The sequence below is a fragment of the Tolumonas auensis DSM 9187 genome (genome assembly GCF_000023065.1).
GTDB classification, from domain to species: Bacteria; Pseudomonadota; Gammaproteobacteria; order Enterobacterales; family Aeromonadaceae; genus Tolumonas; species Tolumonas auensis.
In genome coordinates this window covers 2,755,564-2,813,234 of the sequence record NC_012691.1, presented here as the reverse complement: position 1 = coordinate 2,813,234, position 57,671 = coordinate 2,755,564, and the positions used below count along the sequence as shown (strand labels likewise).

The 57,671-nt window shown below is 50.9% G+C and carries 50 protein-coding genes (2 of these 50 only partly in view); 28 read left to right on the top strand and 22 right to left on the bottom strand.

Annotated elements, in window-relative coordinates:
* Together aceF and lpdA are read left to right on the top strand one after the other, a co-directional pair.
* A protein-coding gene (gene aceF / locus TOLA_RS13095) for a pyruvate dehydrogenase complex dihydrolipoyllysine-residue acetyltransferase (protein WP_015879618.1) crosses the window boundary here: on the top strand, positions 1–1,711 show its 3' portion. The gene continues 179 nt to the left of window position 1, outside the view; only the last 1,711 of its 1,890 coding nucleotides appear in the window; its start codon lies off the left edge, out of view; the stop codon is at positions 1,709–1,711.
* A gap of 75 nt (positions 1,712–1,786) precedes the next feature.
* Positions 1,787–3,214 (top strand): dihydrolipoyl dehydrogenase, encoded by a 1,428-nt coding sequence (gene lpdA / locus TOLA_RS13090; protein WP_015879617.1) that lies wholly within the window; start codon positions 1,787–1,789, stop codon positions 3,212–3,214.
* A 57-nt stretch (positions 3,215–3,271) separates the two neighbouring features.
* Here the strand turns inward: lpdA and TOLA_RS13085 are convergent, their stop codons facing one another.
* Positions 3,272–4,147 (bottom strand): NAD(P)-dependent oxidoreductase, encoded by an 876-nt coding sequence (locus TOLA_RS13085; protein ID WP_015879616.1) that lies wholly within the window; start codon positions 4,145–4,147, stop codon positions 3,272–3,274.
* 189 nt (positions 4,148–4,336) lie between these two features.
* On the opposite strand from TOLA_RS13085, the gene TOLA_RS13080 reads away from it, so the two are divergent.
* Entirely contained in the window at positions 4,337–5,692 is a 1,356-nt protein-coding gene (locus TOLA_RS13080) for an aminotransferase-like domain-containing protein (RefSeq protein WP_015879615.1), read from the top strand.
* Between the two features lie 42 nt (positions 5,693–5,734).
* Here TOLA_RS13080 and TOLA_RS13075 read toward each other — a convergent pair whose 3' ends face one another.
* Positions 5,735–6,151, bottom strand: coding sequence for a hypothetical protein (locus TOLA_RS13075; RefSeq protein WP_015879614.1), 417 nt, complete (start codon positions 6,149–6,151; stop codon positions 5,735–5,737).
* A 117-nt stretch (positions 6,152–6,268) separates the two neighbouring features.
* Here TOLA_RS13075 and chrA point away from each other — a divergent pair, with 117 nt between their 5' ends.
* The gene (chrA, locus tag TOLA_RS13070) at positions 6,269–7,480 is read left to right on the top strand and encodes a chromate efflux transporter (RefSeq protein ID WP_015879613.1); all 1,212 of its coding nucleotides are present in this window, start codon (positions 6,269–6,271) and stop codon (positions 7,478–7,480) included.
* 36 nt (positions 7,481–7,516) lie between these two features.
* Here the strand turns inward: chrA and TOLA_RS13065 are convergent, their stop codons facing one another.
* Positions 7,517–10,678, bottom strand: a complete 3,162-nt coding sequence (locus TOLA_RS13065; protein ID WP_015879612.1) for an efflux RND transporter permease subunit — start codon at positions 10,676–10,678, stop codon at positions 7,517–7,519.
* A complete protein-coding gene (locus TOLA_RS13060; RefSeq protein ID WP_015879611.1) occupies positions 10,668–11,696 on the bottom strand; it encodes an efflux RND transporter periplasmic adaptor subunit in 1,029 nt (342 codons plus the stop codon). Before TOLA_RS13060 ends, TOLA_RS13065 begins: the two co-directional genes overlap by 11 nt.
* Before the next feature lie 200 nt (positions 11,697–11,896).
* Between TOLA_RS13060 and TOLA_RS13055 the strand changes: the two genes are divergently transcribed.
* The gene (locus TOLA_RS13055) at positions 11,897–12,082 is read left to right on the top strand and encodes a YgaP family membrane protein (protein ID WP_015879610.1); all 186 of its coding nucleotides are present in this window, start codon (positions 11,897–11,899) and stop codon (positions 12,080–12,082) included.
* 123 nt (positions 12,083–12,205) lie between these two features.
* Positions 12,206–13,477 (top strand): NAD(P)/FAD-dependent oxidoreductase, encoded by a 1,272-nt coding sequence (locus TOLA_RS13050; protein ID WP_015879609.1) that lies wholly within the window; start codon positions 12,206–12,208, stop codon positions 13,475–13,477.
* A gap of 34 nt (positions 13,478–13,511) precedes the next feature.
* Here the strand turns inward: TOLA_RS13050 and TOLA_RS13045 are convergent, their stop codons facing one another.
* Together TOLA_RS13045 and crcB are read right to left on the bottom strand one after the other, a co-directional pair.
* Positions 13,512–13,829, bottom strand: a complete 318-nt coding sequence (locus TOLA_RS13045) for a DUF190 domain-containing protein (RefSeq protein ID WP_015879608.1) — start codon at positions 13,827–13,829, stop codon at positions 13,512–13,514.
* A 24-nt stretch (positions 13,830–13,853) separates the two neighbouring features.
* Positions 13,854–14,237, bottom strand: a complete 384-nt coding sequence (gene crcB, locus TOLA_RS13040) for a fluoride efflux transporter CrcB (protein WP_015879607.1) — start codon at positions 14,235–14,237, stop codon at positions 13,854–13,856.
* A gap of 262 nt (positions 14,238–14,499) precedes the next feature.
* Between crcB and TOLA_RS16705 the strand changes: the two genes are divergently transcribed.
* The 8 genes from TOLA_RS16705 (at position 14,500) to dcuR (ending at position 23,281) form a co-directional block, all read left to right on the top strand.
* Entirely contained in the window at positions 14,500–14,706 is a 207-nt protein-coding gene (locus TOLA_RS16705; RefSeq protein ID WP_015879606.1) for a hypothetical protein, read from the top strand.
* Positions 14,707–14,854: 148 nt separating this feature from the next.
* A complete protein-coding gene (acnB, locus tag TOLA_RS13035; RefSeq protein WP_015879605.1) occupies positions 14,855–17,452 on the top strand; it encodes a bifunctional aconitate hydratase 2/2-methylisocitrate dehydratase in 2,598 nt (865 codons plus the stop codon).
* 191 nt (positions 17,453–17,643) lie between these two features.
* Entirely contained in the window at positions 17,644–18,012 is a 369-nt protein-coding gene (locus tag TOLA_RS13030) for a YacL family protein (protein WP_015879604.1), read from the top strand.
* 202 nt (positions 18,013–18,214) lie between these two features.
* Entirely contained in the window at positions 18,215–18,553 is a 339-nt protein-coding gene (glnK, locus tag TOLA_RS13025) for a P-II family nitrogen regulator (RefSeq protein WP_015879603.1), read from the top strand.
* Positions 18,554–18,765: 212 nt separating this feature from the next.
* The gene (locus TOLA_RS13020; protein ID WP_015879602.1) at positions 18,766–19,764 is read left to right on the top strand and encodes a Fe(3+) ABC transporter substrate-binding protein; all 999 of its coding nucleotides are present in this window, start codon (positions 18,766–18,768) and stop codon (positions 19,762–19,764) included.
* A gap of 9 nt (positions 19,765–19,773) precedes the next feature.
* A complete protein-coding gene (locus TOLA_RS13015) occupies positions 19,774–21,408 on the top strand; it encodes an ABC transporter permease (RefSeq protein ID WP_015879601.1) in 1,635 nt (544 codons plus the stop codon).
* Entirely contained in the window at positions 21,405–22,439 is a 1,035-nt protein-coding gene (locus TOLA_RS13010; protein ID WP_015879600.1) for an ABC transporter ATP-binding protein, read from the top strand. Before TOLA_RS13015 ends, TOLA_RS13010 begins: the two co-directional genes overlap by 4 nt.
* 107 nt (positions 22,440–22,546) lie before the next feature.
* A complete protein-coding gene (gene dcuR / locus TOLA_RS13005; RefSeq protein ID WP_015879599.1) occupies positions 22,547–23,281 on the top strand; it encodes a two-component system response regulator DcuR in 735 nt (244 codons plus the stop codon).
* Between the two features lie 24 nt (positions 23,282–23,305).
* Here dcuR and TOLA_RS13000 read toward each other — a convergent pair whose 3' ends face one another.
* Positions 23,306–24,271 carry an FAD:protein FMN transferase gene (locus TOLA_RS13000; RefSeq protein WP_041609537.1) on the bottom strand — a complete coding sequence of 322 codons (966 nt, stop codon included), beginning with the start codon at positions 24,269–24,271 and terminating at the stop codon, positions 23,306–23,308.
* A gap of 70 nt (positions 24,272–24,341) precedes the next feature.
* On the bottom strand, positions 24,342–27,122 hold the full coding sequence (locus TOLA_RS12995) for a flavocytochrome c (RefSeq protein WP_015879597.1): 2,781 nt from the start codon (positions 27,120–27,122) through the stop codon (positions 24,342–24,344).
* Positions 27,123–28,008: 886 nt separating this feature from the next.
* Between TOLA_RS12995 and TOLA_RS12990 the strand changes: the two genes are divergently transcribed.
* The 3 genes from TOLA_RS12990 (at position 28,009) to dcuS (ending at position 33,103) form a co-directional block, all read left to right on the top strand.
* On the top strand, positions 28,009–29,511 hold the full coding sequence (locus TOLA_RS12990) for an anion permease (RefSeq protein WP_041609901.1): 1,503 nt from the start codon (positions 28,009–28,011) through the stop codon (positions 29,509–29,511).
* A 114-nt stretch (positions 29,512–29,625) separates the two neighbouring features.
* The gene (fumA, locus tag TOLA_RS12985; protein ID WP_015879595.1) at positions 29,626–31,275 is read left to right on the top strand and encodes a class I fumarate hydratase FumA; all 1,650 of its coding nucleotides are present in this window, start codon (positions 29,626–29,628) and stop codon (positions 31,273–31,275) included.
* A 217-nt stretch (positions 31,276–31,492) separates the two neighbouring features.
* A complete protein-coding gene (gene dcuS, locus TOLA_RS12980; RefSeq protein ID WP_015879594.1) occupies positions 31,493–33,103 on the top strand; it encodes a DcuS/MalK family sensor histidine kinase in 1,611 nt (536 codons plus the stop codon).
* Between the two features lie 71 nt (positions 33,104–33,174).
* On the opposite strand, the gene argR is transcribed toward dcuS, so the two are convergent.
* The gene (argR, locus tag TOLA_RS12975; protein WP_015879593.1) at positions 33,175–33,645 is read right to left on the bottom strand and encodes a transcriptional regulator ArgR; all 471 of its coding nucleotides are present in this window, start codon (positions 33,643–33,645) and stop codon (positions 33,175–33,177) included.
* Between the two features lie 294 nt (positions 33,646–33,939).
* Between argR and mdh the strand changes: the two genes are divergently transcribed.
* A complete protein-coding gene (gene mdh / locus TOLA_RS12970; protein ID WP_015879592.1) occupies positions 33,940–34,929 on the top strand; it encodes a malate dehydrogenase in 990 nt (329 codons plus the stop codon).
* 267 nt (positions 34,930–35,196) lie between these two features.
* Here mdh and TOLA_RS12965 read toward each other — a convergent pair whose 3' ends face one another.
* The gene (locus TOLA_RS12965) at positions 35,197–35,667 is read right to left on the bottom strand and encodes an NfeD family protein (protein WP_015879591.1); all 471 of its coding nucleotides are present in this window, start codon (positions 35,665–35,667) and stop codon (positions 35,197–35,199) included.
* A gap of 2 nt (positions 35,668–35,669) precedes the next feature.
* Complete coding sequence (locus tag TOLA_RS12960; protein WP_015879590.1) at positions 35,670–36,590, bottom strand: SPFH domain-containing protein; 921 nt, start codon at positions 36,588–36,590, stop codon at positions 35,670–35,672.
* A gap of 307 nt (positions 36,591–36,897) precedes the next feature.
* Between TOLA_RS12960 and cysG the strand changes: the two genes are divergently transcribed.
* From cysG to cysC, 4 genes are all read left to right on the top strand, one after another.
* Positions 36,898–38,304 (top strand): siroheme synthase CysG, encoded by a 1,407-nt coding sequence (cysG, locus tag TOLA_RS12955; protein WP_015879589.1) that lies wholly within the window; start codon positions 36,898–36,900, stop codon positions 38,302–38,304.
* A gap of 53 nt (positions 38,305–38,357) precedes the next feature.
* Positions 38,358–39,266 (top strand): sulfate adenylyltransferase subunit CysD, encoded by a 909-nt coding sequence (gene cysD, locus TOLA_RS12950; RefSeq protein ID WP_041609899.1) that lies wholly within the window; start codon positions 38,358–38,360, stop codon positions 39,264–39,266.
* A 39-nt stretch (positions 39,267–39,305) separates the two neighbouring features.
* Entirely contained in the window at positions 39,306–40,724 is a 1,419-nt protein-coding gene (gene cysN, locus TOLA_RS12945; protein WP_015879587.1) for a sulfate adenylyltransferase subunit CysN, read from the top strand.
* 214 nt (positions 40,725–40,938) lie between these two features.
* The gene (cysC, locus tag TOLA_RS12940; protein ID WP_015879586.1) at positions 40,939–41,535 is read left to right on the top strand and encodes an adenylyl-sulfate kinase; all 597 of its coding nucleotides are present in this window, start codon (positions 40,939–40,941) and stop codon (positions 41,533–41,535) included.
* Between the two features lie 328 nt (positions 41,536–41,863).
* Here cysC and ppa read toward each other — a convergent pair whose 3' ends face one another.
* The gene (ppa, locus tag TOLA_RS12935) at positions 41,864–42,397 is read right to left on the bottom strand and encodes an inorganic diphosphatase (RefSeq protein ID WP_015879584.1); all 534 of its coding nucleotides are present in this window, start codon (positions 42,395–42,397) and stop codon (positions 41,864–41,866) included.
* Positions 42,398–42,556: 159 nt separating this feature from the next.
* Between ppa and mpl the strand changes: the two genes are divergently transcribed.
* Both mpl and TOLA_RS12925 read left to right on the top strand, forming a co-directional pair.
* On the top strand, positions 42,557–43,927 hold the full coding sequence (gene mpl / locus TOLA_RS12930) for a UDP-N-acetylmuramate:L-alanyl-gamma-D-glutamyl-meso-diaminopimelate ligase (protein WP_015879583.1): 1,371 nt from the start codon (positions 42,557–42,559) through the stop codon (positions 43,925–43,927).
* A gap of 2 nt (positions 43,928–43,929) precedes the next feature.
* Complete coding sequence (locus TOLA_RS12925; protein WP_015879582.1) at positions 43,930–44,532, top strand: flavin prenyltransferase UbiX; 603 nt, start codon at positions 43,930–43,932, stop codon at positions 44,530–44,532.
* A gap of 85 nt (positions 44,533–44,617) precedes the next feature.
* Here TOLA_RS12925 and TOLA_RS12920 read toward each other — a convergent pair whose 3' ends face one another.
* Entirely contained in the window at positions 44,618–45,118 is a 501-nt protein-coding gene (locus tag TOLA_RS12920) for a DUF6515 family protein (RefSeq protein ID WP_015879581.1), read from the bottom strand.
* 120 nt (positions 45,119–45,238) lie between these two features.
* On the opposite strand from TOLA_RS12920, the gene TOLA_RS12915 reads away from it, so the two are divergent.
* Positions 45,239–45,721 (top strand): GNAT family N-acetyltransferase, encoded by a 483-nt coding sequence (locus tag TOLA_RS12915; protein WP_015879580.1) that lies wholly within the window; start codon positions 45,239–45,241, stop codon positions 45,719–45,721.
* A 1-nt stretch (position 45,722) separates the two neighbouring features.
* On the opposite strand, the gene modF is transcribed toward TOLA_RS12915, so the two are convergent.
* The 9 genes from modF to aroQ form a co-directional block, all read right to left on the bottom strand.
* Positions 45,723–47,174, bottom strand: coding sequence for a molybdate ABC transporter ATP-binding protein ModF (gene modF, locus TOLA_RS12910; RefSeq protein WP_015879579.1), 1,452 nt, complete (start codon positions 47,172–47,174; stop codon positions 45,723–45,725).
* 139 nt (positions 47,175–47,313) lie between these two features.
* A complete protein-coding gene (locus TOLA_RS12905) occupies positions 47,314–48,936 on the bottom strand; it encodes a phosphoethanolamine transferase family protein (protein WP_015879578.1) in 1,623 nt (540 codons plus the stop codon).
* A gap of 379 nt (positions 48,937–49,315) precedes the next feature.
* On the bottom strand, positions 49,316–49,615 hold the full coding sequence (gene fis / locus TOLA_RS12900) for a DNA-binding transcriptional regulator Fis (protein ID WP_015879577.1): 300 nt from the start codon (positions 49,613–49,615) through the stop codon (positions 49,316–49,318).
* A gap of 18 nt (positions 49,616–49,633) precedes the next feature.
* Positions 49,634–50,602, bottom strand: coding sequence for a tRNA dihydrouridine synthase DusB (dusB, locus tag TOLA_RS12895; RefSeq protein WP_015879576.1), 969 nt, complete (start codon positions 50,600–50,602; stop codon positions 49,634–49,636).
* Positions 50,603–50,771: 169 nt separating this feature from the next.
* Positions 50,772–51,650, bottom strand: coding sequence for a 50S ribosomal protein L11 methyltransferase (gene prmA, locus TOLA_RS12890; RefSeq protein WP_015879575.1), 879 nt, complete (start codon positions 51,648–51,650; stop codon positions 50,772–50,774).
* An 84-nt stretch (positions 51,651–51,734) separates the two neighbouring features.
* Positions 51,735–53,048 carry a PTS sugar transporter subunit IIB gene (locus TOLA_RS12885; RefSeq protein ID WP_015879574.1) on the bottom strand — a complete coding sequence of 438 codons (1,314 nt, stop codon included), beginning with the start codon at positions 53,046–53,048 and terminating at the stop codon, positions 51,735–51,737.
* A 127-nt stretch (positions 53,049–53,175) separates the two neighbouring features.
* Positions 53,176–54,516 (bottom strand): acetyl-CoA carboxylase biotin carboxylase subunit, encoded by a 1,341-nt coding sequence (gene accC, locus TOLA_RS12880; RefSeq protein ID WP_015879573.1) that lies wholly within the window; start codon positions 54,514–54,516, stop codon positions 53,176–53,178.
* An 11-nt stretch (positions 54,517–54,527) separates the two neighbouring features.
* Entirely contained in the window at positions 54,528–54,974 is a 447-nt protein-coding gene (accB, locus tag TOLA_RS12875) for an acetyl-CoA carboxylase biotin carboxyl carrier protein (RefSeq protein ID WP_015879572.1), read from the bottom strand.
* A 31-nt stretch (positions 54,975–55,005) separates the two neighbouring features.
* Positions 55,006–55,464 carry a type II 3-dehydroquinate dehydratase gene (gene aroQ, locus TOLA_RS12870; protein WP_015879571.1) on the bottom strand — a complete coding sequence of 153 codons (459 nt, stop codon included), beginning with the start codon at positions 55,462–55,464 and terminating at the stop codon, positions 55,006–55,008.
* A 313-nt stretch (positions 55,465–55,777) separates the two neighbouring features.
* Between aroQ and glyA the strand changes: the two genes are divergently transcribed.
* The 3 genes from glyA to ribD all read left to right on the top strand — a co-directional run.
* The gene (gene glyA, locus TOLA_RS12865; RefSeq protein WP_015879570.1) at positions 55,778–57,031 is read left to right on the top strand and encodes a serine hydroxymethyltransferase; all 1,254 of its coding nucleotides are present in this window, start codon (positions 55,778–55,780) and stop codon (positions 57,029–57,031) included.
* A gap of 113 nt (positions 57,032–57,144) precedes the next feature.
* Positions 57,145–57,594 (top strand): transcriptional regulator NrdR, encoded by a 450-nt coding sequence (nrdR, locus tag TOLA_RS12860; RefSeq protein WP_015879569.1) that lies wholly within the window; start codon positions 57,145–57,147, stop codon positions 57,592–57,594.
* On the top strand, positions 57,595–57,671 hold the 5' end (the start) of the coding sequence (gene ribD, locus TOLA_RS12855; RefSeq protein ID WP_015879568.1) for a bifunctional diaminohydroxyphosphoribosylaminopyrimidine deaminase/5-amino-6-(5-phosphoribosylamino)uracil reductase RibD. The gene runs 1,036 nt beyond the window's last position; 77 of the gene's 1,113 nt are visible here — the first part of the coding sequence; the start codon lies at positions 57,595–57,597; the stop codon falls past the right edge of the window.

Genomic DNA, 57,671 nt, shown 5'->3' with positions numbered 1-57,671 from the left:
ATTAGGTGACAAGGTTTCTACCGGTTCCCTGATCATGGTATTCGAAGCGGAAGGTGCGGCAGTTGCTGCACCAGCTCCGGCCGCTGCCGCGCCAGCCCCTGTTGCAGCTCCTGCGGCTGCAGCACTGCAAGACGTGAACGTACCGGATATCGGTGGTGACGAAGTTGCTGTAACCGAAATCATGGTCAAAGTGGGCGATACCGTTGAAGCGGATCAGTCTCTGCTGACTGTAGAAGGCGACAAAGCCTCTATGGAAGTACCTGCACCATTCGCTGGTGTAGTGAAAGAGATCAAAGTGGCAACGGGTGACAAAGTGTCTACCGGTTCCCTGATCATGGTATTCGAAGTGGCGGGCGCTGCGCCTGCAGCTGCACCAGTTGCTGCTGCTCCGGCTCCTGTTGCGGCAGCCCCTGCGGTTGCTGCGGTGAAAGAAGTTAACGTACCGGATATCGGTGGTGACGAAGTTGCCGTAACCGAAATTCTGGTTAAAGTCGGCGATGCCGTTGAAGCTGATCAGTCTCTGATCACCGTGGAAGGCGACAAGGCTTCTATGGAAGTGCCTGCACCGTTTGCCGGTGTGGTTAAATCACTGAAAATTGCGGTGGGTGACAAGGTTTCTACCGGTTCCCTGATCATGGAATTTGAAGTGGCTGGCGCAGCATCTGCTCCGGCACCGGTGGCTGCACAAGCTGCTGCGCCTGCAGCGGTCAAAGCGGTTCCTGCTTCAGCTCCGGCACCTGTTGCAGCGGCGAAAGTGGAAGAGAAAGGTGAATTTGTAGCGGGTGACGCTTATGTTCACGCAACTCCGGCTATTCGTCGTCTGGCGCGTGAGTTCGGTGTCAATCTGGCAAACGTCAAAGGTACCGGCCGTAAAGGTCGTATCCAGAAAGAAGACGTTCAGAACTACGTGAAAGAAGCACTGAAACGTGCTGCTTCTGCACCGGCCGCTGGCGGCGCGGGTGCTGGTCTGGGTGTTCTGCCATGGCCGAAAGTAGATTTCGCGAAATTCGGTGATATCGAAGAAGTTGCGCTGACTCGTATTCAGAAAATCTCTGGTCCGAATCTGCATCGTAACTGGGTGATGATCCCGCACGTTACACAGTTCGATGAAGCTGATATCGGCGAGATGGAAGCGTTCCGTAAAGAACAGAACGTGATTGCCGAGAAGCAACAACTGGGCTTCAAGATCACACCTCTGGTGTTCATCCTGAAAGCAGCAGCCAAAGCACTGGAAGCGCATCCACGTTTCTGCAGCTCGCTGTCAGAAGATAGTTCTACACTGATCATGAAGAAATACATTCATATCGGTGTCGCGGTTGATACGCCAAATGGTCTGGTTGTACCGGTAGTTCGTGATGTGAACAAGAAAGGCATCTATGAACTGTCGAAAGATCTGGCTGAGATCTCCAAGAAAGCACGTGCCGGTAAGCTGACTGGCTCGGATATGCAGGGTGGTTGCTTCACTATCTCCAGCCTGGGCGGTATCGGTGGCACTCAGTTCACCCCAATCGTCAATGCGCCGGAAGTGGCTATTCTGGGTGTCTCTAAATCAGATATGAAGCCGAAGTGGAACGGTAAAGAGTTCGTGCCATGCCTGACGCTGCCTCTGGCATTGTCTTATGACCATCGCGTCATCGACGGTGCTGCAGGTGCGCGTTTCATTACGACACTGACTGATGTGCTGTCCGACATTCGTCGTCTGGTACTGTAATTTTGTCTGTCTCTCCGGAAGCATGCTAGGTTTAGTATGTTTCCGGAAGCAACTGAATAATCAAAAGAGGTCATGATGAGTAATGAAATCAAAACTCAGGTGGTGGTAATTGGTGCCGGCCCAGCCGGTTACTCTGCTGCTTTCCGTGCTGCCGACCTGGGCCTGGAAACCGTTTTGATCGAACGTTACGGTACACTGGGTGGTGTATGTCTGAACGTCGGTTGTATTCCGTCTAAAGCACTGCTGCACGTTGCGAAAGTTATCGAAGAAGCTAAGGCACTGGCGGAGCACGGTATCGTATTCGGTGAACCACAAACTGATATCAACAAGATCCGTCTGTGGAAAGAAAAAGTAGTGACCAAGCTGACTGGCGGCCTGTCTGGCATGGCCAAGCAGCGTAAGGTGCCTGTCGTTAACGGTGTGGCCAAATTCACCGGTCCTAACAGCATTGATGTGACTGCGACTGATGGTTCAGTAACCACGGTCAAATTTGATAACGCGATTATCGCAGCGGGTTCCCGTCCGGTAAAATTGCCGTTCATTCCGCACAACGATCCACGCGTCTGGGATTCTACCGATGCGCTGGAGCTGAAAGAAGTGCCGGGCAAAATGCTGGTTCTGGGCGGTGGTATCATCGGTCTGGAAATGGGTACTGTGTACTCTGCGCTGGGTGCGGAAATCGACGTTGTTGAATTCGCTGATCAGCTGGTTCCGGTTGCCGATAAAGACGTGGTGAAGGTTTACGCAAAACGTGTTGAAAAGAAATTCAACGTCATGCTGGAAACCAAAGTCACCGCCGTTGAAGCGAAAAAAGACGGTTTGTATGTCTCTTTTGAAGGCAAACAGGCACCGGCAGAACCAGTTCGTTATGACAGCGTGCTGGTCGCGGTAGGTCGTGTACCAAACGGTAAAGCGCTGGATGCCGAGAAAGCCGGTATCGCAGTTTCTGACCGTGGTTTCATCGAAGTCGACAAACAGCTGCGTACTAACGTACCGCACATTTTCGCTATCGGTGACATCGTGGGTCAGCCAATGCTGGCGCACAAAGGTGTGCACGAAGGTCATGTGGCAGCAGAAGTTATCGCTGGTAAGAAACACTACTTCGATCCGAAAGTGATCCCTTCAATCGCGTATACCGAGCCAGAAATTGCATGGGTTGGTCTGACCGAGAAAGAAGCGAAAGCCAAAGGTATCAACTTTGAAACTGCGGTGTTCCCATGGGCTGCCTCCGGTCGTGCAATTGCATCTGACTGCGCTGACGGTATGACCAAGCTGATTTTCGACAAAGCAACTCACCGTGTGATCGGTGGTGCGATTGTCGGCACCAACGGCGGTGAACTGCTGGGTGAAATCGGTCTGGCCATCGAAATGGGTGCGGATGCAGAAGATATCGCGCTGACTATCCATGCTCACCCGACGCTGCATGAGTCAGTGGGTCTGGCTGCGGAAGTGTACGAAGGTTCGATTACCGACCTGCCGAACGCCAAAGCGAAAAAGCGTTGATTCTGTTTCTTGTATAAAAAATCCGGCTCAGGCCGGATTTTTTGTTTCTGCGCAGTGTTACTTTTTCAGTGCCAGAATCAGGGCCGAGGTATCCATCCGGCCGCAGCCTTCCTGCTGCAGTTCGGCATAACGTTCATCTACCTGTCTGGTCAGCGGCAGATCGATATTTTGCCGTTCAGCTTCTTCCAGACAAATCCCCAGGTCTTTACGCATCCAGTCGATCGCAAAACCAAAATTGAATTCATTCTTCGCCATGGTTTCGGCGCGGTTCTCCATCTGCCAGGAACCGGCGGCGCCATATTTCAGTGTTTCGACCACCTGATGAATATCCAGACCCACGGTTTCTGCCAGCAACAGACCTTCGCTTAAGCCCTGCAGGACACCGGCGATACAGATCTGATTCACCATCTTGCAGCGCTGGCCGGCACCACATTTACCCACCAGCTGGATCTGACGGGCATAGGCTTCCATGACCGGTTTCGCGATAGCAAACGTCTGCTCATCACCACCGCACATGATGGTCAGACTGCCTTTTTCGGCACCACTCTGACCACCGGAAACAGGGCAATCCATAAAATGATTTCCCTGTTTGTGGCAGGCATTTTCCAGTTCATGCGCCAGTGTGGCGGAGGCAGTCGTATGGTCAATCAGAATGGCACCGGGTTTTAGTCCGGCAAGAATGCCGTCGTCACCGTAAACGACGCCGCGCACGTCGTTATCATTACCGATGCACATAAATACGATGTCCGCATCCCGGGCTGCTTCCCGGGGCGTTGCGGCAATTTTCCCGTTATACAAGGCTTGCCAGGCTTTGGCTTTACTGTGTGTGCGGTTATAGGCCGTGGTGTTAAAACCTTTCTGCTGCAAGTGGCCGGCCATGGGTGCTCCCATGATGCCGAGGCCAATAAACGCGACTTTATTAATGTCCATCATGATCCCTCCCGATTGGTGGTATGAGGAGATAATCGATCTTTAAATGACATATGTCAATTAAGTTATCCTATAATCTCAATATGCCTGTATTTTGGCGCTATCGCGCACTGTCCGGCCCATTTTCTTCTGTTATATCTGTTAATTGATATATGTTATCTTTAGTCAATGAGAGTCATCCGGTAAGACAACATGAGCGCGCCTAAATATTTAGCCATTGTAAAAAAGATAGAAGCATTAATCCGTTCCGGCCAGTTTAAGGAAGGCAGTCAGCTGCCAACGCATCGTGAGCTGGCCCAGCAACTGGGGACGACCCCCATCACGGTGGCGAAAGCGTATAAGACACTGGCTGAGAGAAAGCTGATTGAATCGTTTGTCGGACGCGGTAGTTTTGTCTGCAACCACAGTCAGCTGTCGGATGTGATCCGTGCGGAAAGCAGTGAACCGGAGAAAAATCTCTCTATTCTGCAACCTTGTCTGTCGCAGCACAGCGAGCGGTTAAATCAGGTTTTTTCACAAATACTGAACCGGGGCAATGAAGCACTCTACGGTTATGTCGAACATACCGGATTGGCCCGGCACCGTTTGATGGGCGCGATGTGGGCCCGGCATTATGGTCTTGAGGTCACCGATCATAATGAGGTCGTTCTGGCGAGCGGGGCTCAGCATGCGTTATCCGCTTTGATCCAGTGCTATACGCAACCCGGTGACACGATTGCGGTGGAAGCACTGACCTATCCCGGCATTTTGTCGATGGCGAATATGCTGGGCAGGAAAGTGGTCGCGGTCGCCATGGATGGCGAGGGGATGTTACCGCATGTCCTGGATGACCTATGTCAATCATCAGATATAGCCATGGTGATGATTGTGCCATCGCATCAGAATCCGACCGCAGCCACAATGCCGGCTGAACGGCGGGAACAGATAGCCGCTGTGATCAATCGTCATCGTGTCTGGCTGGTAGAGGACGACATTTACGGATTTCTCAATCCGCAGCCGATCGCGGCGATCACTAATTTTGCACCTCAATACAGTTTTCACATTACCAGCCTGTCAAAAGCGGTCAGTCCGGGTATGCGCTGTGCTTTTATCAAAACACCGGCAACAGAATGTGACCGGCTGGCGGCATTTATCCGTGCCACGATCTGGTTACCATCGCCGATTCCATTTGCGGCAGCCGCGCTCCTGATCCATTCCGGCGAAGCATTCCGTATTGCGGAAGAACAACGACAGATTGCTCTTCATCGTCAGCAATTAGCCAGAGAACAGTTAGCGGGATTTACGCTGTACAGTCAGCCAGACAGTTATCATCTATGGCTGGAATTACCGGCGTACTGGCAGGCGGATGCCTTTACCTTGGCGGCGAAAAACAGAGGGATTCTGGTCAGCAGCGCTTCTTATTTTAAAGCCGATCCACTGACAGTGACGCCGGATGCGATCCGTCTGTCACTGATGGCGATCGAAAATGAACCGGCGCTGGTGTCGACGCTGAACCAGCTGGCTGAACTGCTGAAGCGGGATACCCGGTTTGACTATGTGCATTGCTGATATAAAACAGGCACAGTCACTCCTGCGCCTGTAATATTTTAATCAGAACAGCCTGGTTTTCAGCTTCGCACTTTTATACTGATATCTGTTCAGATGCCGTCTGTTAACAGAACGTCTGTACAGACAATATATCGCCCATAAAATCAATAACGCACCTGTGACAAGCCATATCGTCTGACCTGTATTCCTGAGTAATAAAATACCAACAAAGGAATAAAAAAATGGTCTGAACTCATATAAGGATTCAGGAAATAGAAGGAACTTATGGGTCGGATAGCCACGACTGGCAAGCACATCAGTCCGCCGGTTTTTCGACCGAATGACCCAGATAAGTGCTCCGGCCCAGTAGAAAAGGGACGCTGACATTAACAGTAGCCCATTTTCTCCGGTAGCCAGCAGGGTTGCTCCGCCGCAAAGATAGATCAGGGGTAATGGTTCGTACAACAGGATCGGTAACATATGACATCCTCTCTGTTTTCAGAACTCGCTTTTTCAGTATAGTTAGTGAGATTCATTGGGGTGTTTTTTTGCCCGTTTTTTGTGAAAAAAGGTCAGAATGGGTAAGGTTTCATAACGATGGTATTGATAAAAAACGGTGATAATTCAGCAACAGCAACCCGTCCATGGATGATCTTTCTGATTTTCCTGCGACTGGGACTGACGTCATTTGGCGGGCCGGTTGCCCATCTGGGATATTTCCGGGAAGAGTTTGTTGTCCGGCGTCATTGGCTGAGTCCGCAGCGGTATGCGGATCTGGTGGCGTTGTGTCAGTTTCTGCCCGGACCTGCCAGTAGTCAGGTAGGGATGGCGCTGGGGTTGGCTCAGGGAGGGTATCGCGGTGCTCTGGCTGCCTGGTGCGGGTTTACCTTGCCTTCTGCGATGATGCTGATCCTGTTTGCATCGGGTCTCGCACACTGGCAAAACCAGATCCCGGCCGGCGTGCTGCACGGATTGAAAGTAGTAGCCGTGGCTGTTGTTATACAGGCCGTCTGGGGAATGGCCGGACAATTTTGCCGCGATAAACGTCATATCAGTCTGATGCTGATGGCGACGGCTTTCTCTTTGTTGTGGCCTGCTGTGCTGACTCAGCTGGTTGTCATTCTGGTTGCCGCCGTCACCGGCTATCTGCTTTTCCGGGCTACGCCCGCAGCCGTGGCTGAACCGGAGATCAACCGGTTTAATCACCGGCATGGGGTGTTCTGGCTGCTGCTGTTTGTCGTATTACTGTTTGGTTTACCCATACTGGCTAGTGCGTCTTCTGATATGGCCATTCAGTTATTGGATATTTTCTACCGGACCGGTGCGCTGGTTTTTGGTGGTGGTCATGTTGTTCTGCCACTGTTGCAGGCAGAAGTGGTGCCCACTGGTCTGGTCAGTAATGAAACCTTTCTGACTGGCTATGGCGCTGCTCAGGCGGTACCGGGCCCGCTTTTTACCTTCGCTGCTTTTCTCGGTGCGTCAGTTCCGGAGCAGGGATGGCTTGGTGGCTTCATCGCGCTGACCGCGATTTTCCTGCCGTCATTTTTACTGGTAGCGGGTGTGTTGCCTTTCTGGGAGCAGTTACGTCGTTTTGCGCCGGTTCAGGCCGCACTGAGCGGTATTAATGCGGCAGTCGTTGGCATGTTGCTGGCAGCACTCTATCAGCCGGTCTGGACGAGCGCTGTCCAGCATGCCAGCGATTTTGTGCTGGGGCTGATGGCTCTGATGGCATTAATGATCTGGCGAGTGCCGCCCTGGCTGGTGGTCGTTGGTTGTGGTGCCGGTGGTTGGCTTTTTTCCCTGATCTAAAAAAGCTGCCAGCGCAATGCTGGCAGCACTCACGATTTACCCTTTGTGCCTCAGGTAAAGAAAATACAGTACCGGAATCACCACCAGCGTCAGCATGGTCGAGGCAAACAGGCCAAACACCAGGCTGATCGCCAGTCCGTTAAAGATCGGGTCGTCCAGAATAAACATCGCGCCGATCATCGCGGCCAGCGCAGTCAGGATGATTGGTTTTGCCCGCACCGCACCGCTGTTGATCACTGCCTGCGCCAGTTCCACCCCGGCAGCACGTTGCTGGTTCACAAAATCGACCAGCAGGATCGAGTTGCGCACAATGATCCCGGCCAGCGCGATCATGCCAATCATCGACGTGGCCGTGAAGGGTGCACCGAGCAGCGCATGCCCCGGCATAACCCCGACCAGTGTCAGTGGAATGGGCGCCATGATGATCAGCGGTACGCTGTAAGAGTTAAAATGTGCCACCACCAGGAAGTAGATCAGCAGGATCCCCACGGAATAGGCGATCCCCATATCCCGGAAGGTTTCATAGGTGATCTTCCATTCGCCATCCCACTTGATGGCGACGCCGGAAAGCCCATCGGGCTGACCGATCAGCGACTGTTCCCAGGCCGGATGTTGATCACTGAGCGTGCCGGCAATATCCGCCATACCATACAGCGGGCTATCCAGCTTGCCGGCCATATCGGCGGTGACCATGACCATCGGCTGCATATTTTTGTGCACAATGCTGTGAGGCTTGCTGCTTTCGCTGATATTTATCAGCTCACTCAGTGCAATGGCTTTACCGGCGGAAGAGGGCAGGGTCAGGCTCAGGATCCCGGTCAGATCGACTTTCTCGCCGTCATCCAGCCGCAGCCGGATAGGTTTGGCATATTTCTGATCCGGCGCATGCAGATAGCTGACATCTTCACCATTCAGTGCGCCGGCCAGTGTCTGCCGGATCTGCGCTTCGGAAATCCCTAACCGTGCCGCCCGTGCGCGATCAATGCTGATCTGCCAGTGCTGCTGTGTGGCCGGAACATCAACATCAATATCCACGATATCGGCTGTCGCTTTGAAGGTATCACGGACTATCAGTGCCGCCTGTTCCCGCATGGCCTGCGTCGGACCATACACTTCCGCCAGAATCGGTGACCAGACCGGCGGGCCGGGTGGAATTTCCACGACTTTGATCGCTGCGCCGGTTTTCTCTGCCACCGGAGTTAGCCGTTCACGGGCATCCCGGGCGATCTGATGACTGGCCCGATCGCGTTCATCCTTGCCTTTCAGGTTGACCTGCAGATCACCGAGCTCGGCGGATTGCCGCATAAAATAGTGACGCACCAGTCCGTTAAAATTGATCGGCGCAGAAGTGCCGGCATAAATTTGTACGGAGGTGACTTCCGGAATAGTTTCCGCTTCAGTGGCCAGCTGATGTAATACCGACTGGGTTTGTTCCAGTGATGTGCCCTCCGGCATATCCATCATCACCTGAAATTCGGATTTGTTATCAAAAGGTAGCATTTTCAGCACCACCAGCTGAACCACTGGCAACGCGAGTGAACCAACCAGCAGTAAGCCGACGACCAGTGCCAGTTTCCGCCGGGTATTTTTTGCTTTATCGCCCAGCAGGAAACCACTCAGGAAATGCCGTAAAAACCGGACAGCTTTATGTTCCTCGGCTTCCGCTTCACCTTCTTTGTGATGAGAACGCAGCAGATGCAGTGCCAGCCATGGCGTCACAATAAAAGCGACGGCCAGTGAAATCAGCATCCCGGTACTGGCATTGATCGGGATCGGGCTCATATACGGCCCCATCATGCCGCTGACAAAGGCCATCGGCAGCAGCGCCGCGATGACCGTCAGGGTCGCCAGAATGGTCGGGCCTCCGACTTCATCGACCGCCTGCGGGATGGCTTCTTTCCAGTTCCCGCCGTCCTTCTGATGCCGGTGGATATTCTCCACGACCACAATGGCATCATCCACCAGTATGCCGATGGAGAAGATCAGTGCAAATAACGAGATACGGTTGAGGGTAAATCCCCACACCCAGGAGGCAAACAATGTCATCGCCAGAGTCAGCAGAATCGCGCCACCGACGACCACTGCTTCACGCCAGCTCATGCTGATCCAGACCAGCACCACCACTGCCGCGGTAGCAAAAATCAGTTTGCTGATCAGCTTATTGGCCTTTTCATTGGCCGTCTGACCGTAATCACGGGTTACGCTGACCTCAACCCCCTGCGGGATCAGGATGTTATGCACCTCTTCCAGCCGGCTGGTGATGGCCCGGCTTAAATCTACCGCATTAATGCCGGGTTGTTTGGCGATCGCCAGCGTCACCGCCGGATAAATTTTTCCGTCCTGACTCATCCAGACATTCGCTGCGGGAACGTCCGCACCTTCCTTTATCTCTGCAATATCAGCAAGATAAATCGGATGGTTGTGCTGTGTGCTGACAATCAGCTGACTCACTTCATCGGCGGAAGTTAAAAATGAACCGACCTGCAGGCTGATCTGGCGATTATCCTGGGTCAGCGACAGGTTCGTCTGCTGCTGATTCGCGGTTTGCAATACCTGAGATATCTGCGGCCAGCTCAGCCCGAACGCATTCATTTTCACCGGATCTATCGTCACCTGCATGACGCGATCGTGACGACCCACGGTCTGGATCTGGCGGGTACCTGGCAACCGTTTCAGCTCGGTTTCCAGGCCGTGCGCCACCTGCGTCAGCTGTTCTGCGGTGATGCCGGCCTGTTTACTCCACAGGGTTAAATTCAGAATGGGGACATCATCTATCGCCCGCGGTTTCACCAGCGGTTCACCGACACCTAAACCTGCGGGTAACCAGTCCTTGTTCGAATCCAGCTGATTGTAAAGATCGACCAGTGCCTGCTGCCGCGGTTTACCGACCTTGAAGGCCACAATCAGCATGGCACCACCCGGCTGTGAAAACGAATACATGGTGTCGATGTCTTTCATTTCGGATAACACCTGCTCGGCAGGCAGTGTCACCAGCTTTTCAACCTCCTGCGGGCTGGCGCCGGGGAAGGGGATATAAATATCCGCAAAGGTTACTTCAATCTGCGGTTCTTCCTCTTTCGGCGTGATCAGGACTGCCGCGATACCGAGCAATAGCCCGAGCAGCGCCAGTAACGGCGTAATGGGGGAATGCAGAAACTGACGGGCAATCCGTCCGGAGATACCGGATTCAGGGTGCATAGTGGCCTCCCTGTGCAGCGATGACGGCATAGGCATCGCGGGCAATCACTTCACCCACTTTCAAACCGGAGAGAATTTCTATCCGGCCATCATAGTTACGGCCCAGACGGACCTGCCGCAGCACATAGCCATTCTTTTCAGCCAGATAGACCGCCGATAATTCATTCTGCCGTAACACTGAGTTTTCCGGGATCAGCAACTTCGGTTTGGTTGTCAGCGGCATGGCCAGTTTGACCCAGGTGCCATTACGCCAGACGGGGGTTTCCTGTTTTGGCAGGTTGGCCCGTAATGTGAAACTGTGACTTGCCGGATCAGCAAACTGAAACAGCTGGTGCTGCGGTAGTGTAAGGCTCTGACCGTCCGGGAAGGTGATCTGCAGCGGTGTGGTTTCTTTCAGCTGGGACAGGTAGCGGGCAGGTAATGACGCGACGACACGCATGTTTTCAAAAGCATAACCACTCAGTAACAGTTGCCCCGGATTGACAGTCTCACCCAGTGAAATATGGCGGGCAGAAACGACCCCGGCATAAGGTGCGACGATGCGGGTATACCCCAGATTTTCCCCTGCCTGCACTAATTCTGCTTTCGCTTGTTTCAGCACATTAGCCGCCGCTTCCGCTTCGGTAGCGGCGCTGTCATATTCCCGTCTTGAAACAGAACCTTTTTTCACCAGATCGACTAACCGTGCCCGTTGCCGTTCCGCATCGTTGTATCTGGCTTCCGCTGCTTTGACAGCCGCTTTAGCTTGATCCTGACCGGCCGTCTGCGAGGTGTTGGTGATTTCAATTAACAGATGCCCAGCGGGAACCACATCATTCACATCAACGGTGATGGCACTGATCCGGCCACTGGTCTGAGCAGAAACAGTACCCTGATCCACCGGTTCCAGCCGGCCATCCATGACAAACCAGTCCGGGATATCGGTGGGCTGTACCGTCAGTGTTTCATCTGCAGCTAAGGTGTATCCGGTACCAGTCAGTCCGGCACAGAGAATGAGGAGACCCAGAAGATGTCGCATGGCCCAGCTCCTTTAAATTAGATTTAACTAATATATATTTTTATGAATATCCTGCAACTACTTAAAATTCTAGTCCTGTTCAGGGGTTATGGTAAGAAATCGGGCAGTTTGGATCTTTATTACTGGCCGCAGTGGCGGGGCAGACAAAAGTGATTAATATTTAATTAGGTATCTCTAATTAAATATTTCAGGAGAGCATCATGACTGCGGATAAAGCTGTGCGAGCATTTGCCGGCATTATGGTCTTACTTTCTGTCGCACTGACATATTGGGTCAGCCCATGGTTTGTGTTACTGACATTGTTTGTCGGGGCCAACCTGCTGCAAAGTGCATTTACCGGATTTTGCCCGGCAGAAATGTTTTTCAGAAAAATGGGACTGAAGTGATCGCCCGGATCACCAGCCATACCTGTTGAGTTGATAAGACAGTTCCCGCCAGCGGAAAAGTATTTTCTCTGCCAAAAACAGTGAACGGCATCTGGCTCGGAGCTGAACAAGCGGAGAAAAATGATGGCGACTGTGATTGTAATTGGCGCCGGTCTGGGTGGTATGTCGGCAGCCTATGAACTTAAGGCAGAACTGGGTAAGCAGCACGAAGTCATACTGATCAACAACAAGCCTGATTTTGAATTTACCCCCTCTAATCCCTGGATCGCGGTGGAGTGGCGCCAGCGCAAAGATACGTCGCTCCCTATCGAACCGCATGTCAGCAAGAAATCAATCCGGTTTATTGCATCCGGTCTGCAGACACTGGATGCAGAACAAAAACAGATCACGTTAATGGATGGGCAGACACTCGGTTATGACTTTCTGGTGCTTTGCACCGGTCCTGAACTGGCCTTTGATGAAATTCCTGGCGCCGGGCCGGATGCCGGCGGTACCGTCAGTGTCTGTACCCTCAGTCATGCCGAGCATTGCCGTGACAGTGTGCATGCACTGATTGAAGCACCGGGGTCCGTTATCGTCGGCGCGATGCCGGGCGCTTCCTGTTTTGGCCCTGCTTATGAATATGCCTTTATTCTGGACAAACACCTGCGCGACAAAAAAGTCAAAAAATCGGTACCGATGACCTTTGTCACCAGTGAACCCTATATCGGACATCTGGGGCTGAATGGCGTGGGGGATTCCAAAGGCATGCTGGAAAGTGAGCTGCGCCAGCGGGATATTCAGTGGATCTGTAATGCGAAAACTGTCGGTATCGTTGACGGCAAAATGGAAATCGATGAATTAGACGACGAGGGCAATGTCAAAAAACACCATAGTCTGCCGTACAAACATGCCATGATGTTACCGGCTTTCCGCGGTATTGCACCGTTACGCGGCATTGAGGGATTAGTCAATCCGCGAGGCTTTGTGATTGTGGATGAACATCAGCGGAATCCGAAATATCCGCAGATCTATGCGGCCGGGGTTTGCATAGCTATTGCGCCGCAGACTAAAACCCCGGTGCCCACCGGGGTACCGAAAACCGGCTATATGATCGAATCCATGGTGCGGGCACTGACGGTCAATATCAAGGCGGAGCTGGAAGGCATGCAGCCCACGGCCAAGGCCACCTGGAATGCGATTTGTCTGGCCGATATGGGGGATACCGGTGCAGCCTTTGTGGCCATGCCGCAGATCCCGCCACGTAATGTGGCCTGGTTTAAGAAAGGTAAATGGGTGCATCTGGCCAAAGTGGCCTTTGAAAAATATTTCCTGCACAAGATGCAAACCGGGGATACCGAACCGGTGTATGAACGGGTTGTACTGAAGTCGCTGGGGATCGACAAACTGGAATAATCGCCTCAGACCGGAGAGCGCAGATGCCGAAGTATCAGCGCTCTCCGGACATACCGAATTCGATCGCGGCCTGAGTGTAGAAGATATTGACGCCTTCTTTTTTCAGCAAGGCAAACATCTGTTCCGCTTCTTCCGCTGTCACTGCCATGGTGACCTGCAGCGGTTGATCCGTCAGTTCAAAAAAATGAGCTGAATGCAGTTTCCTGTCATGACCGAAACCTTCGCTGGCAGCGGTCAGCGTTGCGCCCCGGATACCCATTTCTTTCGCTTGCTGGATCAGCCAGAGCGCCAGCGACTGTCCGTGAACCGAACGATCCTGCTGCGTAAAAAATGTAAGCTTGAAGCCTTGCATAAACACCTCCGGAGGAACGTGTAATCAGCTGCGTTGTAACAGACTCATCGTTGCCATACCCAGTAACGTCATGACCAGTGAACCGATCACATGCACGGCAATGGCGCCACCTGCCCAGAGCAGGCGGCCTTGCTGCAATAACGTGGTGACTTCGGCAGAGAAAGTCGAAAACGTGGTCAGGCCACCGAGAAAACCGGTGATCACCAGTAAACGCCATTCCGGTGGTAAATTCGGATTGGCAGCAAAGAAGGTCACCGCGATACCAATCAGATAACCACCCAGCAGATTGGCGAGCAGGGTTCCTGGCGGAATAGTCGGGAACAGAGTATTAAATCCTAAACCCAGCAGCCAGCGGCTGACAGCACCGGCAGAAGCGCCGAGACTGATAGCCAAAACCGAATACAACATGACACTGTCCTTAATATGAAAACCGGACAGGACGCGTTGTTGCTCTCCTGACCGCAATAAAATGCGATATGTTATCGCTTCATTTATTATAGCCTTAGCATGAATGGCTGAATACCTGACAGCAGGAACGATTACGAGGGTTGCAACCGATCCGGAATTTGCGAAAATTTTTCTTCGTTAATTGCCTGCTGGTGTTTTTTCGGCTGGTAACGATTATGCTTAGCCCGTCGTTTAACAATAACAACTACAGAGGAACATAACTGTGAAAAACTTGTCTTACCTCATAGTGGCAGTCGCGGTAACGGTGATGACCGGTTGTGTCGCACCGTATCATCAGCCGGTTCGTGTTAACCGGGCCGATGTCGACGTGGGTGGTGCCCGTGTGATTTTGGGTGGCGGTGGTGAACAGTATCCTTCAGGTGGCGGACGTTTCTGCCCTCCGGGCCAAGCGAAGAAAGGCCGCTGCTAATTAGCAGATATGTTTTTATTTTGCATATAAATTCACTATAGTTGTCCCCGTTTGCTTATATAGCCAAGTTGACTCACTGCAATAAGTTAAGTCACTGAAATCTGTTCAGGGAAGAGCTGCGGGGCTGATTTTCGAAAAGGAGTGCATTGTGCTGGAAAACTATCGTCAACACGTCGCTGAACGTGCTGCGCAGGGTATCGCGCCAAAACCATTATCAGCCGAACAGGTTGCTGCACTGGTTGAATTACTGAAAAACCCACCGGCAGGCGAAGAAGCTTTCCTACTGGAACTGCTGGCTGATCGCGTACCACCCGGAGTGGACGAAGCGGCTTATGTGAAAGCCGGTTTCCTGGCTGCGCTGACGAAAGGACAAGTCTCTTCACCGGTGATCAGTGCTGAGAAAGCCACTGAATTGCTGGGTACCATGCAGGGCGGCTACAACATTCAGCCGCTGATCGATCTGCTGGATGACGCCAAACTGGCACCGATTGCCGCGAAAGCACTGTCTCACACCTTGCTGCTGTTTGATTCTTTCCATGACGTACAGGAAAAACTGCAAGCCGGTAATGCCTACGCTAAGCAGGTCATGGAATCCTGGGCGAATGCCGAATGGTATCTGAACCGTCCGCAACTGGCTGACAAAATCACGCTGACCGTTTTCAAAGTCACCGGTGAAACCAACACCGATGACCTGTCACCGGCACAGGATGCCTGGTCACGTCCGGATATCCCGTTGCATGCGCTGGCAATGCTGAAAAACAGCCGTCCTGGCATTACTGCTGATCAGGAAGGCGCTGTTGGCCCAATCACCACACTGGATGCCCTGAAACAGAAAGGTTTCCCGCTGGTATATGTGGGTGACGTAGTCGGTACCGGTTCATCCCGTAAATCAGCGACGAACTCCGTGCTGTGGTTTATGGGCGACGATATTCCTAACGTGCCGAACAAACGTGCGGGCGGTTTCGTACTGGGCGGTAAAATTGCACCGATTTTCTTCAACACTATGGAAGATGCCGGTGCACTGCCAATCGAGCTGGATGTCAGCAAGATGGATACCGGTGATGTGATCGACATCTATCCGTATGCCGGGAAAGTGACCCGTCACGGCAGCGACGAAGTGATTGCCACTTTCGAGCTGAAAACTGACGTACTGCTGGATGAAGTGCGTGCTGGTGGCCGTATTCCATTGATCGTGGGTCGTGGTCTGACTGACAAAGCACGTGAAATGCTGGGTCTGCCTGCATCCACCGTGTTCAACCGTCCGAAACCAGTGGCTGATACCGGTAAAGGTTACACTCTGGCGCAGAAAATGGTTGGTAAAGCCTGCGGCGTAACCGGTATTCGTCCGGGCACTTACTGTGAACCGAAGATGACTACCGTGGGTTCTCAGGATACTACCGGCCCGATGACCCGTGACGAGCTGAAAGATCTGGCCTGTCTGGGCTTCTCGGCTGACCTGGTGATGCAGTCTTTCTGTCACACCGCAGCTTATCCGAAGCCGGTTGACGTACAGACTCACCACACGCTGCCAGACTTCATAATGAACCGTGGCGGTGTTGCACTGCGTCCGGGCGATGGTGTTATCCATAGCTGGCTGAACCGCATGCTGCTGCCGGATACTGTTGGTACTGGTGGTGACTCACATACCCGTTTCCCTATCGGTGTTTCTTTCCCGGCGGGCTCTGGTCTGGTGGCGTTTGCTGCTGCGACCGGCGTGATGCCACTGGATATGCCGGAATCTGTGCTGGTGCGCTTCAAAGGCGAACTGCAGCCAGGTATCACCCTGCGTGATCTGGTACATGCAATCCCTTATCAGGCCATTCAGATGGGCTTGCTGACTGTAGAGAAAGCGGGCAAGAAGAACATCTTCTCCGGCCGTATTCTGGAAATCGAAGGTCTGCCAGATCTGAAGGTAGAGCAGGCGTTTGAACTGGCCGACGCCAGTGCCGAGCGTTCTGCTGCCGGCTGTACCATCAAGCTGGATGAGGCGCCAATCGCTGAATACCTGAACTCCAACATCGTGATGCTGAAGTGGATGCTGGCAGAAGGCTATGGCGATAAACGTACTATCGAGCGTCGTATTGCCGGTATGCAGGAGTGGCTGGCGGATCCGAAACTGATGTCAGCCGATGCGGATGCGGAATACGCAGCGATCATTGAAATCGACATGAGCGAAATCAAAGAGCCGATCCTGTGTGCGCCGAACGATCCGGATGATGCGCGTCTGCTGTCGACCGTTGCCGGTGACAAGATCGACGAAGTGTTCATCGGTTCCTGCATGACCAACATCGGTCACTTCCGTGCTGCCGGTAAACTGCTGAACCAGTTCAAAGGCCAGCTGCATACCCGTCTGTGGATTGCACCACCGACCAAGATGGATCGCGATCAGCTGACCGAAGAAGGCTACTACGGTATTTTCGGTCGTGTCGGTGCCCGCATCGAGATCCCGGGCTGTTCACTGTGTATGGGTAACCAGGCACGTGTCGGTGACGGCACCACGGTCGTGTCTACCTCTACACGTAACTTCCCGAACCGTCTGGGTCAGGGCGCGAACGTGTATCTGGCTTCCGCAGAACTGGCTTCTGTGGCGGCGATTCTGGGACGTATTCCAAGCGTGGAAGAGTACCAGTCGTATGCGAAAGAGCTGGATGCGATGGCAGCTGATGTTTACCGCTATCTGAACTTTGATCAGATCGCCAGCTACACCGACAAAGCGGATAAAGTGATCCTGCAAGTACCGGTATAAACATCGATTTACTGCGATATGAAGGGCAAGTCACAGACTTGCCCTTCTTTTTTTAGTTATTTAGTTTGGCTACTTGGAATAAGTTTTCAGCTATTGTTAATAAGTAAGAACTAATCAGGCAAACGCAGTCTGCTGGCAGACTGAATGGTAAAGGGAGTGACCCGTATTGCCGTTGTTCAGGAGCACAATATATGGATCATCAATTTGTCCGGAATACGGATGGCCGTTGCCGGGCCCGTCTGTCAATGGGGCATGAAGCGTTTGGTTTATGGCTGACAGATGAGCTGGGAGCCGATGTCGCCCGTTGTAATGAGTTACTTAAAATAACGGCACGATTACTTCATGGTGGTGATGAGTATACGTTACCGGGCAAGGATTTTTCTCTTCATCTGGATCAGGAAGCCGCGACAGTCAGTGCACGGGAACTGCAATTTGAGACAGAAATTGAAGATAATGAAGCGGGATTAAGTTATTACGACGATGAATTGTTTGCCGCCTGTGGCCTGGATGACTTTGAACAACTATTGCTGGCCTGGCGTGAATTTATCAGCGAGCAATAACAGGCAAACGACCCACAATGACGCCCCTTTTTGGGGCGTTTTTGCAGCAGTGCTGAAGTGAAGTGCACAATTCAACACACCAATATCAGCAGATTGTCAGTTCCTTGCTGTAACTAACTGAAAATTAATAATTTTCAATAGATGGCACAGACATTGAATTGTTTCAGTCAAGCCCAATTAACCAGGGAGTGGGAGTTTAACTATGAAACTTATCAGTGCAATCATTAAACCGTTCAAACTGGATGACGTACGTGAAGCCGTTGCGGCACTTGGCGTGGACGGTATGACCGTGTCCGAAGTGAAAGGGTTTGGTCGTCAGAAAGGCCACACCGAGCTGTATCGTGGTGCTGAATATCAGGTCGATTTTCTGCCAAAGGTAAAACTGGATATCGCTACCTCTGACGACAACGTGGAAAGCATCATTGAAGCCATCAGCAAAGCCGCTTATACCGGTAAAATTGGTGACGGTAAGATTTTCGTGTACGATCTGGCGCACGTAGTGCGTATCCGTACCGGCGAAGTGGATGGTGAAGCCATCTAAGCTTGATTCTGCTTGTTCGTCCAGACATGTTGGGACCTTTATGGTCCCTTTTTTATTGCCTTCTGAAAGCTGTTTTGCATCGCTGTCGTCTTCTTTTTGGTCAAGCCGGACACTGAAGTCAATACAAACGATATTTATTTTCATTTATTTACAAATGATATCCGTTCTCATATCATTATGATAATGATTCTCATTAGTTGGATGGATACGTAATGACAAAAGTAGCGTTGTTGGCTTTACTGGTGGCGGGTTCTGTTCAGGCGGCGGAAGAAATTAATGTTTATTCTGCCCGTCAGGCTTATCTGATTGAGCCTATCGTTCAGGCGTTTGAAAAAGAACAGGGTATCAAAGTGAATCTGGTGTATGCCGAAGATGGTCTGGCAGAGCGTCTGGCCCGTGAAGGGAAACATACGCCGGCTGATCTGGTACTGACGGTCGACATTAGTCGCCTGATGGAACTGGTCGAGCAGGATCTGGTGCAACCTGTTAATAGCCAAACGCTGAACAGTAATATTCCGGCTCAGTACCGTGATCCGGACAACCGCTGGTTTGCCCTGACTACCCGTGTCCGCAATATTTACACCTCTAAAGAGCGTGTCGGCAAGCCAGATGATATTACCTACGAGTCACTGGCTGACGAGAAATACAAAGGTAAGATTTGTACCCGTAGCGGTAAAAACTCTTATAACGTCGCATTGGTTGCTTCGATGATTGCTCATCACGGTGAAGCAAAGGCGGAACAATGGCTGGAAGGGCTGAAGGCCAACCTGGCGCGTAAACCACAGGGCAATGACCGCGATCAGGTTAAAGCCATCAAGGAAGGCGTGTGTGATCTGTCACTGGGTAACAGCTATTACCTGGGCAAAATGCTGCAGGATGAAGAGCAGAAAACCTGGGCTGACGCTGTTTATATCAACTTCCCGAACCAGAAAGATCGTGGTGCTCATGTCAACGTGAGCGGGGTTGTGATGACCAAATATGCCAAGAACAAAGACGCGGCAGTCAAGCTGATGGAATACCTCTCGGCGGATAAAGCACAACAGATGTATGCCGAACTGAACATGGAGTATCCGGTGAAGGCGGGTGTCGCGCCATCCAGGCTGGTCGCTTCATGGGGCGAATACAAGGCCGATGCGCTGCCAATCGCTCAGATTGCTTCTTATCGTAAACAAGCGATAACCCTGATCGACAAAGTTAAATTTGATCTGTAAGGATATTTAATGGCAGTTGTACGCCATCGTCGCTGGTTAGCTGGCAGCGGAGCACTAGCTCTGCTGCTGTTTTCACCTGTAATGGCTTTATTGATTGAAGCCTTCAGTACGGATGCCGGCTTGCTGCAACAGCTCTGGCAGACGGTATTACCCACCTATCTTTTCAATTCTCTGGCCCTGGTTACGCTGGTGGTTATCTTTGCCGTATTGCTGGGATTGCCTTGTGGCTGGTTGCTGGCGAATTATCAGTTACCGGGGCACCGCTATCTTGAATGGGCGCTGATCCTGCCGCTGGCGATGCCGGCTTATGTTGTGGCCTATATCTACACCGATTTACTCGATTACACCGGCTGGTTACAAATACAGCTGCGTGACTTGTTTGGCTGGCAATCGGCCGCCGATTACTGGTTTCCGGATCTGCGGACCTTAGGCGGTGCCGCTGCCATGCTGGCATTGGTGCTCTATCCGTATGTCTATCTGCTGACCCGCGCCGGCTTTCTGGAACAATCGATCAATCTGCAGGATGCCGGCCGGATGCTGGGTGCCAATCACTGGCGGCGTTTTTTCCGCATCAGTCTGCCCTTGGTCCGGCCGGCATTAATCGGCGCCATGATTCTGGTGGCGATGGAAACGCTGGCCGATTTTGGCACGGTCTCCTATTTTGCCGTGAATACCCTGACGACGGCGATCACCGATGCCTGGCTGGGTTATGGCAGCCTGCCTTCCGCCGCACAGCTTTCGGTCTGCCTGATCTCGATAGTGGTGCTCCTGATCCTGCTGGAAAAGATGAGCCGCCGCCGGCAGCAGATCTTTCAGAAAGGAAACGGTATTCCCGTTCATAATCGTCCCCGTCTGGCAGGCAGCAAATTGATGCTGTCGCTGGGATATTGCTGGCTGATTGTGTTTCTGGGTTTCTTCTTGCCCGTGCTGGTGTTGCTGGATTATGCCCTGTCGGCACTGGCGGAACAGGACTGGCCGGCACTGCTGCAATACAGTTTTAACAGTCTGCAAATCGCGCTGGCGGTTGCAGCACTGGCAGCCATTCTGGCCTTGCCGCTGGTGCTGACCCGTCGTCTGTTACCCAATAAGCCGGGCGTACAGGCGCTGCAAATCGCGGGTATCGGTTATGCCATGCCGGGTACGGTGTTAGCGATTGGTATTCTGATCCCGTTTACGCTGGGTGATTTCCTGCTGAATGACGTTATCGCAGCCTTCGGCTGGCAAGAGCCGGGGTTGATCCTGACCGGAACTATTTTTGCGCTGGTCTGTGCCTATGTGGTGCGTTTCATTGCGATTGCCCTGGGCAGTCAGGAAAGCTCACTGGCCCGCATTTCCTTCAGTCTGGACATGGTCAGCCGCAGTCTGGGTTATTACCCGTTACCGATGTTCGCCCGCGTACATTTACCGCTGATGTGGCGCGGCATCATGGCGGGGATCGTGCTGATTTTTATTGAATCCATGAAAGAGCTGCCTGCCGCGTTATTACTGCGCCCGTTTAATTTTGAAACGTTACCGACCATTGTTTATCAGTATGTCAAAACCGAGCAGTTACAGCTGGGCGCCTTACCGGCGCTGATGATCGTGCTGGTGGGGTTATTACCGCTGATTTTCTTTAACCGCTCGCTGGAACGGGGAATAACATGAACGCCATTGAAATTCACAACCTGCAGTGCGGCTATCAGGAGCAGGCTATTCTGCAGAATGTCTCCTTTGTTCTGGAAGAACGGAAAATACTGGCGCTGCTCGGCCCGAGTGGCTGTGGCAAGACCACCTTGCTGAAAGCGATCGCCGGACTGATCCCCATTGATCACGGGCAGATCTATCTGCATGACCAGCAGGTACAGGATGGGCATAAAGGGCTGGATCCGGAAGAGCGCGGTGTGGGTTTTATCTTTCAGGATTATGCGCTGTTTCCGCACATGACTGTGCATGACAACCTGATGTTCGGGTTGCGGCCGTTACGCCTGAAAAAACAGGATGCCGAAGAACGCATCGCCTCTACCTTGACGACTGTCGGGCTGTCCGGCATGGACAAACGTTATCCGCATGAGTTGTCCGGCGGCCAGCAGCAGCGGGTGGCGATTGCCCGCTCACTGGTCTGTCGTCCGAAACTGATGTTGCTGGATGAACCATTTTCCAATATCGACAGCCAGTTACGGATCCCGCTGATCCGCGAGATCCGCGATTTACTGAAATCACAGCACATTACCGCGATTTTTGTGACGCACAATAAGGAAGAAGCGTTTAGTCTGGCCGATGAGCTGGCGGTGTTTCAGCAAGGCAACATTGTCCAGCAAGGGGAGGCCAGTGCCGTGTATCATCAGCCGGCTAACCTGTACGTGGCTGAATTTCTCGGCAAAGGGAACCGCGTACCCGTGACCCGCCAGAGTGATCAGTCGGTGCTCACCCCGTGGGGCGTCATACCGGTGAATCAGGTACCGGATCACCCCGATCTGATGATGTTTATCCGGCCGCAATGGCTTGAGATTGTGGAAGGGGGTGATGGCCGGTTAATTGAGCAGCATTTTCTCGGCACGCATGCCCATTGCCGCATTCACTGGCAGGGGATGGAGCTGGACGCCTGGCACGCTGATTCAATGCCGATCAGTACCACGGCCGTATCATTACGCTTGCGCCCGCATCAGCCGGTGATCTTTCGTTGTGAGCAGGCTTGAATGTTCGTCTCATTCTGAAACATTGATTTGTATGCTTTATCAGGGATATCGAGCGTTTTCCTCGTTTTTTTTGTAAAATCCTCCGGAAATGGTGGGAGGAAAAGCAAGTGATCAATGTTTTAATTGTCGATGATGATGCCATGGTTGCCGAGCTGAACCACCGCTATGTTACCCAGCTTCGTGGGTTTCAATGCTGTGGTGTGGCCTCAACTCTGGAACAGGCGAAAGCGCTGGTGTTAAACCATCAGCATCCAATCGACCTGATCCTGCTGGATGTCTATATGCAGCAGGAAAATGGTCTGGATCTGCTGCCGGTGCTGCGTAACGCGCATCGTCCGATTGATGTGATCATGATTTCTTCCGCTTCCGATGCGGAAACCATCAAGAAGTCACTGCATTACGGTGTGGTCGATTATCTGATCAAGCCTTTCCAGTTTGCCCGGTTTGAGGAAGCATTAACCAGCTGGGCAAAGAAAAAGACGCTGATGGACAATCAGCAGAATTATCAGCAGTCGGAACTGGATCGCATCATCCACGGTACCCCGATGCAGGCACAGCGTCCGGAAGGTGAAGCCAAACGGTTACCGAAGGGCTTAACCCCGCAAACCCTGCGCACCATCTGTCAGTGGATTGACAGTCATTCAGGCATTGATTTCTCGACGGAAGATCTTGCCAGCTCGGTACTGATTTCACGCGTCTCCTGCCGAAAATATCTGGTCTGGCTGGAAGAGATCAAGATCCTGCACACCAGTGTCCATTACGGCATGACCGGCAGACCGGTTTACCGTTACCGCTTACAGCCGGAACTGCATGCCCGGTTGAAACAGTATGCTCAGGATTAACCGCTGACTGAGCCTGCCGACAGATTACGCCAGCTGGTAGTCGCTATCCTGTAAGGTGAAGCGGAACTGGCGTTGTGACGACAGAATCACCTGACCGGTTCGGGTGACAAAGATCGCCTCAATATGGGGCACGGTGGTGAGATAGTGCAGGGCTTTCTTTACGCCCATGCCATACAGCAACGTGGTGTAAATATCGCCATCCACCGAGTCGTCTGAGATCACGGTGACACTGAGCAGTTCGTTATCCAGCGGATAGCCGGTCTCCGGATCCAGAATATGGTGGTAGATCTTTCCCTCTTGCTCAAAATAACGCTCATAAATGCCGGATGTGACCACCGACTTGCCGGCCACTTCGATGATGCCAATCAGCGCATCCGGGGCGGCAAACGGTTTTTTTAACCCGACTCCCCATGCACTCTGATCTCCATAGCGAGGGGTTCCGAGTGTCAGGACGTTTCCACCCAGATTAATCAGCGCCTGATGAATGCCCATCTGCTGCAGCAGATCCCGTACCCGATCGGCAATATAGCCTTTGGCAATCGCACCCAGATCGATTTCCATGCCTGCCTGTGCCAGATAAACGGAACAGGCCTGCGGGTCGAGCATGACCTGATCCGGACGGGTCAGCGGCAACAGAGACTGGATTTCTGCCGGAGACGGCACGGTGTCGCCGTGAAAACCGATTTTCCAGCGCTTGACCAGCGGGCCAATGGTGAAATTAAAACAGCTGTCTTGCATCAGACTGACGGTTTTCGCTTTGCTGATCAGCTCAAACACCGGACGACTGACTACCACCGGGTGCAAACCGGCGGCATGATTGATGGTCATCAGTTGCGAGTGTGCACGATTCACCGTCAGCATATCTTCCTGTTGCTTGATCAGGTGAAAGACGGCCTGGGCGGCTTGTTGATTATCTTCGAAGAGTTTCAGGAGGATGGGGGAGCCCATCAGGACAGCGGAGTAAGAATAGACCCGTTCTACGGATGACATAGGGATCACCCCGGTTGAATAGTGGTTGAAAGCCAGTGCACTCACCCGGAGCGCACTGGCAAACACGTGGCTATGAACAACGCGCCAGGTTAGCGGCGTTTCGTCCGGCCATCGTACCGAAGATAATGATATCAGCAACCGCATTACCACCGATACGGTTCCCGCCATGGATACCACCAACCACTTCACCGGCAGCGAATACGCCCGGAATCACCTGATTGTTCACATCCAGCACTTCGGTGTTGGTGTTGACGGTGACCCCGCCCATGGTGTGATGCACACCCGGGGCGATCTGAATCGCGTAGAACGGACCTTCGTGGATCGGATGACGTAATGCAGTCTTACGACCAAAGTCTTCATCATTCTGTTTCTCAACAAAGACGTTGTAGCGTTCCAGTGTAGCCAGGAAGGCATGCATATCCATATTCAGTTTGTCGGCCAGTTGACGGGGGCTGTCAGCACTGACTACAAAACCACGGCCAATGTATTCGTCTGCCGCTTTGTTGTTCAGACGAACCTGCTCATCGAAAACGATGTAGGCATAGTGTTCCGGCAGACCGATGATCGCTGCAGAAACCTTGTCGCGGGTTTCCATTTCATTGAAGAAACGTTCGCCTTTCTGGCTGACCAGAATCGCACCACCACCACGGATTGCTTCAGAAATCAGGTAGGAAGTGGTCTGTTCCACAGTCGGGTGGATCTGGATTTCACCCATGTCCACAGTACCGGCACCGATGTTTTCCAGTAACGCGATCCCTGATCCGGTTGCGCCTTTGTGGTTGGTGGTGACAAAGTCTTTCAGTTCAGGGCGATATTTGACCACCATTTCCTGATTGGCACTGAAGCCACCGGTTGCGACCACGATGCTCTTCGCATAAATGGTCAGAATTTCATTTTCTTCATTTTTCACCCGCAGACCGCTGACGGCACCGTTTTCCATCAGGATATCGATGACATCGGTGTCCAGCATGACGTCGATGTCGCGCTGGCTGATGTTCCGCACCAGACCACTGATCAGGAAGCCACCTACTGCAGAACGGTCAGCCGGACGGTGGGTACGGTCAATGCTCATCCCGCCAGTAATCGTGATGTCATTCAGGACAATGCCACGATCCGCCAGCCATTCAACCGCTTCAGGCGCATTGTCGACAAAGCTGCGCAGCAATTCCGGGTTATTCAGCCCCTGACCGCCTTTCAGACTTTCCTGATAGAACTTCTCTTTGCAGTCATCGATACCTTTCATTTTCTGGAAACGGGTACCTGCGGCATTCATGCCGACAGACGCTTTGATGGTATTCCCGCCAATGCTGGACATCTTTTCGACAATCAGAACTTTGGTGTCACGGTCGCTGGCCTGGATGGCTGCTGCCAGACCAGCACCACCACTACCGATCACCACAACGTCGTAACGAGGCGGCTCCAGACTGCCACCTTCTTCCAGTACCAGCGCTTTGCAGGATTTCGCCATCGCTTTGGTCACAGCTTTTTTCACCGCTTCACTCTGCGTGGTTGCACCAGAAACAGCATCAACGTGAGGGGTGTTGGCATCCAGAATACGGGTACGGATTTCTTCGAAACTGGAAACAAAAGTAACATCCAGACCTTCCTGCGATTCCAGTACGATATCTGTAATCCGGTCAGTTTCCAGACTGACATTGATTCCCAGTTCATTGTTTTCGTCCTGAACTGTTTCCCGGAACATGCCACTCTTGAATTTGCCGGTTGGCATGCTGCTCAGATCGCGGATCATCGCGTCGACCAGCGAGAAGCGCCATAACGGTTCAGGAATGGTTAATGCTTCGCGTTGCGTGCTGTCGATGAACAGCTCCACTGTTTCACCACGGGCAATGCGATCGGTCCAGTCCGGATAGGCAATGCAGGCTTTACCGACGGCAACCAGATCGTAGCCATGCTCGATGGCGAGTTCAGCATCGGATTTGTTGACGATACCACCCACCCCGATCATCGGGATTTGCGCCAGTTTTTCAGAACGCAGCGCAGTATATTTCCGGATCAGCGGTGTTGGATCGTGCTTGTCAACAATGGATGGACGCAGTGTATAGCCCATCGAGAAGTGCAGGTAATGCAGCCCCTGTTCAGCCAGTCTTTCCAGCAGATACAGGGTGTCATCAAAACGGATACCTGGCACTTCCAGCTCTTCCGGAGAGAAACGGTAGCCGATGATGAAGGATGGATCGGCATACTGGCGAACCATTTTCCGGGTGATTTCCAGCACCGCCAGCGGGAAGCGGGCGCGGTTTTCACGGCTGCCACCCCATTGATCGTCACGCTGGTTTGAATTGGGGGAGAAGAACTGCTGGATCAGGTAAGTATTGGCACCGTGGATCTCGACGCCATCAAATCCGGCTTTAATCGCGCGGCGGGTCGCTTCACCAAACTTGGTGACCATCGCTTCGACTTCTTCCGCAGTCAGTGCTTCGGGAGTCGCCGCGCCTTCACGTGGTGCTGCAATTGCACTTGGGCCAACCGGGGTACGGCCACCAATCAGTTCAGGTTCGACCATCCGGCCGCCGTGATAGATCTGCAGAACAGCTTTCGAGCCTCTGGCCTGAATGGCTTCAGCAATTTTTGCCAGACCTTCAATTTTGTTGTCGTGATCGATACCGATCGCGCCAGGAAAAGCCAAGCCTCTGTCATCAACAAAACCACATTCAACGATCACCGTACCAATGCTGCCAGCGCGTTCACGGTAGTATTCAACCAGTTCACTGGTGACACTACCATCGAAATAGCCGGTACAAGTGGTCATTGGTGCCATCAGAAGACGGTTTTTCAGTTGTGTGCCATTCGGTAAAGTAAATGGACTCAGAATGTCATTTTTAGAGTACATAAATATAAGCTCCAAACTAAAAAACTCAGAGATTTAAGAAATAGGTTCCCGTTGGATATTTTTATTATTTCTGGATTGGTATTAGGTTAATTCTTATTGCAATAAAAACTATTTTTTAACTAGGTTTAACTCACGTGATTTAGCGAGATTTGATTAGCATTGGTTAAATTTAATCAACTCACACAAACATAGTATTTTATTTTTAGCGATAAGTTTGCTTACATTAGTTAAATAACTATTGTTTGTTATCGTTAATATGTGTTTGTCACTTCTTTTTTTACTAAGGGTAAATATTTCACATTAATCACAATTATTCATAAATTCATTAATAAAGTGTTTTCAAATAAATAACACAAATATAACAATAAAATTTAATAAGTAATAAAATCAATATCTTATAAGTGTGTTGTGGTGAGTCTGCATGGCTCAATATACAGAGAGATCATTTAAGTCTAATCTATGGTAAGACGATTGGTTATCGACTGAATCGTAAATTATATTTCTGGGAATAAAATCGGATAAACGTTTGGTTGTTATTTTGCGATACGAGCCAATCGAACGTTTTTATTAAACTTTGATCAAGATCACCTGCTGTTTTTTTAAAAAGTGATTATACTGCACAATATACGCGCTAAATGATTTTGCATTGTTAAATGCCAAAATCAGTGTTAATGAAAATTAATTTGTCATCACTTTTGAAACTAAACTAAGTAAATAAATTAAATTAATCAAAGCGGGCTTATTTTAATAATAATCCGGCATGTTTCCTGATTTGGAATATTTCCGGGAGCAGGTTATGTGTGCGTCTTTTAAGCAGTAAGACCATGCATTGCATATGTCGATGAAACCAGATTCTCAACTACTGTAGATAAACACTATGAAAGAAATGAGTATACCAATCGACACTCAGTTGGTCGATAAAGCATCAGATGGTAAGTTAAACCGCCTCTTCTTTATGTTGGCTCCGTTCGTGGTGACGGCTCTATTGCTGTTGATGCCAGTCCCCGAAGGATTACAACCCTACGCATGGTATTACTTTGCCATTTTCGTTGGGGTTATCGTCGGTCTGATCTTTGAACCGCTACCAGGCGCGGTCATTGGCCTGACCGGGGTGGTCGCGATCGCACTGACCAGTCAGTGGGTGCTGTTCAGTCCTGAAGATATGGCTGCCCCTAAATTCAAACTGGCTGCTGAATCATTCAAATGGGCCGTCAGTGGATTTGGTAATTCCACGGTATGGCTGATCTTTGGTGCGTTCATGTTTGCCGCGGGCTACGATAAAACCCGCCTCGGACGCCGTCTGGCATTGATTCTGGTGAAGTATCTGGGACGTCGCAGCCTGACACTGGGTTATGCGATCATGTTTGCGGATCTGCTGCTGGCACCGTTTACACCATCGAATACCGCACGCAGTGGGGGAACTATCTACCCGATTATTGCCAACCTGCCACCGCTGTACGGCTCTAAACCGAACGATCCGAGTGCACGTAAAATCGGCTCTTACCTGATGTGGGTGGCGATCACCGCGACCTGTATCACCAGTTCGATGTTCCTGTCTGCGCTGGCACCGAACCTGCTGGCACTGGCACTGGTAAAAAGTACCGTGGGTATCAGCATCAGCTGGGGAAACTGGTTTGTTGCCTTCCTCCCGCTGGGCATTCTGTTTCTTCTGACCATGCCGCTGCTGGCGTACTGGTTCTATCCGCCAGAAGTGAAATTCAACGATGAAGTACCTCGCTGGGCAAGTGCCGAGCTGGTTAAACTGGGTCGTCTGTCCCGGAATGAAATTCTGCTGCTGGTCTTCGTTTGTGCTGCGCTGATCATGTGGATCTTCGCTGCCAGCGTGATTGAACCTGCGATGGCTGCACTGCTGATCATCGGTCTGATGCTGTGGACGGGGGTTCTGGAGTGGAACGACATCACCAGTAACAAAGCCGCATGGAACACCTTTTTCTGGTTCGCGACACTGGTTGCACTGGCGGGCGGATTATCATCGACCGGTTTCATTGCCTGGTTGGGTAAAGAAGGCGGCATGCTGATGAGCGGTATCTCCGCCGGCACCGCGACAGTTATGTTGTTGGTGGCGTTCTACCTGCTACATTATTTATTTGCCAGCGCAACAGCGCACACCACGGCGCTGCTTCCTGCGATGCTGACCATTGCATCGACGATTCCGGGAATGAATATGGAAGTCTTCTGTATGCTGATGGTGACATCGCTGGGTGTGATGGGCATTATCACCCCATACGGCACTGGTCCGAGCCCGATTTACTATGGTAGTGGTTACCTGCCAACCGCCGATTACTGGCGACTGGGAACCATTTTTGGTGCCATCTTCCTGGTAGCCTTGTTAGTCATCGGTTACCCATGGATGGTCATGATGTTCTGATCAGTGAACGGCCGACCCTCCGGGGCGGCTGTTTCTATATGTGAATCTGTGCTGCCACGCATGTAGATGTATTCTTGCTAAAGCGGCGATAAATAATGATGAGAGAATAGAGAAATGCCAAATAAACCTTTTTATTACCAGGATCCGTTCCCGCTCGCTAAAGATGAAACCGAATACTATCTGCTGACGAAAGATCATGTCTCCGTGAGCGAATTCGAAGGTCAGGAGATCCTGAAAGTCGCACCTGAAGGTCTGACTTTACTGGCTCAGCAGGCTTTTCATGATGCATCCTTCATGCTGCGGACGTCCCACCAGAAGCAGGTTGCCGCTATTCTTCATGATCCGGAAGCCAGCGAAAACGACAAATATGTTGCGCTGCAATTCCTGCGTAACTCAGAAATTTCAGCCAAAGGCGTTCTGCCTACCTGTCAGGATACCGGTACAGCCCTCATCATGGGGAAAAAAGGCCAGCGTGTCTGGACCGGTGGTGATGATGAAGCAGCCCTGACCCGGGGTGTTTACAATACCTATACAGAAGACAATCTGCGTTACTCCCAGAATGCCGCGCTGGATATGTACAAAGAAGTGAATACAGGGACAAACCTGCCGGCTCAAATCGACCTTTACAGCGTCAATGGCGATGAATACAAATTTCTGTGTGTCGCCAAAGGTGGTGGTTCAGCCAACAAAACCTACCTGTATCAGGAAACTAAAGCACTGCTGACTCCGGACACACTGAAAAAATTCCTGGTCGATAAAATGCGTTCGCTGGGAACTGCAGCCTGCCCGCCATACCACATTGCATTTGTAATTGGTGGCACCTCTGCGGAAAGCACGCTGAAAACCGTGAAACTGGCTTCTACGCATTACTATGATGCGCTGCCAACCGAAGGTAACGAGCATGGTCAGGCATTCCGTGATGTTCAGCTGGAACAGGAACTGCTGAAAGAAGCGCAGAATCTGGGTCTGGGTGCTCAGTTTGGTGGTAAATATTTCGCGCATGATATCCGCGTGATCCGTCTGCCGCGTCACGGTGCATCTTGTCCGCTTGGTATGGGTGTTTCCTGCTCTGCTGACCGTAATATCAAAGCGAAAATCAACCGCGATGGTATCTGGATTGAGAAACTGGAAAGCAATCCGGCGCAGTACATCCCTGAAGAACTGCGTCAGCAAGGGGAAGGTGATGCCGTTCAGGTTGATCTGAACCGTCCGATGCAAGAGATCCTGGCTCAGCTTTCTCAATATCCGGTGGCTACTCGTCTGTCTCTGTCCGGTACTATCATCGTAGGTCGTGACATTGCCCACGCGAAACTGAAAGAGCGTCTGGATAAAGGCGAAGGTCTGCCGCAATACGTGAAAGATCATCCAATCTATTACGCTGGCCCGGCCAAAACTCCGGCTGGTTACGCCTCTGGTTCTTTAGGCCCGACTACGGCAGGTCGTATGGATTCTTACGTTGATCTGCTGCAGTCACATGGCGGCAGCATGATCATGCTGGCGAAAGGCAACCGTAGCCAGCAGGTTACAGATGCGTGCCATAAACACGGTGGCTTCTATCTGGGCAGCATTGGTGGCCCGGCTGCCGTTCTGGCGCAGGAGAGTATCAAGAGCCTGGAATGTGTGGAATATCCGGAACTGGGTATGGAAGCGATCTGGAAGATTGAAGTGGAAAACTTCCCGGCGTTTATTCTGGTCGATGATAAAGGCAATGATTTCTACCAGCAGATCCTGAACAAACAGTGTGCCAACTGTACGATGAAGTAATCAGTCGGATTGACCTGTAAATCAGACGGAAATCCAGTGACCACAAGTCACTGGATTTTTTTAACTAAGCCTCGCCGAAGTTGCTTCTCCGTATCGTCTTGCTGAATATTCGTAAAATTCAGCTGGAGTTGTTCACGGTTTCTCATTATTTTCCGTATCTTCATGTTCACTATTTTAGCGAACCATCCGGTTTGTCTCTCTGAAAGGAGTAGCGTTGGTGCTCGGACTGTCTTCTCCTCTGAAACTTCGTACCCGAATTACTTTGCTTGTTTGTACCGTGATTGCACTGGTTTTACTGGTGGTGCATGCCATATTTGTCACGCAATCGACGGCGCTCAGTAAAAACAGTCTGGAAGAAAAGGCCCGGGGCGTGGCCCGTACACTGACCGAAACACCTTTTGTCGGTGCGGCGCTCACTATTCCGGAACAGCAGCAAGCCTTGCAGGGCTATATCGAATCGGTACGCAAGCGGAATGAACTGCTGTTTATTGTGGTGATGGACATGGATGCGATCCGTCATACACATCCTGATCCCAAAATGATAGGTCTGCGTTTTCAGGGGGGGGATCAGATAAAAGCTCTGCACGGAGAGGAATACATTTCAGAAGCGAAAGGCACACTGGGTAATTCAGTGCGTGTGATTAGCCCGCTCTATCATAATGGCCGACAGGTTGGGGCCATCGCGGTAGGGATCTCGACCGCTAAAGTAGAGGCGATTATCTCGGCCAACCTCCTGTTTGCTTATCTGGCGTTGTTATTTGGCGGATTGGTCGGCGCGGTAGGTGCGTTTTATCTGGCCCGTAAAATCAAAGCGATCATGTTTGGCCTGGAACCCTCCGAAATCGCCAGTTTACTGGAGCAACGCAGTGCGATGTTGCAATCGATTCGTGAGGGTGTGATTGCCGTCAATGCGCAGTCTGAAATTACGCTGATCAATGATGAGGCAAAACGTCTGTTACGGCTGAGCGGTTCGTCCGATGAACTGCTGCAGGAGCAGGGCAGTAAAAACTGGCCGAAGCGTCTGCATTTACAAGAAGTACTGCAGACGGGCGTTGCTCAGTATGATGAAGAACTGAAGTTTAACGGGCTGGTTTTGCTGAGCAGTAGTGTACCGGTGCGGGTGAACGGAACGATCGTCGGGGCTGTCATGTCGTTCCGTGACAAAACAGAGGTCAGTCAGCTGGTTCAACGCCTCAGCGGCATGTCGAATTATGCGGAAGCGCTGCGTATGCAGGCGCACGAGTTTATGAACAAGTTGCAAGTCATTCTGGGCATGGTGAATATCCGGGCTTTTGAGCAGCTGGAACATTACATCATGGGGATTGCAGGGCAATATCACAGTGATGTCGGTGCATTGATCCGTCAAATTAAAGACCCGGTCATTGCCGGATTTCTGCTGGGTAAAATCAACCGGGCGCGTGAAGCGGGAATTACAGTGATCGTCACCGAGGATAGTTTCCTGCCAGAATCCAGCCAGCTGGATCAGCCTCATGCTCTGGTGACGATTCTCGGCAATCTGCTGGAAAATGCCATTGATGCTCTGGAAGGCGTCCCGGATCCGACCATCACGGTGGCACTGGATTACGAAGAGGGTTCCCTGTTTTGTGTTGTCAAAGATAACGGGAAGGGTATTCCACCGGAAGTGATCCCCCATATTTTCGAGCGCGGTTTTTCCACCAAGGGAACACAGCGGGGGCTGGGTCTCTATCTGGTCAAACAAAGTCTGGCAAAGCTGGAAGACAGTTCGATTGAATGCCGGAACAACCCGGACCGGGGTGCCAGCTTTATCGTGACCCTGCCTTATGCCGGCAAGGAGACGGAATCGTGACTCTGGTATTCACGGTTGATAAAAGGTTCCTTCCCCCTTCTTTCATTCAGAACGGGGAAGGGCGCAGGCTTCTAACCCGTATGTTCGAACAGTTCCAGCACCGAGTCGTACAACTCATCAATATCTGATTCTGCGGTCGGGGTGATGAAGATCGTGTCATCCCCGGCGATGGTGCCGAGAATTCCTTCTGCTTTACCTAATGAATCCAGCATCCGGGCAATCAGTTGTGCTGCGCCCGGCGTAGTATGGATCACCAGGATCACGCCATTGTGATCCACATCCAGCACCAGATTCTTCAGCGGGCTGTTGATGGTCGGGATCCCCAGTTCGACGGGCAGACAGTAGACCATTTCCATTTTGGCGTTACGGGTACGCACTGCGCCAAACCGGCTCAGCATGCGGGAGACCTTGGACTGGTTGATATTCTCAAAACCGATTTCGTTCAGTGCAGTCACTATTTCGGCTTGTGAGCCGAACCGCTCTTCCCGCAACAAGGCCTTGAAAGCCTTAACTAGTTGTTCCTGTTTTTCGCCGGGTTTCATGTAAAATCCGAGATGAATCGTTGATAAAAACAATTTTGCAGTCTGGCTGCATATATTTCAACGATTGCTGCATAAAAATTGATATTCAAATAAAGGATCTGTGCCGCAGTTTGCATTCGCTGATATGTAAAAATGGCATAAGAAGCGAGTTAAACGATTCAGTCCGAAATAATAAAGAGTGAAACGCAGCTCACACTTCATAAGCGTGCGCTTGGTGGAGGCATAACTTTCTACTATTTTCAGATAAGGATTAGCTGATAACTACCATCACAACAATAAAATTTGGAGCTTGCTATGAAAATAACTGTTCTCGGTGCTGCTGGTGGTATAGGCCAAGCCTTGTCTTTATTATTGAAAATGAAATTGCCTGCAGGATTTAAACTGGCATTGTATGACGTGGCGCCGGTGGCTCCGGGTATTGCAGTTGATTTGAGTCATATTCCTACTGATGTTGCCGTGAAAGGGTTTACCGGTGACGATCTTCCCAAAGCACTGGAAGCCAGTAATGTGGTGGTGATTTGTGCCGGAATTGCGCGTAAGCCGGGCATGCACCGGGCTGATCTGTTCAAGTTTAATGCCGGAGTGACCCGCGATCTGATTTCTGCCGGAGCGGCTATCTGTCCGAATGCCTGTTTCTGCATTATCACCAATCCGGTGAACAGCATGGTGCCGATAGCGGCGGAAGTGCTGAAAAAAGCCGGGGTGTATAACCCGCAGAAACTGTTTGGTGTCACCATGCTGGATGTGATCCGGGCAGAAACGTTCGTTGCGAATTTTTTAGGTCGGGCTGCAGGTACAATCCGGGTCAATGTGATTGGTGGTCACAGTGGCAAAACCATTCTGCCGGTGATGTCGCAGGTGGGTGGCTTTGAATTTACTGACGAAGAAGCGGCTGCCCTGGTCCGCCACATTCAGGATGCCGGTACCGAGGTGGTAGATGCGAAAGCGGGGAATGGTTCTGCCACGCTGGCGATGGCGGCTGCGGGATACCGCTTCATTAACGCGGTAGTCCGTGGGCTGATGGAAGAAGAGAACGTGATCGAGTGCGCCTATGTGGAAGGTGGCAGTCAGCACAGCCGGTTCTTCTCACAGCCGATGCGTCTGGGTAAAGAGGGCTGGTACAAGGTATTGCCGTATGGTCCGCTGACTCAGGCAGAAAAAGATTCACTGGATCTGATGCTGCCAACGTTACGTGATGAAATCCGGATGGGTGAGGACTTTGTGCTGAAGCCCGAGCTGTTTCAGGATCAACCGGCAGAAGCCGGGAAAGCGGAAAAAAACTAGTCGTTATAAATTGATACAAAGGGAGCGCTGGCTCCCTTTTTGCTCTAAGCCAGTTCATGTCAGGCCAGAGAATAACCGCGTTGTGTGCGCTTAATGCTTGATGTCATAACACTCTCCTGATGAGTTATCGGAAAGTGTCAACCATATATAGGACGGGTCAACCCCATTTTTAAGAGGGTTATTGTTTTTCTTCTTTTAGCCTATCAGCTTTATTCCGTCGGGCCTAATAACTGATCCCGGCCGGCAAGGGAGCCATGGCTCCCTTGTCTAATGGTGAACTGGTAATGCTTTGACGATCAGTGTTGTTCCTTCGGCAGCAACGACTTTGACCGCAGTGCCTGCCGGTAATGTTTCGCTGGATAACACGCCCCAGACAGTATCTTCAATTCTTACCCGGCTTTTCCCCAGTTTGACATCTTCCAGCAGCGTGGTTTGTGCACCGATACAGCGAGTGGTGCGTTGATTCAGCGCTTTTACTTCAGTTGTTGGTTTATCTTGTTTGTTAAGCCGAAACCAGAACCAGGTCGTGATGATGCTGAAAACCGCAAACAGACTCCACTGAGCAAACAGTCCCGGTTCGAAAACAAAAACCATTAACGCGGTCAGCAGGGCGGATATGCCGGTCCAGAGTAACAGACCGGCCGTACCGAACAGTTCCAGCAGTAATAATACCGCGCCCAAAATCAGCCAGTGCCAGTAACTCCAGTCAGACAATGACAACCATGCCCAGCTATGCATAATTACCCCTTCTTCGGAGAGATCTCATTAAGCAGTTGACTGATCCCACCGATCGAACCAATCAGCTGTGAGGCTTCCAGCGGCATCAAGACCAGCTTACTGTTTTGCCCATCACCAATTTTAGCCAGCGCTTCAGTATATTTTTGTGCGATAAAATAATTGATGGCCTGGGTGTTGCCGTTAGCTATCGCATCAGAAACCAGCTGAGTGGCTTTGGCTTCCGCTTCTGCCTGACGTTCACGTGCTTCCGAGGCGAGGAAGGCAGCCTGACGTTCACCTTCCGCTTTCAGGATCTGTGACTGTTTTTCCCCTTCCGCCTTCAGAATTTTAGATTGCCGGATCCCTTCCGCTTCCAGGATTTCCGCGCGTTTCTGACGTTCAGCTTTCATCTGAGCATTCATCGCCTCGATCAGATCCTGTGGTGGCCGCACGTCTTTAATTTCGATACGGGTCACCTTCACACCCCAGGGGCTGGTGGCGGCATCGACGGTGACCAGCAGTTTTTCATTGATGGTGTCACGTTGCGACAACATATGATCCAGTTCCATGGCACCTAATACGGTACGGATGTTGGTCATCGTCAGATTCTTGATTGCGGACATCAGATCATTCACTTCATAAGCGGCTTTATGCGCTTCGACCACCTGAATAAATGTCACGGCATCAATGGTCACATTCGCGTTATCACGGGAAATGATTTCCTGCGGCGGAATGTCCATCACCTGTTCCATCATATTGATCTTGCGACCAATGCGATCAACAAAAGGCACAATCAGGTTCAGCCCGGGTGAAAGCGTCGTGGTATAGCGTCCGAATCGTTCCACTGTCCAGTTATAGCCCTGAGGCACAACCTTGATTACGGAACCGAGTGACACCAATACCAGCACAATAAAAATAACGAGTAGCGGTAAACTTAAATCCATCACAATCTCCCTGAAGTCGCTTTCTGATTATATTTTTTCACTTACAATCAAAAGTATAGAACATTCGCGTGACAGGACGTATTGATATGAACAGGAAAGCTGTATGACTGTGGGTTCGCCTTGTCTGGCAAAAGCCTTACCAGAACCCCAATAATGAGCGAAAATATCATTCAAAATATCTCTTTATTTTCTATATCAAAAAACCAGATAAGCATATTACTTTTTAGCTATAGAAAGTGCCTTTTTATTATTTTACATCTACCAATTACATCTCTATATTCATATTCCAGAAATAGAAGGAGTCAACATGGATTATCTTCCGCTGTTTGCCAGATTAAATAATCGCGCCGTCCTACTGGTTGGTGGTGGTGATATCGCCCTGCGAAAAGCGCGTTTGTTGCTGGATGCCGGCGCCAATCTGACAGTGGTTGCTCCTTCACTGCACGAAGAGCTGACGGAATTACTGGTTGGGCATACTTATATCCCATCCCGTTTTACTGCGGCGTATCTGAATGACCAGATGCTGGTCATTGCGGCGACCGATGATGAAGAAGTGAATGCAGAAGTAGCTGCGGCAGCGGATGCGGCCAATATCTGGGTAAACGTGGTCGATGATCCGGACCGCTCCAGCTTTATTTTCCCGTCGATTATCGACCGCTCTCCCATCATGGTGGCGGTATCAAGCGGCGGAAAAGCGCCGGTACTGGTGCGCATGCTGCGTGAACGTCTGGAAGCGTTATTGCCGAAACATCTGGGTGCGTTAGCCAATTTATCCGGTGAATGGCGTAACCAGATCAAACAAAAACTCGGTGACATTACCTCCCGTCGCCGTTTCTGGGAGAAAGCCTTTGCCTCACCGCAACTGGCCACCTTGCTGGAAACTGAACAACATGATTCTGCTGAACAGTGGATGGCTGATCAGTTACAGGCAGATGATTACGCCGGTGGCGAAATTGTGCTGGTGGGGGCAGGTCCGGGCGATGCCGGTCTGCTGACACTGAAAGGGCTGCAACAGATCCAGCAAGCCGAAGTGGTGCTGTATGACCAGCTGGTATCGCCGGAAGTGCTGAATCTGGTGCGTCGCGATGCGGAACGTATCAGCGTGGGTAAAAAAGCGGGCCACCACAGTGTGCCGCAACATGAAATCAATGAATTGTTATTAAGCCATGCCCGCGCTGGTAAACGCGTGGTTCGTCTGAAAGGCGGTGACCCGTTTATGTTCGGGCGAGGTGCTGAAGAGCTGCAGGCCGCGCGGGCAGAAGGTATTCCGTTCTCGGTAGTACCGGGCATTACAGCGGCTGCAGGGGCAACCGCTTACGCAGGTATCCCGCTGACCCACCGTGACAGCGCGCAGAGTGCGGTGTTTATCACCGGGCATTGCAAACAGGATGGTGAAGAGCCGGACTGGGCGGCACTGGCTGCCAGCAACCAGACACTGGTGATTTACATGGGCCTGATTGGTTCCCCAGCTATTACTGAGCGGCTGATTGCGCATGGCCGTCGTCCGGAGACCCCGGTCGCCCTGATTGAACGCGGTACTACCGTCAGACAACGCGTGTTGCGCGGTACGCTGCAGGAGTTACCTGAACTGGCCAAAGATGCACACAGCCCGTCACTGATTGTGATTGGCGAGGTTGCCGCACTGGCCGACACATTAAGCTGGTTTGGCGGTGACACTGCCTCCGGCAAAGAACATTTGATCAATCTTGCCTGATAAAAGTCTGCATGGTCAGGCAGGGCGGAAAAAGGAGTAGTAATCATATGCAACTGGACATCGAGCGCTTAACCCATTTGAAGCAGTTGGAAGCGGAAAGCATCCATATCATCCGTGAAGTGGCCGCCGAGTTTCAGAATCCGGTGATGCTCTACTCCATTGGTAAAGATTCATCCGTCATGCTGCATCTGGCACGTAAAGCTTTTTATCCGGGCACCTTGCCGTTCCCGCTGCTGCACGTCGATACCAACTGGAAGTTCCGTGACATGATCAAATTCCGCGATGAAACCGTGAAGAAGTTTGGTCTGGAACTGCTGGTACATAAAAACCCGGATGGCCTGGCGATGGACATTAACCCGTTCGTGCATGGCAGTGCCAAACACACCGACATCATGAAAACCGAAGGTCTGAAACAGGCACTGAACCAGTATGGTTTCGATGCTGCTTTCGGCGGTGCCCGTCGTGATGAAGAGAAATCACGTGCGAAAGAGCGTGTGTATTCCTTCCGCGATAAAAACCATGCCTGGGATCCGAAAAATCAGCGTCCGGAACTGTGGCGTCTGTATAACGGTCAGGTGAATAAAGGCGAGAGCATCCGTGTGTTCCCGTTGTCTAACTGGACCGAACTGGATATCTGGCAATATATCTATCTGGAAAACATCGAAATCGTACCGTTGTACTTCGCTGCCAAACGTCCGGTTGTGGAACGTGATGGCGTGAAGATCATGGTGGACGATGATCGTATGCAGCTTAATCCGGGTGAAACCCCGTCCATGGAATCCGTGCGTTTCCGTACCTTGGGTTGTTACCCGCTGACCGGTGCCATTGATTCCGAAGCCTCCACACTGCCGGAAATCATCGAAGAGATGTTGGTTTCCACCACCAGTGAACGTCAGGGGCGTCTGATCGACAGCGATCAGGCCGGCTCAATGGAGCAGAAGAAACGTCAGGGTTATTTCTAAGGCGTCGGGTTATTACTACGGATTAAGGAACAGAACATTATGAACAGCACCATTGCCGAAGCGATCAAAGAAGAAGGTATTGAGAACTACCTGAAAAATCAGCAGCACAAGAGCCTGTTGCGTTTCCTCACCTGCGGTAGCGTGGATGACGGTAAAAGCACCCTGATCGGCCGTCTGTTGCACGATTCCCGTCAGGTGTATGAAGATCAGCTGAAAACGCTGCATTCTGACAGTCAGAAGATCGGTACCACCGGTGAGAAACTCGATTTCGCCCTGCTGGTGGATGGTCTGCAGGCGGAGCGTGAGCAGGGCATCACCATTGATGTGGCTTACCGTTATTTCTCGACGCCCAAACGTAAATTTATCATTGCTGATACGCCAGGCCATGAGCAATACACCCGTAACATGGCGACCGGTGCTTCCACCTGTGATCTGGCGATCATCCTGATCGATGCGCGTCGCGGTGTATTGGAGCAGACCCGTCGTCACAGCTTTATCGCCAGCCTGCTGGGGATCCGTCAGTTCATCGTGGCGGTCAACAAAATGGATCTGGTGAACTTCGATGAGAAGGTCTTCGACAGTATCAAAAAAGAGTATCTGGAATTTGCTTCCGGCTTACCGAAAACCGATATCCGCGTGGTACCAATCTCGGCACTGGACGGCGAAAATCTGGTGGTAAACAGTGAACTGACGCCATGGTATCAGGGCGAGCCACTGCTGACCATGCTGGAAAATGCCGAAGTCGGCACGCGTGATCTGGATCTGCCGTTCCGTATGCCGGTACAGCTGGTGTCTCGTCCTAACCTCGATTTCCGTGGTTACATGGGCACAGTGGCTGCGGGCGTGGTTAAACCAGGTGATGTGGTAAAAGTATTACCGTCAGGTAAAGAGAGCAAAGTTAAACGTATTGTCACTTTCGATGGTGATCTGGATTACGCCCTGCCGGGTGAGGCCGTAACCATCACACTGGAAGATGAAATCGACATCAGCCGTGGTGATCTGCTGGTCGCACCGGATGCGGAAACGCAGGTGACACAGCACGTGCTGGCCAATGTGGTGTGGATGACGGAAGAGCCATTGCAGGCGAATCGTCAGTACGATATCAAGCTGGCAACCCGTAAAACCCGCGGTCATGTTGATGCGATCCGTCACCGTATTGATGTGAATACGCTGGAAAAACATGATGCCACCGAGCTGAAACTGAACGAAATCGGTTTGCTGGAATTGTCGCTGACCAATGCCGTTGGTGTTGATCCTTACAACACTGTGCGTGATACCGGTAGCTTTATCATTATCGATCGCCTGAGCAATGTGACGATTGGTGCCGGCATGGTAGTGGAAGCGTTAGCCGGAAAAACAGCCGGTAAAGCCGAGTTCAGCGAGTTTGAACTGGAGTTCAATGCGCTGGTGCGTAAACACTTCCCGCACTGGCAGGCGCTGGATATCAGCAAGCTGTAATTTGCTTATCAGAGGTAACCTGCAGGTTACCTCTTTGTATATTTAAGACCTTCAGACTTAGTCGGCCAATGGGATCCATGCCGCCAACACGCCGTAAATCCATCCTTGGAGGCTCCGCTGCGCCATCCATGGCGCAGAGGGTTGGCTACATGGATCCCATCGTCCTCTGTCCATTTTGGTGAGTCATAATTTCAGCATTCAGGATGTGTCACTAATGAATAAAGATATCGTCTGGCATCAGCATGACATCAATAAAGCCGCCCGTGCAGAGCAAAAAGGGCATAAAGCTTTTCTGTTGTGGTTCACCGGTTTATCCGGTTCCGGCAAATCAACCATTGCCGGGGCACTGGAGCAGGAACTGTTTCGTCGTGGCGTACATACCTATCTGTTAGATGGCGACAATGTCCGTCATGGCTTATGTAAAGGTTTAGGTTTTACCACAGCGGATCGTCAGGAAAACCTGCGTCGCGTGGGCGAGGCGGCCAAACTGATGGTCGATGCCGGTCTGGTGGTATTAGCCGCTTTTGTTTCGCCTTACCGGGCTGATCGTGATGCGATCCGTGCCTTGCTGCCGGAAGGTGAGTTTGTGGAAGTGTTTGTTGATACGCCATTAGCTGAGTGTGAACAGCGCGATCCGAAAGGTTTATATAAAAAAGCGCGGGCAGGGGAGATCAAACATTTTACCGGTATTGATGATCCCTATGAGGCCCCTGTACAGCCGGAAGTACATATCCACAATCATGACCGTTCTGTTGAAGAAGTTGTTGCCGAGGTGTTAGCAAAATTACAGGCCCGTGAACTGTTGTCTTAATCGTTCGGAAACCAGCTGAAACGATTTAACTGAGCTGTGAGTCAGATCAGGTATTAACAATAGTCATATTAACTGTACGGATAGAGTTAACAAAATTGTTATGCTATTGTTAACCGGTAGGCCAGCTGCGAGGTCTGCGAGGATGTAGCATAATGAAAAATGACAACAAGATGCCGAAAACAAAGTTACTCGTTTTGCTGCTGGTGTATATCGCGCTGGTAATCGGGTTAGCGGTTTATCTGTATTCGTAACAACACATGATAATCAGAAGGGTCTTCAGATCCTGAGACAAAAAAGCCATGCTAAGCATGGCTTTTTGTTTTAACAATTATTTACTTTCTTCGTAACGAACAACAGAAGCCTGGATTTCAGCGATGGCTTCAGCTTTGTCGCCCCAGCCTTCTACTTTAACCCATTTACCGTGTTCCAGTTCTTTATAACGCTCGAAGAAATGGCGGATCTGACCTTTCAGCAATTCTGGCAGTTCATGCACGTCATTAATATGATCATACAGTTTAGTCAGTTTGGTGTGCGGAACAGCAACCAGTTTGGCATCCTGACCAGCTTCATCGCTCATTTTCAGTACGCCAACCGGACGGCAGCGGATCACTGAACCTGGCACCAATGGGTATGGAGTCGGCACCAGCACGTCAACAGGATCACCATCCAGAGACAGAGTGTTGTTGATGTAACCGTAGTTGCATGGGTAGAACATTGGGGTCGACATGAAACGGTCTACAAAGATGGCACCAGACGCTTTGTCGATTTCATATTTGATTGGATCTGCGTTTTGTGGGATCTCAATAACTACATAGATATCTTCCGGCAGATCTTTGCCAGCTGGAACCAGATTCAAGCTCATGGCGTTTCCCTTTATTAATTAAGTAATCGGAGGTTGCGGGGGCTTATTATAACGGGCTCAGGATAAATCGCTACCAACCAGCACTGCAGAGTGATAGCACAAAGTTGATTGCTTCATTAGAATCAGATCTTTAGTTTTCTTAAATTCAGGTAATCCTGTATGCATATTCACATTCTGGGCATCTGCGGCACCTTTATGGGCGGCATTGCAGTGCTGGCGAAACAGCAGGGTCACAAAGTGACTGGTTCTGATCTTAACGTCTATCCTCCGATGAGCACCCAGTTAGAAGAGCAGGGTATTGAACTGGTGCAGGGCTACGATCCGTCGCAACTCAATCCGGCACCCGATATGGTGGTGATCGGGAATGCGATGAGCCGCGGTAATCCCTGTGTGGAATATGTTCTGGATCGCAATCTGCCTTACACCTCTGGCCCCGAGTGGTTGCGCGATAACGTGTTACAACAGCGCTGGGTTATCGGTGTTGCCGGCACCCATGGCAAAACCACCACCGCCAGCATGGTAGCGTGGATCCTGGAACATGCCGGTCTGGAACCCGGATTCCTGATCGGTGGCGTACCGGGTAATTTCCCGTTTTCTGCCCGTTTAGGTAAAGCGCCGTTTTTCGTGATCGAAGCGGATGAATATGATTGTGCGTTTTTCGATAAACGTTCCAAGTTTGTTCATTACCGTCCGCGTACGTTGATCATGAACAATCTGGAATACGATCATGCCGATATTTTCCCTGATCTGGCATCCATCCAACGGCAATTCCATCATCTGGTCCGTACTGTGCCGTCCAATGGCCGCATCCTGATGCCCGCACATGATCCGGCGTTGGCGGAAGTGCGTACTATGGGCTGCTGGAGCGAAGTTGAGCTGGTGGAAGGTGACGGTGCTAACTGGCAGGCTAAACTGTTAAAAGAAGATGGTTCTGCTTTTGTCGTGCTGCTGAATGGTGAAGTGCAGGGTGAAGTTCACTGGAGCGGTCTGGGCCGACACAGTGTGCACAATGGCCTGATGGCGATTGCTGCCGCCCGTCACGCCGGGGTGCGTACTGCAGACGGTATTGCCGCACTGAGCGAATTCGTGATGCCGAAACGCCGCATGGAGTTACGCGGTGAGGTAGCGGGTATCAAAGTTTACGATGACTTTGCCCATCACCCGACCGCCATTGCGACCACCATCGCGGGATTGCGGGCCAACGTGGGTACCGCCCGTATTCTGGCCGTGCTGGAGCCCCGCTCTAATACCATGAAAATGGGTGTACACCAGGGTGAGCTGATCAAGAGTCTGGTACAGGCGGATAAAGCGTATATGTTTGCACCAACCGGGCTGGGCTGGGATATTCACCAGTTGGCACAGAAAGCGCCGATCCCAACTACGGTTCAGCATGATATTAATCATCTGGTCGATATGCTGGTGGCGGAAGCCAAATCCGGTGATCAGATATTAGTCATGAGTAACGGCGGCTTCGATGGCATACACAGCAAACTGCTGGAAAAATTAACCAAACGGTATTCTCAGGAGTAAACATGACACAGGCGATCACGTTAGCCATTACCGGCGCATCCGGGGCCATCTATGGTGTTCGTCTGCTGGAGCAATTACTTCAGGCTGGCTGTCAGGTGCATCTGCTGATGTCATCGGCAGCCAGAGTCGTGCTGACTACCGAACTGGATCTGATATGGCCGCCTGAACCGCTGGCCTGTCAGCAATATTTAATACGGCACTATGGCTGTGATGAAAATCAGCTGCGTGTTTACGGACGTGATGACTGGTTTTCACCGGTCGCATCCGGTTCTGCGGCCCCGAAGCAGATGGTGATCTGCCCCTGCTCAATGGGTACCTTAGCGGCCATTACACATGGCCTGTCGGATAATCTGATTGAACGTGCGGCTGATGTCGTGCTGAAAGAGCGCGGTCATTTGCTGCTGGTGCCCCGCGAAACACCGTACTCTGCGATTCATCTGGAGAATATGCTGAAGCTCACTCAGCTGGGGGCAACAATATTGCCTGCTTCTCCCGGCTTCTATCATAAGCCGGCCAGTATCGATGAACTGGTTAACTTTATGGTGGCCCGCATTCTGGATCATCTGCAAATACAGCAATCCATCTCTCCGCGCTGGGCGCAATAACGGTTCTTTTTATGCTGTATTGCAGAGAACCGTTATTGGCTGGCCTGGCTCAGCGTGATCTGAGATTTGCATACAACAGCGCCGATTAATAACTGGGTGGTGCAACTTCCAGATACTGGCCATCTGGTGTGCGACGGTAAAATCGTCCGTTCTGCGTATAATAACGGCTGCCATTCACATCAATGACATTCATGACTGAGCCGGTATTCGCGATGGTTGTGGTCGTTGCCCCATTATTAATAATGGTGACATTGCTGCTGGCCGGTGCCTGGACCTGTTCATAGGCGCCGCCATGCATGCGGTACCAGAGCTCATTCAGTACAAAATAAGTCACCCCGGCAGCAATGACGGTTTTGTATCCCGGTGGCATGATGTTGTAACGAGCCGGAGCATGGGCATAAACGGGTCCCGGATAGACACGAACAGGCCCCGGGTAATAAACCCGGCCATGATCCCGGTGACGATGGTGGTGTTCTCTGCGGTCATCATCATCTCCCCGACCGTCAAAATGAGGTCTGGCCTGGGCCTGCGTCAGGGGTAACAGCGCAGCAACCATAAACAACGATATGATCCGACGGTATTTCATAGAAGCTCTCCAAATCGCCTTTTGGCAGATTCACATTAAGTATAAATCGTCACAAATTTATGTGAAATGTATGGCAAATTGTGTCAACTTCAAAAACAGAATTTGTTCTGAGGATAAGTCATGTTAACCATAGTAACTGCCGATTATTATAATCAACAACAGATGTCGGATCTGCTGTTATTGCTGGATCTTTATGCGCAGGACCCAATGGGTGGCGCCGAACCACTGTCTGCTGAATGTCGTCAGCAACTACCGCAAATGTTACAACAGTGCTCTGCAGCCATCTCGTTGCTCGCTTATCAGGATGGCCAGCCGGCAGGGCTACTGAATGCCTTCCAGACAGTATCTACCTTCGCTGCCCGTCCGCTGATTAATGTGCATGATCTGGCTGTAGTCCCGGCATTCCGGGGGCAGGGGATCGCGACCTCGTTATTACAGCATGTGGAGCAAATCGCCCGTGAACGCGATTGCTGTAAGCTGACGCTGGAAGTGCTCTCAGGCAATCAGACTGCGCAACAAACTTATCTGCGTTGCGGCTTTGCCGGATACGAACTCGATCCGGCACAAGGTCACGCATTATTCTGGCAGAAAAAGCTCGTCTGACTTATAGACGGGTTTGTTCATAGTCATAGCCATCATTCGCTTTGGCAATAAATTGCAGGCGGTGCGTCATGCACTGCGGGACATCTTCCGCATGATGCGAAACATACAGCAACTGGCTTTTGCTATGTGCTACCAGCCGATCAATATACTGCAGGACCAGATGCCGGTTCAGACTATCCAGCCCTTGTAAGGGCTCATCAAGGATCAACAGCGGCGGATGCTTGACCATCGCCCGGGCAATTAAAAGCAGGCGTTGCTGACCGTAAGAGAGCTGGAGAAATGAGGTTTGCTCCAGTTTCTCCATCCCGAGTAATTTCAGCCATTGCCGGGCCAGCGCCAGCTCCTGATCGCCGGGTTGCTGATATAGCCCGATAGAGTCATAAAAACCGGAAAGAATGACCGTCAGCGGTGTTCCGGCGACACGGTAAGACATATGCAGGGCAGGGCTGACTATGCCCATTTTCTGTTTTATGTCCCAGATACTTTCACCCGATCCCCGCCGCTTACCAAATAACGTCACATGGTTACTATAACATTGCGGATGATCACCGGTGATAAGGTGCAGCAATGTGGTTTTCCCGCAGCCGTTCGGACCGGCGATATGCCAGTGTTCGCCACGATTAATCTGCCAGCTCAGCTCATGCAATATGGTGCGCTCACCATAACTGACGTTTATCTGCTGCAGGTCAATAATCGGATCGCTGAGTTCAGGACTGGCAGATGATTGCAATGGTGGCGGTAAGATGACTTTCTGCTCTGAAGCACAGTGCAGCAATTGCTGCGTTAGCGGATCGGCAAAGAACGCATTCCGGTTATGTAATTCCGTAAACTGGCAATCCAGTATCCAACCCATTTTTTGCGCAAATGACGGGATTTCATCCAGGCGATTAACAATCAGCGCCAGTGCCATGCCACTTTGCAGTAACTGCTCTAATATGGTCATCAGCCGGGCGCGGGCCTGCACATCCAGCCCATCAAACGGTTCATCCAGAATCAGCAACTGCGGTTTTGACATCAGTGCCTGCGCCAGCAGCACTTTGCGACCTTCTCCGCTGGATAACGCGGTAAATGATTGTTCCAGCAGATGGGTAATACCAAATTGTTGCGCCAGCTCGCGGCAATAAGCTTCATCATTCCGGTTGAGCTGAATAATCGCGGCAGTGGTCGTGGCTATCTCTTCTTCCGCACTCAGCATATCGGTATTGATCCGCTGCCACTCATCGTCATACAGCTTGAGCTGCTTTTCAAAAGAGACCAGCTCTGAGCGACAGTCAAAAACACATGCTCCGGATTCAGCCATTATTTCCTGATTCAGTGCACGCGCCATCACGGTCTTGCCGCTACCGTTGTTACCGATGACGGTACAACACTCGCCGGGGGATAGCTGAAAATCAGTAATAGTCAGTTTTTTATGCGTACTAATGGGAAAGACTGCGTTGCGGATAGTTAACATAGATGGTTCCCGGGAAGATTAAGTGCGCCCGTTAGAGATAAGAGATGAACAAGATAAAAATCCGCGGAAGACTGCGCAAGTACTTTTCTGCATTATTCCTGCTGATAGCAGGACCGTTATTTTTACCAACCTGACAGTTTTAACGCAGTGCCGTACGTGACGGAGCATTAGAACGAGAAACAAAGGGATCCTGCGGTAGTTTATTGTAATCCACCCGATTCGGAGTGAAGTTGGTGACATAGGCAGGCGGAGCCGGTTGCTCCGAAATGAAGTGATATTTAGGCACAACTTCCCGGCTGCGGATCCCGCTCCATTCAGCAAACAATGACATGAAATCGTTAGCTGAACGCACCGTCTTGATCACACGCTGGTGAGTATCCCCGCTGGAAGTAATAAACATCGGCACTTGATAGTTTTGCTGATACTGGTCGTTGTGTGACAAGTATTCAGACTGCGAACCACGCTCGTTGAAGGCTAAGCCATGATCGGAAAAATAGATCATCGAAAAATCCTTGCCACTGTTTTGCAACTGCTGGTGCAGCGAGGCCAGAAAACTGTCGGTCTGTGTGATGCTGTGCAGGTAGCAGGAGACTTCTTCGTTATTCACAAACGTCGCATACTGATGATGGGTACGTTCACAGGCTTTCGGATGAGATCCGATCAGATGATAAACAATCAGCTTGGGTGCTTCGGAGTTTTCGCTCAGCGCATCATTGGTAAATTTCAAAAGGTCCGTGTCCTGGGTATCCTGCGAAAAGAAATTACCGTTTTTCAGAAAATGGACGTTATCTGCCCGCTTGGCGATGCTGGCGATAGCAGTATCGTAATTTCCCAGCTGTCCTTGGTTAGAGAACCAGTAGGTATGGAATCCGGCGCGTTTTGCCAGTGTGACAATATTATTCTGGTATTGAGGCTGTTCATCCTTTCCAACCAGCGTCAGCGTCAGCCCCAAAGATTGCTGGGTTGATGAAGCTGCAGACAGATAATTCTGGAACAGTACGCCGTTCACATGGCTAACGAAAGGGGTGTTATCCCACTGGCCGCCAAATGCGCCCATGGCATCACGCCGAACACTTTCGCCTATCACCACCACATACACCTGATGCGCAGGTTTTACGGCAATGACATGCCAGTTATCCTGCAAGGTGGCCAGATCCTGCATACGCTGGTGTTCGGCATTCACGGTCATATTAATCAAGGTGATGTCTTTTACAAAACGGAACACCGGATAGCTGGCATTCAGCAAAGAAAACGTGCCTTCGGTATAAAAAACTTTCAGCGGTACCACCAGCGAGATAACCAAAAACACTGTCAACAACGAAGAATGATGACCTGACCAACGCGGGAAAAGTCGGACCGGGCGCTTCAGCAGCAGCAAGGCAAACCCCAGAATCCCCAAGGAAACCAGATAGTACCAGAGAGGGAAAACCCGCAGTATCTCACCAGCCTCTCCCGGGTTGGAAGAGTAAAGTGAAAGAATGCTATTGAAGTTCGGGGCTCCGTAAGTACGGCCAAACGGGAAATAACAGGCAGCTACCAGAGAGCTGACAATCAGTATGTATTTGAATGCGCGCCAAGACAGCCTTTTCAGCAAACATAAGAAGCAAAAGAAACCCACCGCATCCAGCACATGCAATTCGTAGCCAAGCGAAATATTAATCAGCAAGGCCAGCAGGAACAAAATTCCTGAGTGCCAGCTCAAAAATTCCTGTACACGGGAATAAGAGACAACCTGTCGTAAGGTTAAGTTTATAAAATTCATCTGATTTTCTGGATGGAGTGTGAACGATATACATGACTGCCGCGCAGCTTATGCTAAGAAGCCCTGGAGCGGAGCCTTTATTCCTGTGACGCAGTATACAAAATGAAGTTTTTATGACAATAAAATGACAAGAAGATCGTTCATGACAGAAAAATGTGGGCAATACGGCCCATATTGATCTTTTTTACCCGGCAAATGGAGCGAGAAGGCATTTCAAGATTAGGGTATGGCCTCATGGTTTTTGTTGGGATTAGTATGGCGTTTTTTTGAAAATCGGACTCAATTAGAGTGACAAGCTTGATGATGTATCACTGAAATGAAAAAAGGCGTAAACCAATAAGGAAAACGCCTTTTATTTCAATGAATTAGCGAAGAGCTACTAGTTCATGCCGTATTTTTTCAGTTTCTTGCGCAGTGTACCGCGGTTGATACCCATCATGATTGCAGCTCGGGTCTGATTACCACGGGTGTACTGCATGATAATGTCGAGCATTGGTGCTTCAACTTCACTCAGAACCATATCGTACAGTTCAGCGACGTCCTGGCCGTTTAATTGAGCCAGATAGTTACGTAAAGCCTGTTGTACGGAGTCACGCAATGGACGCTGAACAGGTTGATGAGTTTGTGCGTGAGTGACGGTGGTTACCAGTGCCTCAGAAGTCAGGGTTTGATCCAACATAATTTTTTCTGCTCTTCATTATGCAATTGCGTTACTAAAAAACAGTTCCAATGCGTCAAGTTGCTCTTCAGCACTTGTCAGCGCATTGAAACCTCTGCGGAAATGCTTTGCTGACCCATATCTCTCCAGATACCAGGCAACATGTTTTCTGGCAAAACGCACTCCTTTGTATTCGCCGTAGAACTGATGCAAAGCTGCAACATGTTCCAGCACTATGATTCTGACCGCATCCCATTCCGGCGATGGCAGATCTGAACCGTGCGTCAGGAAATGGCGAATGCGGCTAAACAACCAGGGTTGTCCTTGTGCAGCTCGCCCAATCATGATGGCATCGGCACCGGTGTACTCCAGTACAGCCTGCGCTTTCTGAGGAGTATCGATATCTCCGTTAGCAACCACAGGAATAGAGATATGCTGTTTTATAGCCCGGATCGTATCGTATTCCGCCTGACCATTGAATAAACACGCACGGGTACGCCCGTGAACAGTCAGTGCCTGAACACCACAGGATTCAGCTATTTCAGCAATTTCCAGCCCATTGCGATGTTCCGTATCCCATCCGGTTCTAATCTTCAGGGTGACAGGAACATCCACAGCAGCTACTACGGTTTGCAGGATCTCGCGCACCAGCGCGGGGTCTTGCAGCAGGGCTGAACCGGCCAAACGACGATTAATCTTTTTGGCGGGACACCCCATATTGATATCGACAATCTGTGCCCCTTCGGAGACAGAGCGGCGGGCGGCATCAGCCATCCATTCCGGTTCTGAACCCACGATCTGCACAGCGCGTATGCCCGGCTCATCAGCCAAATACATTCGCTTAAGCGATTTATCGGTATCCCAGGTATCCGGGTTTGCCGACATCATCTCAGAGACCGCCATACCGGCTCCCATTCGCAGACACAACTGCCTGAAGGGCTGGTCTGAAACACCGGCCATCGGTGCAACGATCACCGGGGCTGGTAACGAATAAGGTCCAATTTGCATGACGTTCGCACCCTAAGCTTGAGGGCGCGTATCTTACGGCTTTTTCACCACGCTGAAAAGGTTAGAAATTGAGCGTAGAGTGAAAAAAATGCTTGTATTTTCTGATGAAAATCCTTGCCAAATCGTTTCGCTAACAAGATCAGATAAATACCGGACTGATCAGTCGTGATTACCCTTTCTTGATTCCATCAAGACGGCACCACTCTTCACGTTCCGTTGCCGGATTCATCGCAAACCACTGGCTGTAAACCTCCAGTAGCTCCGGTGCCTGACTTTCCAGAATACCGGAAATCGCCATCAGACCATGCGGTTTCACCAGACCACTGATCAGTCCGGACAGCTCACGCAGCGGGCCGGCGAGAATATTCGCCACCACGATATCAGCCTGGAAATTCTTCGGCTGATCTTCCGGCAGATACAGTTCAAGCTGGTCGCTGACGCCATTACGTTGCGCATTGTCACGGCTGGCTTCAATCGCCTGAGGATCAATATCAATACCGATCACACGTTCCGCACCCAGTTTCAGCGCAGCAATCGCCAGAATGCCGGAGCCGCAGCCAAAATCGACCAGCGTCTTGCCTTTCAGATCCAGACTGTCCAGCCATTGCAGACAAAGTGCCGTGGTTGGGTGTGTACCGGTACCAAACGCCAGACCCGGATCCAGCAGTACATTTACTGCCGTTGGGTCAGGCACATCACGCCAGCTCGGGCAGATCCACAGGCGCTCGCCAAATTGCATCGGCTGGAAATGTTCCATCCACTCACGCACCCAGTCTTTGTCTTCCAGCAGTTCAACCTGATAGGGGACATCTTCGCCAAAATGTTGCTGGAAGAACGCCACGATCGGTGCCGGATCCACTTCTGCATCGAACAGACCAATGCAGCGGGTATCACCCCACAATTTGGTTTCGCCCGGCAAGGGTTCATAGACAGGTGTATCCTGTGCGTCCATGTAGGTGACGGCCTGCGCACCAAGTCCCATCAGCATGTTGCTGACTTTATTGGCGGTCTTGGCGGTGGCATTGATTTTGATTTGGATCCAGGGCATGGCAATACATCAGGTTACAAAGAAAGAGGGCTATTCTAACACTCGCCGGTGAACGGATTGAATCATCTTTTCTACCGGATGAAACTAGTCCAGCCGGAATGGCATCAGCGGATGAATCTCTCTCGGCGTCAAATCCAGGGATTGGCGTTTAGCCAGATTATGGATCCGGCTTTCCAGCGTCAGTGCGATAGGGCCGGTTAATAACTCTGCCCGTTGTGTAGAAACTGTCTTGATTGACATGACACCAAGGCGATGCAGGCGATCCCGATCCAAATCAGCTACCGTTTCCACATCGATAATCAATCGGGTCAGATCGGCCCGTAGTGCAACCAGATTACCCAACCCACCCATGGCTTTGAGATAGCTGATGGTCAGAAAGTCCACATCCAGTAACAGATCCGGCTCATCCGTTTCCGGACGCGCTTCGGGTACAGCTATGGCTGCGTTGGCAAACTGGATAGGGTGCTGGCTGATGTATCCGCGCAGTTCATACAGCAGAATACCAAGCAACGACATTGGAATGGCAAACCAGACATCCGGGATGCTGGCATAGGAAATTTGGTCCTGCTGTAGCCAGTGACTGCCGTTATTGATAAAGCCAAGAATAAACAGCATATAAATACAGTGGCGGGGAGCCCACAGTAGTAATAACAGCAACATCGGCTGAGTCTGACCAGAGGCGATCATCAGCAGACTTAATATGCCATTCAACACTTTTTTCTGGATTTTCGTGCCGGGAATATCAATCAGTGCACGCTGAAAAATCCAGGAGATACAGAGTACTACCAGCCATACATAAGGTGATGCCAGAAACGAATGCCATTCCACCTGTGTTGCCAGCAACTGCGGTACTGTACCGCCAGATAACAGCAATAACGGTTCCAGCCAGAGTAATAGCTCTACGGTATGATTCTGCAGTAAGAACTGACTGAACAGATGCAGCAGTCCTGCTACCGGCAGCGCCAGCAGCATACAGAAGAAACCATTGCACAGCAGGACAACGGCATCCCCCTGGAAAGCCCGTAACCAGGAAGGTAAGCGGATTTTTTGTGTATGCGGTGTTGCCCAGACAACGGCATAGCCACTAAGCAGTGCGGCAATAATGTCGGTAGGGATGTTTGCCGGGCCCAGCGAATGCAGCAGTTTAGCCAGTAACACATAACTCAGGCAGGCATTCAATGGCTGCATGTCATATTGATAACGACTGCGGCTGATAGCCAGAGCCATCGCCAGTAATAGCGGCGCTGCTTGTTGTAAGCCTTGAAAAATGGTCAGCCAGAGGTATCCGGTATAATCAATACCTGCAATGATGGCTTGCGGCATATGCGCAAAAGTCAGCAGCAGAATAGGTAAGATTAACAGGCGCTGTTGATTGTCATCTGACTGGATAGATACCATAACACTTAAAAAATCTGTGAGCGTTGTATCATTTTAACTCATGATGAGAAAAATAGCAGGGTAAATCGTGACGTTGATCGCATAAAAAAGGCCGCGTTTGAACGCGGCCTTAGCGATTGATAGAGACTTACAGTCCTAACTTCTTGTGCAGATAGTGGATATTAGTGCCACCACTGTGGAAGTTTTCGTCCCGCAGGATCTCTTTATGCAGCGGAATGTTGGTTTTGATCCCTTCCACCACAATCTCATCCAGTGCCTGACGCATACGCGCGATTGCGATATCCCGGTTTTCACCGTAGCAGATCAGTTTCCCGATCATTGAATCGTAATGCGGCGGTACGGTATAGCCGGAATAGATATGAGAATCCCAGCGGACGCCTAAACCACCCGGTGCATGGAACCACTGGATCTTGCCCGGAGCTGGCAGGAAAGTTTGTGGATCTTCTGCGTTGATACGGCATTCAATCGCATGACCGCGAATATGAATTTCATCCTGTTTGATAGACAGTGGCTGACCCGCAGCAATTTTCAGCTGCTCCTTGATCAGATCCACACCCGTGATCATTTCTGTCACCGGATGTTCTACCTGAATACGGGTGTTCATTTCGATGAAATAGAACTCACCGTTTTCATACAGGAATTCAAACGTGCCGGCGCCACGGTAGTTAATCTCGATACAAGCACGAACACAACGTTCGCCGATGTAACGACGCATATCTTCCGTAATGCCTGGTGCTGGCGCTTCTTCTAATACTTTCTGGTGACGGCGTTGCATAGAGCAATCACGTTCACCCAGATAGATGGCATTGCCCTGACCATCGGCTAATACCTGGATCTCGATATGACGAGGATTTTCCAGATATTTTTCCATGTAGACCATGTCGTTGCCAAAGAACTGACCCGCTTCTGACTTAGTCAGCGCAACAGAGTTTTGCAGTTCTTCTTCGTTGCGTACAACACGCATACCGCGACCACCACCACCACCGGCAGCCTTGATGATCACCGGATAGCCGATACGTTTCGCAATGGCGGCGTTTTGTTTGGCATCTTCGCCAATCGGGCCACCTGAACCAGGTACACACGGCACGCCTGCTTTTTTCATCGCTTCAATTGCTGACACTTTATCGCCCATCAGACGAATAGTTTCAGCTTTCGGGCCGACGAAAATAAAGCCGGACTTTTCTACCTGTTCTGCAAAGTCTGCATTTTCAGACAAGAAGCCGTAACCGGGGTGGATAGCCACTGCGCCGGTCACTTCCGCTGCTGCAATAATCGAAGGCACGTTCAGATAAGAATCTTTCGCGGACGGTTTACCAATGCAAATGGTTTCATCTGCCAGCTTAACGTGTTTCAGATCGCGGTCTGCGGTGGAATGCACTGCTACCGTTTTGATGCCGAGCTCTTTACACGCACGCAGGATGCGCAGAGCTATTTCACCACGGTTAGCGATGACAATTTTATCCAACATAACGAGCTCTCTTATTCGATGATAAACAGAGGCTGATCAAACTCAACGGTATCGCCGTTTTCAACCAGAATGCTTTTTACCACACCAGCTTTGTCAGACTGGATCTGGTTCATCATCTTCATAGCTTCTACGATACACAGTGGATCGCCCACTTTTACCGACTGGCCAACTTCAACAAATGCTTTTGCATCCGGGCCTGAAGAACGGTAGAAAGTACCAACCATCGGAGAGCGCAGGGTATAACCACTTACTGCTTCTGCGGCTGGTGCTGCGGTATTCGCTACCGGCGCTGCTGCGGCAACAGGCGCTGCTTGTGGTGCGAAATTGATCATTGGTGCAACCTGACCGCTGACTGCGCGACTGATGCGAACCGATTCTTCACCTTCGGTGATTTCCAGTTCAGCAATGCCGGATTCTTCAACCAGCTCGATCAGTTTTTTGATTTTACGGATGTCCATTTGCATTCTCAGTTCAACTTCTTCTGCTTGTTCAATTATTGGATGACCGTTCCAGATGACGGACGGCCGCGGTAAGTGCGAATTCATACCCATCAGCTCCCAGACCACAGATCACGCCTTTGGCTACATCAGATAAAAAGGAGTGATGACGGAAAGGTTCACGGGCATGAACATTCGATAAATGAATTTCGATAAATGGAATGGCAACACCCAGTAAAGCATCGCGGATCGCAACGCTGGTATGAGTGAAGGCTGCCGGATTGATAAGGATAAAATCGACTGTCCCCATCGCCTGATGAATGGTATCGACCAGTTCATATTCAGCGTTGGATTGTTTATGGGTCAGTTCAACATCCAGCTCAGCAGCCAGTTGTTGCAAACGACCGACAATGTCGTCAAGTGTTGCGGCGCCGTAGATGCCTGGCTCACGTTTTCCCAGCAAATTCAGGTTAGGGCCGTTAAGCACTAAAATGCGGAACTTTGCAGTCATTGAGTCGCTATCCTCTGCAAATATGCAGCTATCTTTCATTTTAATCAATTTCCGGACTGGTATTGTTCAAAAACTATCCGGAAGATGATTGTTTTCGTGTTGATTGGCAAGATTACCGTAGATTCTTGTACGTTGTCAGCATTTTCGTAGGAAAAATAGCAAAAAATGGCCAATAGCGTCTTTGTCAGAGAGACAACTAATTGGTGGCCGCTACTTTGTAAAAAGAGTCGCTTTATTGATGCGCCCGGATGTCAGGCAGGGTAGAATATAACAATACCCTAACATGACGCCATGAGTCAGGAGACACTTAATAATGCTGAAGCGTGATATGAACATCGCCGATTATGATCCGGAGCTGTGGGCTTCAATTGTGGAGGAAACACAGCGTCAGGAAGAGCATATCGAACTGATTGCTTCTGAAAACTACACCAGCCCACGTGTAATGCAAGCACAGGGATCACAATTAACCAATAAATATGCCGAAGGTTATCCGGGCAAACGTTATTACGGTGGTTGTGAGTTTGTTGATAAGACTGAAACTCTGGCTATTGAACGAGCTAAAGCACTGTTCGGTGCTGTCTATGCTAACGTGCAGCCACACTCTGGTTCTCAGGCAAACGCTGCTGTTTATATGGCGCTGCTGAAACCGGGCGATACCGTTCTGGGTATGAACCTGGCACACGGTGGTCACCTGACTCACGGTTCACCGGTTAACTTCTCCGGTAAGCTGTATAACATCGTTCCCTACGGTATTGATGCCAGCGGTAAAATTGATTACGTCGAACTGGAGCGTCTGGCTCTGGAACACAAACCAAAAATGGTTCTGGGTGGTTTCTCGGCTTACTCAGGTGTTGTTGACTGGGCAAAAATGCGTGAAATCGCTGACAAAGTAGGTGCTTACCTGTTTGTTGATATGGCGCACGTAGCTGGTCTGGTTGCAGCCGGTGTATATCCAAACCCGGTTCCGCATGCGCATGTAGTGACTTCAACTACCCATAAGACACTGGCTGGTCCACGTGGTGGTCTGATCCTGTCTGCAGTAAATGATGAAGAACTGCATAAGAAGCTGAACTCTGCTGTATTCCCTGGCACTCAGGGTGGTCCGCTGATGCATGTTATCGCTGGTAAAGCGGTAGCGTTCAAAGAAGCTATGGAGCCGGAATTCAAGGCTTATCAGCAGCAGGTAGTGAAAAACTCCAAAGCAATGGTAGAAGTATTCCTGGCCCGCGGTTACAAAATCGTTTCCGGCGGTACTGAAAACCACCTGTTCCTGGTTGATTTCACTGATCGTGAATTGACCGGTAAAGAAGCCGATGCTGCACTGGGTCTGGCAAACATTACTGTGAACAAAAACTCAGTACCAAACGACCCACGTTCACCATTTGTGACTTCCGGTATCCGTATCGGTTCTCCATCCATCACTCGCCGTGGCTTTAAAGAAGCTGAAGCGAAAGAACTGGCTGGCTGGATCTGTGACGTGCTGGACAACCGCACTGACGAAGCCGTTATTGCTGCTACCCGCGCGAAAGTGCTGGATATCTGCAAACGTCTGCCAGTATACGCATAATTTTACACTGATTATGCTGAAGACAGCCGGCCATGTGCCGGCTGTTTTTTTATTGGCGTTTCAGTGAACTCTGATAGACTGGAAAAATCGACAGGTTTCAGGATTGAGCATAGATGCATTGTCCATTTTGTAATGCCGACGACACGAAAGTTATTGATTCGCGCCTGGTGGCGGATGGGCATCAGGTGCGCCGTCGGCGGGAATGTCTGGTTTGCCATGAGCGTTTTACTACGTTCGAGATGGCAGAGCTGGTCATGCCACGGGTGATAAAAAGTAACGGTGTTCGCGAGCCATTTAACGAAGATAAATTACGTAATGGTATTCAGCGCGCACTGGAAAAGCGTCCGGTCAGCACCGAGTTGATCGAACAAAGTATTAACCGGATCAAATCGAATCTGCGGGCAACCGGTGAACGGGAAATCATGTCCAAGATCATCGGTAATCTGGTGATGGAAGAGCTGAAGCTGCTGGATAAAGTCGCTTACATCCGTTTTGCCTCTGTTTATCGCAGTTTTGAAGATATCCGCGAATTTGGTGAAGAGATCGCACGTCTGGAGAAATAAGTGTTTTCTGCCGAAGATCATCTTTATATGAGCCGCGCTCTGCAACTGGCAGAGCAGGGGCGTTTTACTACCTCTCC

Excerpts from the sequence above, each read along its gene's own strand:
- TOLA_RS12915 (WP_015879580.1), top strand. The coding sequence starts at position 45,239 with ATGTTAACCATAGTAACTGCCGATTATTATAATCAACAACAGATGTCG.
- modF (WP_015879579.1), bottom strand. The coding sequence starts at position 47,174 with ATGTTAACTATCCGCAACGCAGTCTTTCCCATTAGTACGCATAAAAAA.
- accC (WP_015879573.1), bottom strand. The coding sequence starts at position 54,516 with ATGTTGGATAAAATTGTCATCGCTAACCGTGGTGAAATAGCTCTGCGC.
- prmA (WP_015879575.1), bottom strand. The coding sequence starts at position 51,650 with ATGCCCTGGATCCAAATCAAAATCAATGCCACCGCCAAGACCGCCAAT.
- accB (WP_015879572.1), bottom strand. The coding sequence starts at position 54,974 with ATGGACATCCGTAAAATCAAAAAACTGATCGAGCTGGTTGAAGAATCC.
- TOLA_RS13045 (WP_015879608.1), bottom strand. The coding sequence starts at position 13,829 with ATGCAAGGCTTCAAGCTTACATTTTTTACGCAGCAGGATCGTTCGGTT.
- TOLA_RS12885 (WP_015879574.1), bottom strand. The coding sequence starts at position 53,048 with ATGGTATCTATCCAGTCAGATGACAATCAACAGCGCCTGTTAATCTTA.
- fis (WP_015879577.1), bottom strand. The coding sequence starts at position 49,615 with ATGTTGGATCAAACCCTGACTTCTGAGGCACTGGTAACCACCGTCACT.
- TOLA_RS12960 (WP_015879590.1), bottom strand. The coding sequence starts at position 36,590 with ATGGATTTAAGTTTACCGCTACTCGTTATTTTTATTGTGCTGGTATTG.
- ppa (WP_015879584.1), bottom strand. The coding sequence starts at position 42,397 with ATGAGCTTGAATCTGGTTCCAGCTGGCAAAGATCTGCCGGAAGATATC.
- TOLA_RS13075 (WP_015879614.1), bottom strand. The coding sequence starts at position 6,151 with ATGTTACCGATCCTGTTGTACGAACCATTACCCCTGATCTATCTTTGC.
- cysC (WP_015879586.1), top strand. The coding sequence starts at position 40,939 with ATGAATAAAGATATCGTCTGGCATCAGCATGACATCAATAAAGCCGCC.
- mpl (WP_015879583.1), top strand. The coding sequence starts at position 42,557 with ATGCATATTCACATTCTGGGCATCTGCGGCACCTTTATGGGCGGCATT.
- mdh (WP_015879592.1), top strand. The coding sequence starts at position 33,940 with ATGAAAATAACTGTTCTCGGTGCTGCTGGTGGTATAGGCCAAGCCTTG.
- TOLA_RS13010 (WP_015879600.1), top strand. The coding sequence starts at position 21,405 with ATGAACGCCATTGAAATTCACAACCTGCAGTGCGGCTATCAGGAGCAG.
- TOLA_RS12990 (WP_041609901.1), top strand. The coding sequence starts at position 28,009 with ATGAGTATACCAATCGACACTCAGTTGGTCGATAAAGCATCAGATGGT.
- TOLA_RS12925 (WP_015879582.1), top strand. The coding sequence starts at position 43,930 with ATGACACAGGCGATCACGTTAGCCATTACCGGCGCATCCGGGGCCATC.
- TOLA_RS13080 (WP_015879615.1), top strand. The coding sequence starts at position 4,337 with ATGAGCGCGCCTAAATATTTAGCCATTGTAAAAAAGATAGAAGCATTA.
- TOLA_RS13015 (WP_015879601.1), top strand. The coding sequence starts at position 19,774 with ATGGCAGTTGTACGCCATCGTCGCTGGTTAGCTGGCAGCGGAGCACTA.
- chrA (WP_015879613.1), top strand. The coding sequence starts at position 6,269 with ATGGTATTGATAAAAAACGGTGATAATTCAGCAACAGCAACCCGTCCA.
- TOLA_RS13060 (WP_015879611.1), bottom strand. The coding sequence starts at position 11,696 with ATGCGACATCTTCTGGGTCTCCTCATTCTCTGTGCCGGACTGACTGGT.
- dusB (WP_015879576.1), bottom strand. The coding sequence starts at position 50,602 with ATGCAAATTGGACCTTATTCGTTACCAGCCCCGGTGATCGTTGCACCG.
- TOLA_RS12905 (WP_015879578.1), bottom strand. The coding sequence starts at position 48,936 with ATGAATTTTATAAACTTAACCTTACGACAGGTTGTCTCTTATTCCCGT.
- TOLA_RS13055 (WP_015879610.1), top strand. The coding sequence starts at position 11,897 with ATGACTGCGGATAAAGCTGTGCGAGCATTTGCCGGCATTATGGTCTTA.
- TOLA_RS12920 (WP_015879581.1), bottom strand. The coding sequence starts at position 45,118 with ATGAAATACCGTCGGATCATATCGTTGTTTATGGTTGCTGCGCTGTTA.
- lpdA (WP_015879617.1), top strand. The coding sequence starts at position 1,787 with ATGAGTAATGAAATCAAAACTCAGGTGGTGGTAATTGGTGCCGGCCCA.
- TOLA_RS13030 (WP_015879604.1), top strand. The coding sequence starts at position 17,644 with ATGGATCATCAATTTGTCCGGAATACGGATGGCCGTTGCCGGGCCCGT.
- cysG (WP_015879589.1), top strand. The coding sequence starts at position 36,898 with ATGGATTATCTTCCGCTGTTTGCCAGATTAAATAATCGCGCCGTCCTA.
- glnK (WP_015879603.1), top strand. The coding sequence starts at position 18,215 with ATGAAACTTATCAGTGCAATCATTAAACCGTTCAAACTGGATGACGTA.
- aroQ (WP_015879571.1), bottom strand. The coding sequence starts at position 55,464 with ATGACTGCAAAGTTCCGCATTTTAGTGCTTAACGGCCCTAACCTGAAT.
- cysN (WP_015879587.1), top strand. The coding sequence starts at position 39,306 with ATGAACAGCACCATTGCCGAAGCGATCAAAGAAGAAGGTATTGAGAAC.
- TOLA_RS13050 (WP_015879609.1), top strand. The coding sequence starts at position 12,206 with ATGGCGACTGTGATTGTAATTGGCGCCGGTCTGGGTGGTATGTCGGCA.
- argR (WP_015879593.1), bottom strand. The coding sequence starts at position 33,645 with ATGAAACCCGGCGAAAAACAGGAACAACTAGTTAAGGCTTTCAAGGCC.
- TOLA_RS12965 (WP_015879591.1), bottom strand. The coding sequence starts at position 35,667 with ATGCATAGCTGGGCATGGTTGTCATTGTCTGACTGGAGTTACTGGCAC.
- TOLA_RS12995 (WP_015879597.1), bottom strand. The coding sequence starts at position 27,122 with ATGTACTCTAAAAATGACATTCTGAGTCCATTTACTTTACCGAATGGC.
- TOLA_RS13020 (WP_015879602.1), top strand. The coding sequence starts at position 18,766 with ATGACAAAAGTAGCGTTGTTGGCTTTACTGGTGGCGGGTTCTGTTCAG.
- TOLA_RS13065 (WP_015879612.1), bottom strand. The coding sequence starts at position 10,678 with ATGCACCCTGAATCCGGTATCTCCGGACGGATTGCCCGTCAGTTTCTG.
- fumA (WP_015879595.1), top strand. The coding sequence starts at position 29,626 with ATGCCAAATAAACCTTTTTATTACCAGGATCCGTTCCCGCTCGCTAAA.
- TOLA_RS13085 (WP_015879616.1), bottom strand. The coding sequence starts at position 4,147 with ATGATGGACATTAATAAAGTCGCGTTTATTGGCCTCGGCATCATGGGA.
- glyA (WP_015879570.1), top strand. The coding sequence starts at position 55,778 with ATGCTGAAGCGTGATATGAACATCGCCGATTATGATCCGGAGCTGTGG.
- TOLA_RS13000 (WP_041609537.1), bottom strand. The coding sequence starts at position 24,271 with ATGTCATCCGTAGAACGGGTCTATTCTTACTCCGCTGTCCTGATGGGC.
- nrdR (WP_015879569.1), top strand. The coding sequence starts at position 57,145 with ATGCATTGTCCATTTTGTAATGCCGACGACACGAAAGTTATTGATTCG.
- crcB (WP_015879607.1), bottom strand. The coding sequence starts at position 14,237 with ATGTTGTATTCGGTTTTGGCTATCAGTCTCGGCGCTTCTGCCGGTGCT.